Here is a 57671-nt window from a genome sequence, read left to right on the forward strand (position 1 = left end):
ACCATTGGCTATGATTACTTGACGAGCTATGGTTGAGTTGCCATTATCTAGTTCGACTCGAAACTGAGGGTTCCCTCGGTGGGTGATGGGAGCAATGTTTGTCACTGATGCTTTATATACTTTGTCTTCTAATTGCCAGCGACTAACTACGTCTTGGGAAAATTCTTGAAATAGTTTTGTTCCAGGTAGGTCGTAGGGAGGGAATAGTTCGTTTGGGCGATTTTCCGCAAACCGACGCAGGGAATAGGGGTCTGGGTCTGGGTGGTGAACGGCGGGCGATCGCAAGTGGGGTATTTCTTGGGCTGCAAACTGTTGTCGCCACTGACTCATCCAAGTGGCACTGGGGTCAAATACTATTATTTTATGGCGATACTTTTTCCGTTTTTGCAACAGATGAGTTACCAATGTTAGGGCGTGAGGCCCCGCACCTACGATGGCAATGTTGGTTTGTATTGGTAAGGACATGGAATTAAAGAACAATAATTATAAGAATGATAATCATTATTACTTTAATTATAAATTATGCTGTAACGGCTCACAAACAAGATTTTTCCTAGGTTATGCTGCGCAACAAGCAAACAAGCTTAGATTATTTGCATATCGTCTGAATAGGCTTTTACTCATATCATATAGTTGCAAATACGTCAAATCAGTATATGGGCAACTTAGAAAAATTAGTTCATCATGGTTGAATAAAAATAAGATTTCGCCTGTCTAAACAACGAAATAATAAGTATTTGAGGCTTTAAAATCTCTTTATGTAATAAAATACTTCAGATTATACTTTGTTCTATATTATCACGGAAAAGCTGAAACTATTGAAATTCTGTTGGCTATTTCAGGTAATTTATCCGTTTTTTGTCAGAGATTGATGACAAAGTTGAAAATTTTAAAATTAGAAGTTTAGATTGATAATTAAAACTTTTCACAAGTAGCGATCGCTGAAATTAAAGAATGAGGATTAAATAAAATACAGAAATTAAAGAGCAAAAATTAAAATGTTTAAATGACTTTAATTTGATGTTGAATGAGAAATGAGTAATTGGGAAAAAAAGTTGATGTAGTAACTATATCTGTCTATATATCATATAGTTGCAAATACGTCAAATCAGTATATGAGTAACTTAGAAAAATTAGTTCATCATGGTTGAATCAATATGAAGCGATCGCCTGTATAAGTAACGAAATAATCAGTGTTTGAGGCTTTAAAATCTCTTTAGGTAATAAAACCCCTTGGATTATTCTTCGTTTATATTATCATGGAAGAGCTGAAACTATTGAAATTCTGTTGGCTATTTCAGGCGATCGATCCTTTTTTTGTCATCAATCTCTGACAAAGTTGAAAATTTTAAAATTAGAAGTTTAGATTGATAATTAAAACTTTTCACAAGTAGCGATCGCTGAAATTAAAGAATGAGGTTAAATAAAATACAGAGATAAAAAAGCAAACATTAAAATGTTTAAATGACTTTAATTTGATGTTGAATTAGAAATGAGTAATTGGGAAGAAAAGTTGATGTAGTAACTATATCTGTTGCAGTACTTGTGATACTGATTCCTATTTTTTCATAAGAAATTTAGATGCTTTTTCAAACTACCAGGAAACAATTGTCAACCATCAACAAGAAGTGAGATTATCAAATACATTAAATATGGCAATAAGCTGATGTTCCGCTCAAACACATTGAGCTTAGGATTCCCTAGGCGGGTTTTCGTATCTTGATGAAAAGTCGAGTGCCAAACACTCCATAATTGTTACTAAAATCCTCTGGTCTTAGTAGACAGATTTCATTCATGGATAATTGATAATGGATAATTGATAATTACCTCGGGTTTTAACCGCTACGGAATTGAATATAAGGAAATATTATTTCTTCACAGGAGTCGATTGGATATGGCTCCGAGACCTCGCCATCCCACCCTACGGGAAGCTCCGCAACGACCGCTTTTTTCCCCGATCAAGGGAGGCTTCAAGGCGCGAATTATTTAATTATTAATTAGTTAATTATTCGGTAATAATTAAGATAGATTAAATAGTAGTCAGCAGTCAGCTCTCAGCAGTCAACAGTCAGCATGGTTGACTTTTTTTTGACGCCCCGGGGATTTCAACCCCCGACTCAACTATCCGGCGCTGGGGTATAAACCCTGCACTCAAAAAGCTGATAGCTGAAAAGCTGATAGCTGATAGCTAGTTAATGGCATAAAAACATAGACATTTTGTAGATATAAGTCTTGGATAGTCCATGTTTTTCAGCTTTAGCAAACAACAGACTGACGCGTTTTTGTCTATCAATGATAAAATCACTCAAAATAATATCTGCCTATTCATCTGAATGCATATTGCTTGGCTTGGAAAAAAATATCCTTTTTGTGGCAACGTTACCTACTCTAGAGAAATAACCAATGCTCTATTAGACCGGGGCTATCAGGTTAGCTTTCTTCATTTTGCTACTGAAGATAATGAACCTGATAAATGGCCAAGATTTCATGAAGTGTCTCTACCTTGTATCTATAAGTCTCAGGGTTACACCATACCTAGTCTTAAATCTAGCAAAATTTTGAGCGAGGCTTTACAGAAACTAAAGCCTGATATTGTTCATGCTTCTTTAACTCTTTCTCCTCTTGATTTTTTACTGCCTGAAATTTGCGAAGAACTAAATATCCCTTTAGTAGCTACTTTTCATGCCCAGTTTGATAGTAAACCGCGCAATATTAAATCTGGGACTCAATTTTTGGCTTATCAGTTATATGCTCCTTTTTTGGCACATTATGACCGAGTTATTATTTTTTCTGAAATACAGCGAGATTTCTTGGTGAAATTAGGAGTTCCTGGCCATAAAGTGGCAGTAATTCCCAATGGGGTTGATGTAGATAAATATTGTCCTGGTATGTCTAGTCTCAAGGCTGGGTTAAATGCTCAACGTATATTTCTATATTTAGGTCGTATTTCTACGGCTAAGAATGTTGAGTCTCTACTTAAGGCTTGGAAACATTCTGATATGGGAGATGGTAGCCATTTGATTATTGTTGGTGATGGACCATTAGCTGCTTCTTTGCAAATTTTCTATAGCGATGTGAAGGGAGTTAGTTGGTTTGGATATGTGAGTGATGAACAACGACGGATAGAAATTTTGCGTGGTGCGGATGTGTTTGTTTTACCTTCTTTGGTTGAGGGTTTGTCTTTGGCTTTGTTGGAAGCAATGTCTTGTGGTTTGGCTTGTGTGGCGACGGATGCGGGTGCTGATGGTGAGGTGTTGGAAAATGGTGCGGGTATAATTTTGAATACTCATAATGTTACTACTCAGTTGCAAACTTTATTGCCTTTGTTTAAGGAGCATCCTGAGTTAACTACTATTTTGGGTCAAAAAGCGCGTCGGAGAGTTTTAGAACGTTATACTTTGAGTCGAAATATTGCTCAATTGGAAATGCTTTATGCTGAGGTTTTACGAGAAAGAAATCTAAAGTTAAGTAGTTTGATTTAAGGAAGAATACTTTAGTTATATAGAACCTATCCCACTAATAATATTTTTGCTAAAAACCTTAAATATTTTGAGAGTTAAAAACCAAAAATTAAGCTTTTTAAACACATTTTACTTAAAGAAATAAGTTTGTTAAAAATAGTGGGATAGGTTCATAGGAGAGAAGCTGTAGTTATCTAGGAGAGAAGGAAGAAGTAAAGAAGGAAAGTATATGAATCTATAAAACCCATTTGGTATCTTTTCTTGAAATACAAAGGTTTCAGGAAAGCCGTTTTAAGGAGCCTAAAAACTATACGCAATAGAAGAGAAAAATTTCACTATCCATTAATTAGTAATTTTGCTTCATAGATATAATCTTTTCCTTCTCATTTTATTTGTTGGAAATACTCTCTAATTGATTCTATTCCTTTTTCAGCAACTTCTATTGGTGGAGTTTCCAGGGGATTACGACTTAAATCAACTTTGGTTAAATTGGTGAGTTTAGTGATAGATTCCGGGATATTTTTAAATTTATTATCACTTAAAAAAGCGCAGTTAAATTGGTAAGTTTAGTGATGGATTTTGGGATGCTTGTCAATTGATTTCCACTTAAATAAAGCTCAGTAAAGTTGGTGAGTTGAGAGATAGATTATGGAATATTTTTTAATTGATTAAAACCTAAATAAAGCTGAATCAAATTGGTGAGTTGAGAGATAGATTATAGTGTATTTTTTAATTGATTTTTCATTAAATCAATATGAGTTAAATTGATAAGTTGAGAGATAGATTCCGGGATGGTTGTTAGTTGATTATCACTTAAATCAATATGAGTTAAATTGATAAGTTGAGAGATAGATTCCGGGATGGTTGTTAATTGATTATTACCTAAACGAAGTACAATTAAATTGGTGAGTTTAGAGATGAATTATGGGATAGTTGTTAATTGATTAAAACCTAAATAAAGCTGAGTTAAGTTGGTAATTTGAGAGATAGATTCCGGGATGGTTGTTAATTGATTATCACTTAAATCAAGCACAGTTAAATAGGTGAGCTTAGAGATAAATTCCGGGATAGTTGCTAATTGATTATCAACTAAATCAAGCACAGTTAAATTGGTAAGTTGAGAGATAAATTTCGGGATGGTTATTAAATAACTATGGCCTAGACGAAGTGCAGTTAAATTGGTGAGTTGAGAAATAGATTCCGGGATATTTATTAATTGATTACTACTTAAATCAAGCTCAGTCAAATTGGTGAGTTGAGAGATAGATTCTGGAATAGTTATTAATTGATTAAGAGCTGAATCAAGTTCAGTCAAATTGGTGAGTTGAGAGATAGATTCTGGAATAGTTGTTAATCGATTAAGAGCTAAATCAAGCCGAATTAAATTAGTGAGTTGAGAGATAGACTCTGGAATGGTTGTTAATTGATTAACATTTAAATTTAATATTTCTAACTGCTCTAATTCCCAAACCTCAGCAGGAATTTCAGTTAATTTTTCTCTGCTAAAAAAATCACTGCTTAAGTCTAACTCCTTAAGTTTGTTGTCTTTAGCGATCTGTATTCTTTCTCGAAAACATCGCGGGACCTGATTCTGATTATTTGTGTTAGGAGAATTCATAAGTTGATAATGAATAATGAGGGTATTATAGCATTTCCCAAAGTTATGAAGTACATTGACAATCCCCCTAAATCCCCCTTAGAAAGGGGGACTTTGAAGGCTAACTCTCTTTCAAAGGGGGGAAGGGGGATATAAACTAGAGATTAAAAAACTCTTTCATTATCAATTATTCATTATCAATTGTTAAAAAGATTATCCCAAAAACTTTTACTTTACTGATCGCCCCTTCAGAATGCCAACCATTTTTGGCCCGCTTCAACACATAACCAGATACAGTTTCTATCTCTGTTTCTATTAAACAGTCTTTGTAAGCTTACATATTATTTTTCCCATTCTTAACTCAAGTAAGCGATCGCCTTCACAAAATCTAGTTTATTTCTTTCCAAAGTTTCTATTTTGAAATTTTTTCCCCATCTAACAATATTACCGAAAAATTGTGATTTAAAGCCTCCCCTTTTAAGCTATCCCTTATAAGGAACTCCTGAAAACCTTGTGTTACCCACCCCTAACCCCGACCGTGGAGGGGAAGGGGAGTAGCGGTGCGACCCCGCGTCGGCGTCAGACGCATCTGGTAGCGCACTCCTGTGAGGGAGCAGGGGAGAAGGGAGAAAGAATCATAGTAAATAGGAAAAACTACTTAAGTTATCAAGAAAAATCTATTTTTAATACACTTTTTCTCTGGCAAAAATCTTTGAAAGGCTAGTATATAACTTGTAGATGGTGTCAAGTTTTATGTTAAGAAAGATGTTTATAAAGCATAGCCTTTTAAGGGGATAATAAATAAAAATTGTCCTTTGAATCAATCCTCTTCTTTTCAAGGAGAGGTAATTCTAAATTCGCGCATTCTAAATTCGCGCATTCTTGAACTCCATTAGCATGACAACCTACATAATGAATCTAAAAAAGTTCCGCACCTTCTGTCATTTGTGCACCTAATGAATTAGGTATTTTCGTAACATGGAAAAACATAAATATTAATAAACAGGACTTACGCAAAAACCAGGTTTACCAACTAAATTTCGTGGTTTAAAAAACCATAATTAGGGCAATAAACCCGATTTCTTATTTGGGTGCGTAAGTCCTGTTACATTTATTGATGCTCACCTACTTAGTAAGTTAATAGGAGCAATTCTAAGTATGGAGCAAAAAATCTCTTCCTTTCTGATTTTAGTATTAATGCTTTTTGTCTTAGCATAATCAGAAATTTTAAGACCAATCAACTTTTAGTTATTGTCGCTTAACTTAAAAAATTAACGAACTAATGAAAAGAATTACTATGCCTAATTAAACTCATAAACTCCTGACGAGTTTTCACATCATCAGCAAAAACACCACGCATAGCGCTAGTAGTTGTCCAAGAACCTGGTTTTTGTACTCCACGCATGACCATGCACATATGAGTTGCTTCAACAACTACAGCAACACCTGAAGGTTTAAGTAATCCTTGAAGTGCATCAGCTATTTGTGCTGTTAGACGTTCTTGTACCTGTAAACGTCGGGCATACATTTCACAAATTCGAGCAATTTTTGATAGTCCAATTACTTTTCCATTGGGAATATATGCTACATGAGCGCGACCAATAATAGGTAGAATATGATGCTCGCAAGAGCTAAAAAGATCGATATCTCGAACTAAAACCATTTCTGAGATATCTTCACTAAAAACAGCTCCATTCAGCAATTCATCTAGAGATTGATGATAACCTGAAGTGAGAAATTTTAGGGCTTTTACTACCCGTTTAGGAGTATCTAATAATCCTTCCCGATCCGGATTTTCTCCTAATCCTATTAATAAAGTTCTTACCGCTTGAATCATTTCAGCTTCTGTAACAGGAGGCTGAGATTTTGTTTTCAAATCATTGGTAGAAACAAATTCTGGAACTTTTGATAAAGTCATAGTTCAAAGGTTTGAAGGTTAATATTTTGTCGGAGAGTTTGGCAGAGATTTTCCAACATAAATAAGATTAGTTATGAGGATTATTATCTGTATTTCTCTGATAATCACCGTTCTTAATTTATCACATAGTTAGACAGTTTGTTAAGCCTTGTTGAATTATTAATGGATTCAAGTCTCGGCCAATTAATACTAACTGATTTGTCGGAGTAGTTGACCATTCCTCTACTTGCATATCGTAGCGCTTACCGCTCAATTGAAATATATGTTTTGATTCACTTTCTTGGAACCAAAGAATTCCTTTTGCTCTAAATATATTCTCTGGCAATTCATCTAGAAAATTATGTTGAAATTTTAGCATTGAAAAAGGTCTTTTACTTCGGAACGAAATAGATGTAAAGCCATCATTTATGAGATGATTTTTAGGTTTTTTTTGTAGTTCATACTGATGATTCTTGTCTTCTATCAAATAAGGTTGAAGCTTGGATAGATTTACATCTAGAATTAAGTAGAATGGTATCTTGCTGTACTGACTCCTCAAAATCCTAGCTGCATTATTTATAGTTTTAATATAAGACTCTAAATAATCTACTTTATCTTGGGAGACTAAATCTGTTTTATTGAGTAAAATAATATCCCCATAAGCAATCTGTTTTAAAGCTGCTTCGCTATCAAAATGGTCTGGTGTAAAATTTTCACAATCCACTAAAGTTAGTACAGAATCTAAGTAAGTTAGATCTTTTAACTCTGTACCCAAAAAAGTTAACATAATTGGCAAGGGGTCTGCTAAACCAGTGGTTTCTATAATTAAATAATCAATTTTTCATCCCGTTCTAAAATTTGGTAGACTGCATCTACTAATCCTTCATTGATAGTACAACAAATACAACCATTGCTAAGTTCTACCATGTTTTCATTAATATCTACTAATAACTGACTATCTATATTAATGTCCCCAAATTCATTAACTAATACTGCTACTTTTAAGTTTTGCTTATTACACAAAATTTGATTTATTAGGGTTGTTTTACCACTGCCTAGAAATCCAGTAATAATAGTAACTGGCATCCCTCTTTTAGGAATATCTAATTGTAGTGAATTATTCATTATTACTAAATTTATTGACGAAGACAGCTACTGTTAATATCTTGTTTATTTTGAAGAATACTATACAGTAAGGTCGTTTTGTCATTAACAAGAAAACCAGTCATAATGAGTCGATTTTCGTTATGTTAGATGAGTTACTAACTAGCTGGGAAGTTGTTATTGTTTGTTGACTCAAGAGATTCTTTAGGCTGATTTCCTTAATTTATAGGCATTTGACTGTTTAAATAGTTATGATAATAATTATCATAATAAAAATTTTATATTTAGTCAATATTTGGGGAAGGAAAATTTTCACCCTCCATCTCCGGGAGTTTCAGCAAAGGAAATAACTATTACTGTTTTGGAAATAGAAGGAAAAAATTTCATCCTCTATCTCCTGAAGCTTCAGCAAATGAAACGACTATTGCTCTTTCGGAAATACAAGGAAAAAAATTTCATCCTCTATCTCCTGAAGCTTCAGCAAATGAAACGACTATTACTGTTTTGGAAATAGAAGGAAAAAAATTTCATCCTCTATCTCCTGAAGCTTCAGCAAATGAAACGACTATTGCTCTTTCGGAAATACAAGGAAAAATTTTCACCCTCCTGCTCTGGGAGCTTTAGTAAATGAAAAAACTCGTGCCAAAGGATTTTCGATTGCATCCCTACAATTTTTGTGATATCGTAAAGTTTAACTGGGTTTACTTGCCTATACACATGACTTTTTATTCAATCAAGATTCCTTTCTAAAAGACTTTTTTAGCAAACCCTACCAACACAGATGTATTTGCTTTTTGCGTAAGTTTCTAATACCTTTTGAAAACCCTTAAAACTTCCTTCGGATGAAAATGGAATTACGGCTTTTTCTCAGGTTGTTTTGATTTTTGGGGAGTGGAAAATATTTTCTCTATCTATTCAGTTTCTTAGACATAGGTTGGGTAGAAAAAAGTGAAACCCAACCTACAGTTTTAGCTGCTTCTAAGGTAGTCAAAGTGAAGTTATCTTATCTACTAATTTAAGCACTGGTATAGCAATTTATCCCATATTTTTTGCAGCATCTTTAAGTATTTCAGGACTCATTTCATACCATTTACCGAATAATTAATAATTAAATAATTAAATAATTAAACAATTTAGCTTAAAAACCTCCCCTTTCAAGGGAAAAAATAAATTTTTTTCCTTATTGGTCAATCCTCTTCCTTTTAGGGAAAGGTAATTACCCATTAATGAAGTCTTGGTTGAGTTTTTCTTGATTCTTTAACAAGGATTTCTGCATCTTCTGCCATAGTCTCCACTGCTTCAGCTTGTTCAGGAGTTGCTTTTTTATTAACTTCTTTAAAAACCAGTAAAAATGCTCCTACTTCAATTAACATCACTATGAAAATGATAAAACTAATAAATTCATCTATTAGATGAGATTTACTAGATTCGCTAAAAAATATGAAAACTAGAAAATTTAAGATTATATTTGCCCAAACTCCATAATCAAAAACATAGGGTATTTTTGAAATCCATAGTCTAGGATAATTAAGCAACAAATATTGATCCAATTTCTTGATAAATCCTGGATTTAAAAGTCTATTGTTGTAAGCATTTCCTGCGGAATGCTGCGCAAACAGCTATTAGCAGTCAGCTATTCCTGCGGAATGCTGCGCAAACAGCAATAAAAATGAATGAATCAAGTACTCGTTTAATTTCTACTATATTTTCAACTCTATGGAGGGAAATATAGATGCAGCTCGCACTTACTGCTAAGGTTAAGTAATGGGCAATTCTATTACTGATACTTTTAAATTCTATAAAGCTGATAGCTGACCGCTGAATGCTTACCTATTATTAGCCGTGGATTTTCATTTTTCTTTCTTAAATAAACGCCGAGTAGATTTACTTATGTCTCTAAAGTATTTCAAGGTAATATCATTATCAATAAAAACTTTAATCATTTCGTTACTACCAATATTTTTTGAGGCGTTGATAATATATTGATTGTGACCAACCATTTCAATCTGAGTGTATGATATTTCTTCAAGTAAATCCATTAATTCATTTTTTGATAAGTTACAACCTAATTCAAAAGCATTTTCTTCCTTATCTTTACCAAAATCTTCTAAATTGCCATTGTAAATTACAGCACCCTCTTTGATAAAAATAATATTGTCAGTAATACTTTCAACTTCATATAAATGTTGTGAACTCAAAAGAATAGTCTTAGGATGAGCAAGAGAATCAGCTAAATATCTTAAATCCTGTAAGAATAGTAACTGAGTATTAACATCAAGATTTGCTAAAGGTTCATCTAATATTAAAAATCGAGGATTACAGACCAAGACTTTAGCTAATGCAAATCGCATTTTAAAACCACCAGAAATCTCATTCCAAGTTGCATTTCTATACTTATCTAAACCAAGTCGCCAGAGAATAAAATCAACTTCATCTTCATTTTTTTCTCCTCTAATACCATGAATAGCTGCTGCAAAATGCAGATTATCAACTAGCTTTCCTGTCCATTGTGGCAACTCTTGAGGAACATATCCTATTTGTTGTTTTATTTTGTACCAAGATTTATCTTTGATTTTGTCAAAGCTGGATATTTAATAATACCGCTGGTTTGCTGTAACTCACCAGCAATTATTCTTAATCAAGTCGTTTTTCCATTACCATTTTCACCAACAACAGAGGTAATTTCTCCGAATTTTAATTCTAATTCCGATACGGATAACTGGAAGTCTGTTAATTTACCTGAATATTTTTTGGTAATATCTCTGACATTAGCTACTATATTAGAGCTTTTAATATCTGATTTTTTGCTTTTTCCGTGATTCCTTTATTTTTTCTAATGGAGTTTTTGGTATCTTGTTTTCGGTATTTTCTCTCTCTGGAAGTTTTTCATTAACATTGATAGTATAGCAATATGATTTGAGTTGTAAGATCTTGAAAACTTTTAGGGAACACCGGATCTGGGAACAGGGAACAGAGAAGAAGAAAAAAACATATCATATGAATATAATAATTGCTATATTCTATACTTTTAAGGAATATCTCAATTCTCACAACTCATTCCTGATTGCTATATTATCTTTTTGATTAGATTTGAAAGACAGCTTATTTTTATCTTCTTGTGGAGGAACAACTGTTGGTATTGGTAAGTAAATTTTTCTATATTCTTCAACTATTAAATCAACAAACTCTAAAGCAGAAAAAGTTAAACCTGAAAATTTTTCCCTGATAGTTTCTTCTGAAGAACTAGACTTTCGTTTATCCTCTCTCAGTTCAGTATAGCGACGCTGAAATTCAATTGCTTCATATTTACGTTTTTTATAAACTGCAAAATCATCAGCAAAATCCATTACTCTTTTAGTAGCTAAATCAAGCTGATTATCTTGAATTAGCTTTCTTATTTCTTGCTGGAATTCTTCAGGTTGTCGATTTAGCTTTTCTAACTCTACTTCCATTACTTGCATCCTAAAGTCGGTCTAAATTAAATATTAACGCCAACCATTTTCTGCTTGCTTCAATACATAAGCTGATACAGTTTCAATTTCTGCTGGAGTTAAACGGTCTTGATAAGCTGACATATTATTTTTTCCATTCTTAACTAAGTAAGCGATCGCCTCAACAGAATCAAGTTTATTTCTTTTCAAAGTTCCTATTTTTAAGTTTTTCCACCATCTAACAATATTGCCTCCTCTAGCATGACAACCAGCACAATTAATCTGAAAAATTTCTGCTCCTTTTGCTGTTCCTGCTGCTAATGCAGTGGGCATTTCTATAAAGTTTATCAATGTAAATATTAATAAGCAAACTATAATTATTTTTTCACTTTTTTTCTCCTTAATTAATTTCAACTATAGCAGGGAACAGGGAACAGGGAACAGGGAACAGGGAACAGGGAACAGGGAACAGGGAACAGTTGGAAAAACATTTCCTAGTCTAAGATTCATCATCAGTAATTGTCAAGAGCCAATTTTTTCTTAGCTAGAATACATTCAACAATTAATAATTAATAATTAATAATTAATAATTACCTCTCCTTGAAAAGAAGAAGATTGACGCGGTAGGGAATTTTTTTCTTCTCTTGGTCGATTGGATATGGCGAGGAGACCCGCTCTTGAGGTGAGCCGCTCCGAATTGCGCCATCCCTCGACCGCTTTTTTCCCCTTTAAAGGATAGGCTTTAAACCTTAATTATTCGGTAAAAATTACCAAAAATTAACTTCATCGAACAATTTTCGCCATTCTTTAACAGCAAAAATTGGTACGACTAATTCTGCTAAATTTTCACCTTGCAAAGGTATATTTATTCGCAGTGGAGTATCATAATTTAATTTTCTCATTACTTCCAAAAAGTCATATTCTCCAACATTAGCAGGAAAAGAATAATCAACTAAAATATCCTCTGCATTCCAGATATTACCACTGCCAGTAGTAATTTGTAATTTTTGGGGATGAGCTAATTCAATAATTCCAGGAAATCCTACCAATCGTAAGTTTAAAGTTATGAGTTTACCAGATTTTATCCTTTTATATAATATAATCTGCCATGCTCTATCTGAAAGGTCTCGCAAACTTTGCCGAGAACGATACATGATTTGTGTAGAAGATTCGGGATAAGTATGAATAGAAGCTAAAACTGGTTGAGAATTACTAATAATTAAAAACAAGGATAATATTACTGTAAAAATCAAACGAAAATTAATCATACTTTTATAGCGCTACTTGAATAGGGAATAGGGAATAGGTAATAGGGAATAGGGAATAGGGAATAGGGAAGAAACGAATACATAAGAATCAGATAACTGCTATATTCTATATTTTAAAATAACACCTCAATTATCACATCTGATTCCTGATTGCTATATCATAGGAAAAGCCAGTCATGCAATATGAGATTAATCATATTATTAACCTGAAATATTAAAAAATTAGCTTCAGAAAATTAATAGTTAACAGATTCCAAAATATAAGTAGTCGTGCAAAATAAATTTCCTAGTTGAGAGAGGGAAAAGGGAACAGGGAGTCAATAGTATGTGTAATTAATTTTGCATAGTAACTTACCAATTATCATTGAAAGCTGTGAATTAAATGTAGTTTAATGGTAAGCATTCAGTCATGATTTATCAGCTATAAGCTATTACTTTTGGTGAATTTTCAAAGCTGTATTAATTCAGCCAGGATTAAATATTACTACAAAAGTCGTTAAATTCTATTTTAATTTAAACCCTGTCCTGAAAAGCAAAGTCTTATTGCTGAAGTGCTAGCTGCTAATTTGACATCCTCCCCGGCCTAAAGGCACGGGGATTCCTACCGAGCCGTAACTCCTCGGTGGGTTGACGTCTCACAGGCTGCTGCTACCGTAGGCGGTAGTCTTACACTTGCCTCCACGTCCGTTTTTTGTCTCCGTTAGCGTAGCTCCTCCGGAGGAGGCATGCCCAAGGAGCGACTAATATATTTATCGCTGCGTTTTCATCACGGTCGTGTTTTGCACCACAGTTTAGACACTCCCATTCTCGCACCTTCAGGTCTAGCTTCCCACCTTTAAAGCCACAATTTGAGCAAACTTGGGATGTTGGCTCCCAACGATTAATTACTCTAAAATCGCGACCATATTTTTCTGCTTTTCCTTCTAAAAAAGTCCTGAATGTTCTCCAGCCTAAATCTGATATGGCTCTGGATAATTTGCGGTTTTTAACCATTCCAGATACATTGTCATACTTCTAAAACAACTGTTTGGTTTTCACGAATTATTTTAGTAGATAATTTATGTAGAAAATCTGTCAAGCGTATCTTTCAGTTTGCCATGGAATTTAGCTACTCTAATCCTGGCTTTTTCATACCTTTTAGAGCCTTTAGTTTTATTAGATAATGACAAACTTTACCTTTCTTAACTTCTTAATTCGTTTTTTGAGTGGTTTTGGTGCATCAATCTTTGTACCGTCACTAAATGTAGCAAAGGTTTTAATACCTAAATCTATACCTACTGAATTATCAGTTTTAGGTAATACTTCTGGTTGTATTTCTACTACAAAACTCAAGAAATATCTATGAGCGGAATCTTTGATTACTGTTACTGATGATGGAGCAGCAGGTAATTCTCTTGACCAAACTATTTTCAGCTTTCCAATCTTGGCTAAATAAACTTTATGTTGACCAACTTTAAATCCTCACGAGTGTAAACCTAGCAGTTTGCTTTGACTTTCTACTTTTAAATTTAGGAGGTTTAATGGGTCTACCTTTTCTCTGACCTTTAGTCGATTTAAAAAAGTTAGAGCAACGCCTGGTTTAAATCATTCAATGATTGCTGCAATGGTATAGCAGAAACTTGTGATAACCATTCTCTGTATTCAGTCTTTTTAGCAGATGTGATAAACTGTTTTTGTAGTTCTGAATTAGTGGGTTTATTTTCTCCTAATTTATACTTTTCTTGGCAGCAAGCTAGACTATCATTCCAAACCACACGGACCGAACCAAATAGCTTTGCGCTCTCGGTATTTTTGTCCTGGTGTTGGATAGATACGATACTTAAATCTAGCTTTCATAATTTGACTATTAAACTAACAATATGATAACATATTTATTGAAATAAAATCAACTACTAATAAAGTCGCCCGCTTATGGGCGAGGCTTTAAACCCAATTTTCTGGTAAGCATTCAGCAGTCAGCCATCAGCTAGCAGCTATGTGTTATAAACTGATTATCATACTAGAAGGGAATTATCCATCAAGGAGAATTAAAGTTCATTAATTAAATTGCCCATAACCTAACCTCAGTTATTGTTTGAATATTTTCATGCATCTGATTGCTTACCTGCTAATAGCTGAATGCTTAAGTTTAATTAGGGGTTGCTGATTAATTCTCGCGCGTATTGATAAATATAAGGTATTATACCATTTTGAAAAAAGAATGTTACGAATAACAAGCACCATAAAAATACTTTCAGATAAAGTATGTTTGACGAAAAAGGTAATTAGCAACATCAAAAATGGTATTAAATCTATCCCCAAGTGCATTCTAAATTCGCGCATTCGCGCATTAGAATAAATACCCTAACTATTTGTAGCAAACATTTATCAATTTGGTATTAGCCTTTTTGGGGTTCAAAAAAGTGCCAGCTTTTCGGTGCCTAGAGCTGCAAAAAGCTAGTATTTTGGGCTGACTATGGTAGAACAATATTGGGACAATTATTACCGAATTATTATTAATTATTAATTATTAATTATTAAATAATTCGCGCCTTGAAGCCTCCCCTTTTAAGGGGAAAAAAGCGGTCGAGGGATGGCGAGGTCCCCTCGCCATATCCAATGGACCAAGACAGCGGTCGTTTGCTTTTGCTTCGCAAAGCTGGCGCAACGCAACGCTGTCGCGAAACGCGCATCTCGGAACGGAGCTCTATCTTCGGAGCTTCCCGTAGGGTGGGATGGCGCAATTCGGAGCGGCTCACCTCAAGAGCGGGTCTCCTCGCCATATCCAATCGACCAAGAGAAGAAATAATATCTCCTGATATTCAATTCCGTAGCGGTTTTAACCAGAGGTAATTATCAATTATCCATTATCCATTATCAATTAATGAATCCTACCTCCTCGCTCATTCCTATTTCTCCCCTCCCAGGAGGGGTTAGGGGTGGGTTGTCTCCTGTCTCCTGTCTCCTACCCCTACTAAAAGACTTTTGAGCGCAAACCCTAATTAGCTAATACTCTTTGCTCTAATTGAACTTCAAAACGTTCTCCAGGTTGAGCCTCTATTACTTTTGTTGCCAGATTATTTTTGGTTAACTGAAGTTGTGTTTCTTCTACACTTCCCTCTGCTTTGAGTAAAGATATTAATAATCCTTGAAAATCTATATCGCCCCCTGCTGCTGTAGGTAACATTACTTGGGGTTTTAACCATTGAGCTACTTGTAAAGCACTTTCATTTCCTTTAATTATCGGCCCGACTAACGGTAAATTCAAATTTATAATCGGGGTGATTACCACATCTATAGGAGCAAATTCTTTGATTTTTTCAGAATGGTTGCCGTGTGGTTCATAGTACATTGTATTGTCTGTCTTTAGGTCTTTAAAAATGTAACCGTTTTCTACTAAAGTTGGACCAACAAGTGAACCAGGAACTGCTCTAATTTCAATACTATTGTCAAAAGAATATGTCTCACCGTGAGCAAGCGTGACTATTTGAGAATAACCCAACTCCTGTGCTACTTTTGCCGCAGTGGGAGAAGCGACCACAGGAATATTTTTGTCTAACTGTTTTAGGGTCTGGGGGTGAGCATGGTCTTCTAAACCTTGAGACAACACAATTAGGTCTATATTTTCTGGTATGGCACGGGGAGTACGTCTCTCTCCTTTGAATAACCAAGGTAGATTGCCGAAAACTAGAGGGCCAACTAACCAAGGGTCCAGCAGGAGTTGTTTGCCTCCAATTTCAATTAACCAGGAATTACTATCTAACCAAGTCAGATGCATAATATCTATACAATTAAATTATGTTTCAATCATTATTGTAACAATTTATTACAATTGAAGGGATATTGTCCATCGGCCATCAGTTGCTTAGGGTCAGAGGCGATCGCAGATAGCTGAGTAGGGAGAATTTAATATTCTGTTTGATAGTATTACTGCGTGTCTAGTTTAATTAAATTTGTTGGTTAAACAGTGTGAGAATCTTGCTCTTGACATCCTCCCCGGCCTAAAGGCACGGGGATTCCTACCGAGCCTTAGCTCTTCGGTGGGTTGACGCTTTGCTGGCGCATAGCTCCGCTAACATTGGCTGCTGCTACTTTGGCAGTAGTCTTACACTTGCCTCCACGTCCGTTTAATGTCTCGGACTGCCCGCCCGCGACTAATATATTTATTGCTGCGTTTTCATCACGGTCGTGTTTTGCACCACAGTTTAGACACTCCCACTCTCGCACCTGAAGGTCTAATTTTCCACCTTTAAACCCACAGCATGAGCAGATTTGAGATGTTGGCTCCCAACGACTAATGACTCTAAAATCACGACCATATTTTTCTGCTTTTCCTTCTAGGAATGTCCTGAAAGTTCTCCAACCTAAATCTGATATTGCTCTGGATAATTTGCGATTCTTAACCATGCCAGAAACGTTTCCTTCGGAATGCTTCCCTACGGGATGCTACGCAAACGCAAACAAATCTTCTCAAACAATTGTTTGGTTTTCACGAATTATTTTAGTAGATAATTTATGTAGAAAATCTGACGAGTGTATCTTTCAGTTTTGCATGGAATTTAGCTACTCTAACCCGTGCTTTTTCATACCTTTTAGAGCCTTTAGTTTTATGAGATAATGACAAACTTTACCTTTCTTAATTTTTTAATTCGTTTCTTAAGTGGCTTAGGAGCATCAACCTTTGTACCATCACTAAATGTAGCAAAGGTAGAAATGCCTAAATCTATACCTACTGAATTATCAGTCTGAGGTAAGACTTCTGGTTGTATTTCTACTACAAAACTTAAGAAATATCTATTAGCTGAATCTTTAATTACTGTTACTGATGATGGAGTAGCAGGTAACTCCCTTGACCAAACTATCTTGATTTTTCCAACTTTGGCTAAATAGACTTTATGCTGACCAACTTTAAAACCTCATGAGTGTAAATTTTGCAGTTTGTTTTGACTTTCTACTTTTGAATTTAGGAGGTTTAACAGGTTTACCTTTTCTCTGGCCTTTAGTCGATTTAAAAAAGTTTTGATAAGCCTGGTTTAAATCATTTAAAGATTGCACCCACCCCCATCCTCCTGGGAGGGGAGCAGAGGGGTGGGTAGAAACTTCTGATAACCATTCTCTGTCTTCAGCCTTCTTAGCTTTAGTGATAAACTGTTTTTGTAGTTGAGAATTAGTAGGTTTCTTTTCTCCCGATTTATACTTTTGTTGACAACAAGCTAGGCTATCATTCCAAACTACACGGACACAACCAAATAGCTTGGCTAATCGGTATTCTTGTCCCGGTTTTGGATATATGCGATACTTAAATCTAGCTTTCATGATTCCTATTTGAACTAACAGTATGATAACATATTTATAGAAATAAAATCAACTAAAAAGTCGCCCTAGAAGGGCGAGGCTTTAGACCCAAATTTTCGGTAAATCTCTTACTTTTTAAATCTAGTTGTGATTAACTTTGAAAAAATATATTAAAAGTTTCTTAGTAAGGTGGAATTTTATGTTTTTTTAAAGTTTTTTTACTGATGGGGACTTAGTATTAATATTCATTAACTTCAGACCGGGACTATTGATACAATGCTACCTAGATATAACAAGAAAAAGTTAATTTATATTTCCAATAACCTTCGCACAAAACCTGCTCATATCAAAGTTTAAAGTTATAGATATAGCAAAGGAAAGGGCGCGGACAGTTCAAAAGTTTAAAACTCAGATAACGTAAGACTTTTCCTTGTTTCTTCTTCCTTGTTCCTTCTGCTATAGGGCTAATCTTGAAAGATAGGGGAAGAATATATAGCAACTACCATGATTACTCTTGACTGATGGAATATCTCAAACAAAACAATAGAATATTAATACTCAACCTTTTTCCTTATCTCCTAGATAGCTAAAGCTTTCTTTTTTCTTACTTCTGCTATACATTCCATAAATAACTAAATCTTATCAGTAGATATAGGGAGTTTGAATCATTTTGTACAGAACCAGTGGAGGAGCAAAAATTTCCTGAGTTCTGAATTTAGCTTTGAGAATCTACTTCAGAATTATATTTTACTTTTTCCCAGATAATAGTAGCTAGGAAACATAACATCATTAAGTAAAGCGGTACACCTATCATCATCTATACTCCTGATTTTTATTCTAGTTAGTGTGCTTGATATTGCTTAGGAATAAATTATCAATTCATTTTTTAGAGGAAGTTTACTCAGCATTTCCTAAAAAAATTAAAATACTCCTCAGATTAATTATGGCATAGTTTTATCTGATTGTCATCTGAATAGCCAAAATTGATATTTACTGAAGAGAAATTTATTGATAACACATAGAAGCAAAATAGAGATATATGTAGTTGAAATCTCAGTTGTATGTATTCATAAGTAATTAAATTTTATTAGCGATTATTTCCAGTCACTGAAAAACTACTTCAATATAAGAATTAGGATTTTCGGCAACCCAACCAAAAGGAGAATTATATCTAATTTCAAAATGAAGATGAGCTTCCTCAAAATCAGGTTTTCCTGTCTGACCAACTGTACCTAAAAGTTCTGCCTGTGCAATTTTTTGACCAGTTATAACATTGATAGAATCTAAATGTGCATAACGAGTTTGTTTGCCCGCAGCATGATTAATCACTACTAAATTGCCATAATTACCTTGTTTACCAGCAAATGCTACTATCCCTTCTCCTACAGAAAAAACTGATGTACCACTATTAGCAATTAAGTCTAAACCACTATGAAAAACTACTTGATTTTTAATCGGATGTAGTAACCAACCATAACCTAAAATCACCCTAGTTTCAAAAGGTAAAGGATAACCTTTTAATGAAGAAATTTGTGGAGGTGCTTTTCGCCCTGGAGACCAATTTACTCCTGGTAAAAACACCACTTCTGGTGTCTGTTGTTCTGATGTTTGTGGGCAACCATTAACTTCATATAATGCATCGGCACGGATATTATAATTTTCCGCAACATTTTTCCAAGTTGTGCCAGTAGGTACTTTCACGGCGATACCATTATAGGGAGGAATAATTATCTCAGTACCCACGGTTGGCTGACCTTTCTGTAGTACTCGATTAAATGCTAAGAGGGTTGGAGGAATGAGGTTGTATTTTTGAGCAATAGTTTCAATGGTTTCTCCAGTGGTAATGGTATGACGTTGGAGACGAGATAAAGCTGGTGGGGGACAAACTTCTTTTGCTTCTTCTGAAATGGAAGGAGTAGGAATTTTCATAGGTCGAGATTGAGCATTTGCCTGCATTAATAAAAGTGGATTTATTAATGACAATAATGTAGTTAGAAGGTAAAGATAGGATTGAGAAGTCATTTCAGTTATCAGTTATCAGTTATCAGTACTTCCTGCAATAGGGAGGCTACAAAAATAGGGAATTCTCCTTTTTTTATACCCTAAAAAGGGGAAGCTATTGACCTTATTTTTCGGTCATAAGCAATACTATTTAAAAAAAATAGTTATCCGCTTGATAGTAGCGTTTTATTAGAGATTTTTCAGCTCGACAATTTTTGTCTGAGGAAGAAACGTTGAAATTTGCTAGAGCTAGAGTTGAGATGGTGAATAATATTCAATGCCGATTCATCTATAGCAAATATTGAGTTATATCAAATCCGGTAGCATCGGTGTAATTAGATGGAGGGATGGGGAGATGGGGAGATGGGGAGATGGGGAGATGGGGAGATGGGGAGATGGAGGGATGGGGAGATGGGGAGATGAGGAGATGAGGAGATGGGGAGATGGGGAGATTAAGAAATATTTGGTAATGGTTGAAGATGGAACATTTTTTTATACCGAATTAAACGGATTTGATATTATACCAAGGGTGAAAAAAGAATGCTTTTGTGAGGTGAAACTTCAATTATTAAGTAATTAACACAGAATGAAATTGTTGATAATTAGCATACCAGTAGCGTATTAATTAGGGTTTGCGTATGGAAAGTCTTTTAGTAGGGGTAGGAGACAGCTATACTGGAGACAGGAGACAGTAGGAACGGGGAATTTAGGGGAGGTAGGAGCGGGCGTTTTGTCCCTCAATTTTTCTGTCATAATCGTCCCAAAATACTAGCATGCATGAACTTTTTCCAACGAAAAGCTGACACTTTTTGAGACTAAAAAATGCTACAACCAATATCAGTCAATGCTTTGATCTTTAATCAGCAAGCCCTAATTATTCTGATGCTTACTTCTGTCCTACTTCCCCACTCCCCTACTCCCCTACTCCCTTACCGAATAATTAAGGTTTAAAGCCTCTCCTTTTAAGGAGAAACAAGAAAAAATTTTCCTTTGATTCAATCCTCTTCCTTTTAGGGAGAGGTAATTATCAATTATCCATTATCAATTATCAATTATTGAATCCCCCACTCCCCTACTCCCCTACTCAAGAATGTGCAATAACTCCTACTGTTGCGTAGTAAATTGCCTGTGTATTGGGGTCTTCTGCAAACAAACAATAGTTGTCAACGTCAGAGTGACTTGCTTTACCAGTTCCAACATATTTTTCTGTAAGCTGCATTGCAGACATTTTCATCATTTTGGCTATTTCCGATCGCCCTGGAGAAATAGGAGCATCATTTTCTACGGATAACTTTTGCCAATCATACTGTTGCAATATCTCTGGTAACTTCGCTCCTAAAGCATAATCTGTTCCTCTATCTGTAAACATTTTTTGAATAGCGAGATTGACTTTGTTTACTGACTGACACATTTGACTATCTCCCGCAATAGCTTTAGCAGCAGAAAAATCTGGCTCTTCAATTACTAACCATCCACCAGGTTTGAGCAAATCTACCATTTTTGATAAGGCAAGTTGAAAGTCTGGAATATGGATGAGAAGATAACGGGTATGAATTAAGTCAAAAGATTGACTTTCCAGCGCAAGATGGCAAAAGTCTCCTTCTAAAACTTCAATATTAGATGATTGAATATTTGTTAAAAAACGAGTATCTAGGTCAACTGCAACGACCTTTCCACTATCTCCAACAACTGTTGCGAGCCATTTAGCGACCGCTCCTGCTCCAGCTCCTACTTCCAGACATTGCCATTTTTCTGTAATTCCAGTTGTTAAAATTCGTTCACGAGTTTTTGGGTCAAAAATTTGTTCGATCGCCTGTAGTCTTTCTAGTTCTTTGAGAAATTGAGTATTGCTAAGAATATAGTCTGTAGACGCTGACATCTATAAAATTCCCCCCTTCTATCGTTGGCTAATTACTTATATTTCCTACAAAATATGAGGGTATGCAATTTAAGATGTTCAAAAATTTAGAATTATTTAACATTTGTATTTATAATTACAGCATTTTTGAGGAAGGGTGAGGTACAGTTTTCATTAATGAATAATGAATAATGAATAATTAATAATTAATAATTAATAATTAATAATTAATAATTACCTCTGGTTAAAACCGTTCTTGGTTGAATATAAGGAAATCTGATTTCTTCTTTTGGTCGATTGGATATAAGAATAGCCTGATATTTCCTGTTTCCTGTTTCCTGTTCCCTGTTCCCTAGAGCAATAAAACTTTGTACCTCCGAGACTAGAAAACTGCTGTAAAATGATTGATACAATTTTGGTTGTCCAAGGGCCAGAACTAAAAAATGAATAATGAATAATGGATAATGAATAATGAATAATTAATAATTAATAATTAATAATTAATAATTAATAATTAATAATTACCTCTGGTTAAAACCGTTCTTGGTTGAATATAAGGAAATCTGATTTCTTCTTTTGGTCGATTGGATATAAGAATAGCCTGATATTTCCTGTTTCCTGTTTCCTGTTCCCTGTTCCCTAGAGCAATAAAACTTTGTACCTCCGAGACTAGAAAACTGCTGTAAAATGATTGATACAATTTTGGTTGTCCAAGGGCCAGAACTAAAATCTGTGAAGCGTGGTCTTACCCCTCAGTTATCTCAGCCTAAATTATTGTCTTTGCCTATAGGTGCTGCATCTGTTACTCGCTATTTGAATAACTGGCAAAAAAGACAAGATTTTTCCTCCCATCAACCCTCTACAATATTGGTTATGGGATTGTGTGGTAGTCTATCTAGTCAATATCAACCTGGAGATGTGGTTATTTATAATGAGTGTGTTGAATATATTGAAGAAGGAAGAAGCAAGAAGGAAGAAGCAAGAAGGAAGAAGTGGATGGGGACTCAAACCCCAATCAATTGTAAACACTATATAGACGGCAGCGTATTAAACCCAAAATCAAAAGATTATTCTCAGTTACTCCGGCAAAACTGCGATAGTGTTTTAACAGCTAAGTTGCAAACACATCTAAAAGGAAAAGCTTCCTTAGTAACAGGTTTAACTAGCGATCGCTTCATCTACAAGGCAGCGGAAAAACAAATATTGGGAAAAAATACTGGTGCAGAAGTGGTAGATATGGAAGGTTTTGCAATTCTAAATTTCTTTGCTCATTTACCTGTCTCCGTGGCGATAGTGAGAGTGGTCAGCGATGACTGTTACCATGACCTTCCCAATATCACTTCTGCTCTGACATCATCTGGAAATTTGCAACCTTTAGTATTGGCGATCGCTATGTTTCGGCAACCACTACCTGCTTTTCAACTTATTCGAGGTAGTATTCAAGGATTAAAAGTATTGCAGGAGGTGACAACTTGTCTTTTTACTAGACATCTCCAATAATAAAAAATCAAATCAATTATGGCACATAAATTATCAATTCTTCCCCTCCACCGGAGGGGTTAGGGGTGGGTTCCCTACTCCCTACTCCCTACTCCCTTTTTCCCCTCCACCGGAGGGGTTAGGGGTGGGTCCCTACTCCCTACTCCCTATTTTCTGGAGATGTCTGATTAAAAATAATTAGGCAATTATTATGAGACCATCCTATTTTCTGTTCTTTTTCAAACTTATTTAGTAGTCGTGTTACAGTAACGCGACTGGTGCCAATAATGTCAGCTAATTCTTGATGAGTTAACCTAATATCCAATATTTTCCCGTCTGGCAGTCGATCGCCAAATCTATTGGTCAACCATTTTAATAGTTTCAACAGTCGCAATTCGATTTTTCTAGAAAGAATAATTCTTAGTAACTCTTGAGTTTTTTGAATGTGGGAAAGCATTACTTCTTGGGTATAAAAATAACCCTTTGGTAAGATACTTGCTTCTACAATAGTTAAACATTCAACTTGATAAGGATAAGATGGAAATAGAGGTTGACCAACGATGTCTCCTGTACCCCAAAATCCTAAAGTAATTATATTTTCTTCTTCATTTTTGGTAAGAGTACGAACCACCCCAGAATCTATTCGCCATAATAATACATCTGTTAATGGTATTAATTGGTGACGTTTAAATTGATGCTGCTTCAATTGATGAGGCTTAGTAATTACTGAATTTAAGCTCACAATTATTCTCCTATTTATTTGTGTTGAAAATTTCCGACTTGACATTGAATACGAATTTAAAAATTCATGCTATTCAAATCCTTTCTTTCTCTATACTTACTAACTCCTGACTCCTGACTCCTGAGTTCTTTTTCAGCAAAATGTTAGTGTTATATCATGTCCGGATAATTAGTGATAAAAAAACTTTCTCCTTTTCTTCCTCTTTAATTCTTTCTTCTTCTTTCTTCTTCTTTCTTCCCTCCTGACTCCTGACTCCTGACTCCTCCGTCATTTATTTATAAGTATTCAACCGGACATGATATTAGAAGCAAACAGCTATTAGTATTCAGCATTTCCGTTTGTCATGCTATGCAGACATAATTTTGACTTCTCCTTCTAAGATAATAAGCTGATAGCTGATAGCTGACTGCTAGATGCTTACTAATATTGTGAATTAGATTGACATTGCTGTAATATTGGTTTTGCTAGATTATTATTTGGTTCATAGTCACTACAATTTAGAGCTGTTTCAGTGAGAGCATTATAAGGATGTACCGTACATTTCAAACGATAATCTCCTGTGAAAAATGTACAGCGACTACAAGGAATTTGATGCAGTCGTTTCACATAAGTTATTCCTTGCTTAAAGGTTAAATACAAATTCCGCAAACTTATAGTAATTAATAATAGAATACCCGTCATAAAAATGATACGAGCTAGATTTTGAAGTAGATATTCTGGAAGCAAATTAATCATAGTTTTAACTCTATTCTGAATTAATAATTTGGGAAAAATTACTAATTATATTTAGTCGTATATAGCAATTATCATACCTGTGAGGTAAATTTACGATCCCCCTAAATCCCCCGTTCAACAAAAAGCGCAGCAACATCTGGCTTCCCCCTTGGAAAGGGGGACGGGAGGGGGATCAAGGGGGACTTTGACACCTCCCCCCCTTTTTAAGCGGTTCCCCCTTTATTAAGCTATCCCTTACCCATAACTCCTGAAACCCTTGTGAGAGGGTGGGGAGGATGGGGAGGATGGGGAGGAGCGGGAGAAAGAATCCTGTCTACAGTTATCAAAAAAACGTATTTTTCAATACATTTTTCTCCCGAAAAAGACGAACTAAGACTTACCCATAACTTGTCAATAATGTCTACGTTTTATGTTAAGAAATATGTGGGTAAAGCATAGCTTATTAAGGGGGGTTAGGGGGGGTCTAAAACTGTGTCTCATAAATTAGAGAAGCGGTATATATAGCAATTATCATACTTGTGAGGTACACAATTCTGGGTTTTAGGCAACAGGCAACAGGCAACAGGCAACAGGGAAATACAAATAAAAAAGATAACTGTACATCGCTAACCTGAGAAACGCTATAACTAGGAAAAAGTTGAAGAGATTGCTAACTATTTACTTACGGTTTTTTCCAAATAAAACACTGATTTTTATGAAAAATCAGCCAATAATTAGCAATAATAATTTGCTCTCTAGTTATTTGACTAATATCAAATTTTACTCGCTATTACTTCCTGACTTATATCCGATAAAACCAGTCCATTATTCTGCCAAAATTCTAGTAGTGATTGTGCTACATCTAGAGGATAAAAATGATGGAAAAAATAACCACCTTCAGGACATTCCCAAATTCTATCTTCTGGTTTTAAAAATGCTTGCCATCCTCCAATTAAGTTAGGATCGATAATCGGATCGTCATGGCCACCACATACCATTAAAGGTACAGGAACTCCTCTAGGAACCATACTTTGGCGTCTTAATAATGAGTGAGGTGATGGAGATAAATCTAAATCTCTCTCCAATATCCTGACTAAATTTTGAGTACTTTTTTTATCTTGCTCCCCAAATAAACTCTTCACCATATTAATCAAAATTACTTGGCGACTACAAGGTAAAAGATGGCGATGTACATAATAATGTGCTTGCCAATCAACTGTAGGATGAACGCCGACAGATAATAAAGTTAAAGACTTCACTCTTTCTGGATATTTACGAGCATATATTAATCCCACTAATCCACTCGTACTATGACCAATAAGATGAATAGGTCGATTCAAAGATTTGAGATAATCATGGAGTAAGGTGACAGCTATATCTAGAGTACAAGGTTCATCAGCAGTTTGAAAATAATCCCATTCAGCAATTAATACTTTTCTTGATAGGTAATTAATCAATCGTCGGTCAAAAACTTGTAGACTAGGACTGGTATTTAACCACAATACATCTGGAATCTTAGACATTGGTTTTCATTCTCCTAAGTTATCAAGATAATAATTAGTAAATAGTAGCTTTAAGTACAGAATAATTGTGTAGAAGGAAGAATTTCAAGAATTTAGAATTCAGAATTCAGAATTTAGAATTTAGAATTACCTCTTCTTATAAATTAAGAGGATTGGTTAAAAGAATGTTTTTCTTCTCTTGGTCGATTGGATATGGTTAGGAAACCCATCCATCTCTCGACCGCTTTTTTCTCCATGAATGGAGAAGCTTTATATCTAAATTTTTCGGTAATTTCAGGAGTAGGTTTTGAGAGTTTCATAGATTAAATCTGGTGTCAGTAGTTAGAAGGAAAAATCAAGAGAAATAATTCAATGAAATACTAATTTTTTGCTACATATCCCTCTTTTCAAAGCAGGATTTGAAGATATTTTCCATAGCATTTTTTTCACATTTCATATTAATTACTGGTGGGTATTAATTTCCTACTAGCTAATTAAATACCATCAAATATATGATTTAACGTAGCTCTCAAACTTACTCCCGAAATCTGCGAGTTGTACAGAATTAAATTCAGCAACTATGACAGCCATGACTCCTGAACTTTTTCTTAGTTTAATTTGTTAAATTCTCTTTTTTTCCTCTAGCTTTCTTCCTTCTGTCAAGCATTGATATATTTAGAAAGTTAGGTAGATTTTCATAGCTCAATACAGTTTCGTAAATCTCCCTTTGCCCTCTGAATCACATCAGACTAAATTTAAGTATTCAGCTATTAGCATTTCCTACGGAATGCTTACGACTAAATCCCAAAATCTGTTTTGAGTTGTGCTACCCATTTTTTCACACGTTCTTCTGTAAATTCAGCTTGATTATCTTCATCAAGAGCTAAACCTACAAATTTACCGTTTTTGACAGCTTTAGATTCAGTATAATCATAGCCATCTGTTGACCAATATCCAACAGTTTTACCACCCAAACTAGAGATTTTTTCTTCTAAAATACCCATAGCATCTTGAAAGTTGTCGCCGTATCCTATTTGGTCGCCTGTGCCAAAATAGGCTACTTTTTTACCATTAAAATCAATATTGTCTAGTTCATCAAAAAAACCGTCCCAATCACTTTGTAGTTCACCAATATTCCAAGTGGGACTAGCAATTATAATGTTTTGATAGCCATCAAAATCTTCGGTATTTACCCCATCCATATTATGGATAGTAACTATATCTTCTCCACCAAATTCTTCCTGAACCATTTCTGCTGCTGATTCAGTTTTTCCTGTTGTAGTACCGACAAAAAGACCAATTTTTGACATTTTTTATTTCCTTGATAATTTTTATCTTAATGCTAGTTAGATGTTACTAACTTTGTAAGCATTTCCTGCGGAATGCTGCGTAAACAGCCGTCAGCTATCAGCTATTGCTTTTAGTTTTAGATAAAAGCTTTATTCATTGAGTCAGAATTTATACTTACTACAAAAACTGGCTATATTCATTTAAACCCCCTCATGAGAGCTGACAACTAATAGCTAATAGCTGAATGCTTACCGAATAATTAATAATTAATAATTAATAATTAAATAATTCTGGTTTAAAGCCGACCATTTTAAGGGGAAAAAGCGGTCGAGGGATGGCGAGGTCCCCTCGCTGTCCGACCATCGACCAAGACAGCGGTCGTTTGCGGAGCATTCTGTAGGATGGGATGGCGAGGTCTCCTCGCTGTCCGACCATCGACCAAGAGAAAAGAAATAATATTTCCTTATATTCAATTCCGTAACGGTTTTAACCAGAGGTAATTATCAATTATCCATTATCAATTATCAATTAATGAACTAACTTTTAGCAGTTCAAGTTATTGAATTAGAATTAATCAATATCTAATTCATCACAATAACCAGACCAATCAGTTTGTAATCGATCCAAATTATTGTTGACGTTGGTTGTTTTATTTTGCCCATTAGTTTCTACTTCTAAATATTTAGTCTGGTTTTTTTGATGACCATTTTTGTTTACTTGTCTGATTTTCCATGAAGCTAGTTTTCGTGAATTTTGCATTTGTTTTGATTTCCTATATTTATTTTATTTATGTAATTAAGTTGCTGAAGTTAAGTTTAGTAATTTATCCTTTTCAGGAGCTAAATATTATTCTAATTACCATTAATTCTGATTGTTTATTTCTGATAATGATGGGATTAATTAACGAAGTCAGAAGTCAGAAGTCAGAAGTTAACCCACCCCTAACCCCTCCTGGGAGGGGAAGTAAGAGATTTGAGCAAGCTTCCAAAAATATTTCGCCTGAAAAGGTGGGGTTGGGCGACCCAATTATTTTGATAACTTGACAAAATTGTAATTATCATCGAACAGAGATAAACTAATAAAGGTCTCGTCATTTGCTTGTTAAGTTAATGCCTGAAAATTACACAAAATAAATATACAGACCACTTATTCATTAGAAGCAACTAACTAATTCATAGTAATAGAGAGATAGGTTAGGACTTATACGGATGGTAAGCATTCAGCTATTAGCTGTCAGCTATCAGCAACAAGAATGTCTCCTTAAGGACAGTGTTTAAATTAACAACTGACTTTAAGGTAAGGGAGGCAACTTTTGTAGCAAGACAATTAAATATTGCTTTTATCTTAAACTAGAAGCAATAGTTGATAGCTGATAGCTGACGGCTAAATGCTTACTATGGATGGTAATCCGAATTAGAGGAAATGTTTTTCCCACTGTTCCCTGTTTCCTGTTACAGTTTGAATAGCAACTACTCTATTGAAAGCAATATCTATTAAGCTGTTGCGTATTCAAGCTGCATACTCTACTATCAGATAAAATCGCGATCGCCTTTGATATCTAAGTATTTCATCCATAATAATTCTTGAAAAAGATGCAACTTTAGATACCTGAGAGCTTACTGTACTCAGAATTTACCTCTGAAAAATGAGAAAATATCTCAATAAATTGCGAAAAATATATTTAGTCAAAGTCTTCGTTTACAGTATGTTTAATCCTCAGTATTGTTAGTGGAGATTTCGGTCAAACTAATGAGAAATATTTCTATTAATATTAACCCACAACCTAAGTGAAATTGTCAAGCCTAAAAACAAAATTTTTTCCACTTGATATCAAAAAAACTCAAAAGCATTTAATTCAGAAGGAAACAAGTAAGCTTGCAAGGAAAAAAAAGCAGTGTTCATCGCTCAAACAGCGAATACGATGTTTGCTGATAACTACCGACTGCCGACTACTGACTGTTGAATATCGACTACTGACTATAAAACTATAGCGCTACGCAAATATGGCGCAGACATTCCTCTATTCCCTATTTCCTGAAACACTTTGATGACAACTGATAACTGATAACTGATAACTGATAACTGATAACTGAAATGACAGGAGCCAGATTCTCAGACCTAAGTACAAAGAATATCCTGATTTCTGACCCCTGAGTTCTAGGCGTTAGTTGTTAAGACTCAGTAACACCATTCAAAGCATTTTCAACACGCTTAAAGTCAAAACCCATAGCTCGCAGAGCGTGCCACAGATGACCTTGAAGGAAGAAGAAAGCTAAGAAGAAATGGGCATTAGCTAACCAACAACGAGCAGTATGACCACCTAAAGGCAACTTCACAGTATCAGCAAAATAGGGAGTAATCCCAAGCTTAATATCCAAAGCTGGGCCATAAAACTCTACAGGATAAGCTAAAGTATTAACGGCACAGAAATAAGCCGCAACAAATCCTGCTAAAGCTATTCCACCTAGAGAATAAGAAAGAATTGCTTCGCCAGAGAAGATTAAAACCCGTTTTGCCCAAGGAAGTGGCTCTTTGATAATGTGCCAAATGCCACCTAAAACTAGCAGAATTCCCACATAAATGTGACCTCCAACTAAGTCTTCTAAGCTGTTAACACTGGCAAAATGAGTTTGATATCCATATATTACTAATGGATCGAGAGTGGGATTAGTTACTAAACGTACAGTTTGAGTTGTAGCATCATAAAGCCCACCAAAATACATAGCTTTGGCTACTAATAATAGAGCGCCAAATCCTAAAAAAAGTAGGTGATGACCTAAGATTATTCCTAACTGTTTTGGGTTATCCCATTCAAAGTGAAATTTCTTAGCTCCACCTGTTGCATCCTTTAAATTTTCTGGAGCTTTAAAAGTATGAAAAAGTGCTCCTGCACCTAAGACTGCTGATGAGATTAGATGTACAACACCAACAACAAAATAGGGATAAGTATCTACAACTTCTCCACCATTTCCGATACCTAAACCTAAAGTTGCTAGGTGTGGCAGTAAAATTAAGCCCTGTTCTCCCATCGGTAAATTAGGAGAATATCGAGAGATTTCAAACAGAGTAAATGCTCCTGCCCAAAAGGTAATTAAAGCTGCTTGACCTGCGTGAGCAGCGATGAATAAACCAGATAGTTTAGCGAAGCGAGCATTACCAGCCCACCAGTCGTATTTAACTTCTGAATTATCATAAGTTTGCATGGTTTTTTTCCTTGGATTAGAGTCCGAGCAGCAATAATTTATGACAACAATTACTACTTTTTTTTATGCAACAGCTAATATGTGCTGATATAACAATATATTATACATACCAAACAGAAAAACAGTATGATTAATTACTTTTTTAATTGATTGAATTGAAGAGTATTTTGAAAAATATCAAGATAATTTTATTCAATAAATTTTACAAGTAATAATGCTTGAGCATTTCTAATCAAAATAGCTATAAAGAGATGATTATCTACTAAATAAGCAGATTTAACTGCAGATATAGCAGATATTAAGTAGTAATAATAATCTATTTTTAACAGATAAAATTGGTTGACAATCTATCAGAAAGTAGCACCATTTTTGGTCAAACTTTCTTTCATAAAGTCAACAACTATGGCAGTATAAAATAGGAGACTGCCCTAGTATAAATTCTAATTTTGTGTCGGCTAAGTCACTAATTTGAGCAGATGGCAGTAGTAGAAATGCGATCGCTCATCTCAGTACTGATTCTGCTCTATTCTGTATTCCTGAAATGGTTGGAAGGTTCTAATTGTGATATCATATCCTTAATCAAAATACATAGCTTTGGCCACTAATTACAGTGGTCATTTTTTTTGCTTCTGGACTAGAGTAAGTTTGAATACTTTTTTCAGATGTCCAGATTGGTAGTTATGGCCTTTTACCTCTTGTTACAGAGGATATTACATACTTATTGCAACTAATATTCAATAAATTTCTGGATTTGTCAAGAGTTTTTTGATATTTTTATCATTAATTTTTTGGCCTTAGCAGAGTTAAATCTTAAGAATGCATAAAATTAACGGAATAAAACTCTTTGATTTTGCTGCTAAAAATGGTTGATACAAAACGAATCTGAAATTAACCACCTAAAAGTATTGACAAAGCTTGTCATTAACTTCATAATACTAATTACATTGCTTATGGTGTTCTTCTCTCTGGTAGGACAACAGAGTCCCTCAGTCATACTGAAAATGTTTACAGCTTGGCTGGAAAGCAATTAGGGACTCTTTTTATTTGCCATTTTTCACAACTTATTACGGAAGTTATAAATCGTAGGGGCGAATGGCCATTCGCCCGTACAAAAGTTAAAAGTTAGATTTTATCGGCTCAAACGTATATTCGGATTCAGCTCTGCCTTCCTTCTAGTATTTAACCGGACATGATATAAGCTTTTTCTCAAGTCACTCTAAGTCGGAGGTTGCCTTATTGAGCTTTCACCTTCCCGTATTGACGAAATGTCTGAGATTGTGTTGCTTTCTCTACACTCTTCAAAATGTTGATTTACCAATTGCTGTAAGTCGCTTTCCCATTCAACTAAGGATGCTTGATTGACTTGTGTTTCGGTAGTTAATGGAGGTTCCGGTTCCGGCTCTGTCTGGGTCTCTGGTTCCGAGCTTCCGTCTAAATAATTTCCGATAATTTCTTCTAATAATTTTTCAGGCTTTACTCCTTGTTGTTTGGCCTGAGCTTTTAACTTATCCCAAACGTCTCTGGGTAGTTTTGCTGTGGCTAGGGGCGGTGTAGTTTCCCCGATAATAGTTGTTTCTATGTAAGTTGCTGTAATAGGTTTGGATTCTTGCTTTGCCTTACCCAAAACCTCTTGCCAACAGCTCACTGTCTCATCAACTTCTTCACTAATTTGACTGGCAGAACTGGCTAATTTTTGGGCTTGAGATACGTTGTCTGGCAATTCGGTAAATCCTTCGAGCATCAATGACCAAGATATTTGAGCAGCTTTAATGACTCGTTTGACGTAATAGACCGATTTTTTCAAGCCTTTAAGACAATACTCTTTGAAAGACTTATACCCTAAGTTTTTGTACAATTTATAAATTTGAAAAGCTCTCAAAGCCATGCCCTCTTTGATATAGGCATATCTATCGGCCAGCATATCTATTTCCAGAGAAGCGATCGCTTCATCGCCTTCTTTCCAGGTGTTGTCCCAAAATAAATCGCAAAATTTATCTAGATAGCCATCTGCCCAGTTGGGAAGTTCTGGGTCATTGAAAGGAGTCTCGAATTTGTGGTCATATAAATTTCCAATCATAAAAAGTAAGAAAAAGTTAGGTTACTTAGAAAGGGTTGAAGTTAGCAGCATTATTGCCTCACCCCAAAAGATATCCATTAGATAGTCACTGAGAAATTTAAAGGCTATGTCAGTTAAGCATTAGGTTTTAACTGTTTGGACTGCTTTGTTGGACTTCACCTCCTGGAATTAGTACACGTGTTTATAATATAAATTATTATACACTTGCACAACAGACTTGTCAAGAGTTTTGAGTAAAATAACTTTGCAAGTGCAGAATGGAAAATAACAACAGGTATAATGCCCAGAAAAACAATACACGGAGAAGCAAAGACGAGCTTAAACTTAACGGTTACTCCTACAACAAAGAAGCGTTTAAAGCGGATATCAGCAGCTCTAGGAATGAGCCAGAGCGAGTTAATAGAGCTGTGGGCCAAGGAGGCGGATTTACAATCGCACAAACAACTATTGGGGGAATTCTTGACCGCTTAAGAATTCTTCAATCTGTGCACCTAGAATATGTAGAAGCTCATGGCAAAAGATTAGAAAAGCGGCTAATCGAAAATCATACTCATAAATCGAAAGTGTTTGAGGAGATGCAATATTTAGAAGTTGAGTTGGTTCATCTCCTCGAATCTGCCGAACAAGAAGATCCAAACGAAGAAGAATAAAAAATCAAAGGAGCCGATCGCAGCAATGTGGTCGGTATTTTTTCAGGTTTCGTGCCAAAACAAATCGCAAAATTTGTCTAGATATCCATCTACCCAGTTGGGAAGTTCTGGGTCATTTAAAGGAGTCTCGAATTTGTGGTCATATAAATTTCCAATCATAAAAAAGTAAGAAAAAGTATTTTTACTAAAAAGGGTGAAGTTAGCAGCATTATTGCCTCACCCCAAAAGATATCCATTAGATAGTCACTGAGAATAAAAAAGGCTATGTCAGTTAAGCATTAGGTTTTAACTGTTTGAACTACTTTGTTGGACTTCACCTCCTGGGAATATAACGGCCGTTAATTGAGCATTTATATAGTACGTCCGTAAGGTGAAAACGTCAAGAGTTTTGAGTAAAATTTATTCACGAACGTAAAATGAAAAAAAGCAGTAAATATAATGCCGAGAAAATCAATCCATCAGGAAAAGAAGGCCAGCATTCATTTAACCGTAACCCCTAGAACCAAGAAGCGTTTGAAGCAAATATCAGCAGCTTTAGGAATGAGTCAAAGCGAGTTAATAGAGCTATGGACAAAGGAGGCCGAATTACGGTCTCAAAAACAACTGTTGGGGGAATTCTTGACCGCTTAAGGACTCTTCAGTCTACACACCTAGAATATGTAGAGGAAAATGGCAAAAGATTAGAAAAGCGGCTAATCGAAAATAATACTCATAAATCTAAAGTATTTGAGGAGATGCGCTCTTTAGAAGTTGAGTTGGTTCATCTCCTCGAATCTGCCGAACAAGAAGATCCAAACGAAGAAGAATAAAAAGTCAAAGGAGCCGATCGCAGCAATGTGGTCGGTATTTTTCCAGGTTTTGTGCCAAAACAAATCGCAAAATTTGTCTCGTACAGGAAAGCAGAAATAACTGACCAGTTACAAAATCCTAAAACAATTACAAATCAAGACTTTTGAGGGCGAATGCCATTCGCCCCTACGACTTTTGACTTCCGCGTAGCGGCACTAGGTTTTAACTGTTTGAACTGCTTCGTTGGACATCACCTCCTAAAAATTTTCAAGCGCTTCTTAACTAAAATAATTATAAATAAGCGCTTTTAATATTGTCAAGTAATTGAGTAAAATATTTTTAAGCGCTTACAATGGACAAAAAAAAATAGATGGGAAGAAAGATTAAGTACGAGCAAAAGAAACAACAATTGAATCTAACAGTTACTCCTGAGACAAAGGAATTATTGGCAGAAATAGCGGATGCTCTGAACATCAGTCGGAGCGAATTGATAGAAAAATGGGCGAGGGGCTGGCATCAGATGCAGTCAGTGGGCTTATTGGGGGAATTTTTGACCTGTTTCGAGAAATTGTCCGCGACGCATTAAATTATATGTACGCTCATAATGGGCGTTTAAAGCAACGGGGCGACGAAAGCGATGTGTCTATTGCTAGCTTCTTGGATAAAGCAGCAGCTTTAGAAAGAGAAATGGCTAAAGTCTTGGAACAGGTTGAACAACCACCAAAAAACGAAAAATTAGAAGAATAAAAAGTCAAAGGAGCCGATCGCAGCAATGTGATCGGTATTTTTTCAGGTTTCGTGCCAAAATAAATCACAAAATTTATCTAGATGGCCATCTGCCCAGTTAGGAAGTTCTGGGTCATTGAAAGGAGTCTCGAATTTGTGATCATATAAATTTCCAATCATAAAAAAGTCAGAAAAAGTTAGGTTACTTAGAAAGGGGTGAAGTTAGCAGCATTATTGCTTCACCACAAAAGATATCCATTAGATAGTCACTGAGAAATTTAAAGGCTATGTCAGTTAAGCATTAGGTTTTAACTGTTTGGACTGCTTTGTTGGACTTCACCTCCTGGAATTAGTACACGTGTTTATAATATAAATTATTATACACTTGCACAACAGACTTGTCAAGAGTTTTGAGTAAAATAACTTTGCAAGTGCAGAATGGAAAATAACAACAGGTATAATGCCCAGAAAAACAATACACGGAGAAGCAAAGACGAGCTTAAACTTAACGGTTACTCCTACAACAAAGAAGCGTTTAAAGCGGATATCAGCAGCTCTAGGAATGAGCCAGAGCGAGTTAATAGAGCTGTGGGCCAAGGAGGCGGATTTACAATCGCACAAACAACTATTGGGGGAATTCTTGACCGCTTAAGAATTCTTCAATCTGTGCACCTAGAATATGTAGAAGCTCATGGCAAAAGATTAGAAAAGCGGCTAATCGAAAATCATACTCATAAATCGAAAGTGTTTGAGGAGATGCAATATTTAGAAGTTGAGTTGGTTCATCTCCTCGAATCTGCCGAACAAGAAGATCCAAACGAAGAAGAATAAAAATCAAAGGAGCCGATCGCAGCAATGTGGTCGGTATTTTTTCATGGCAAAAATCCGGCAAACCTTCTTATATCATGTCCGGTTGAACAGTTATAATTAGGGCTTGCTGAAAAAGTCTTTTTTAAGGAGTAGGGGAGCGGGGGAGTAGGGGAGTAGGGGAGTAGGGAAGTAGGGAAGTAGGGGAGTAGGGGAGAATTTTTTTGCCCAACTATGCGCTAAAAATGCGCTCCATGCATGAGCATGAAGAGCTGAAAACCATGTACTTTTTCAATACCTAAAAAGGCTAAAACCTTTATCTGGTAATTATTTAAGATTTAATCAGCAAACCCTAATTAAACAACGGAGGAGTCAGGACTTAGGAGTCAAGAGGGAAGAAAGGGGAAGAGAAGGAGAAAGTTTTTTTATCACTAATTAGGGCTTGCCGATTAAATCTAAAAGCACTACTAAATAAAAGTTTTAGCCTTTTTATAATCGAATTGCAGTGTGCCTTTTTCAGTCCCAAACCCTCAAAAAGTGAGAATTTTGGGGCGAGGGGGGCAGAAAAATAAAAGAACAATTATTTCTCCTACTTTCTCTGTTTTCCTGCCCTCCCCACACTTCCCACACTTCCCACACTTCCCACACTCCCCACCCCCGCACACTTTGCTTTTTTCAGCAAACCCAATTATCCAGACATGATATTGCCTGTGGCCTGTTGCTTTCCGGGGCGTTGGTGAGGGTGTAATGCTCTAGATAGGAATTGGCACAGTCTTAAATTTGTAAGTAGTATAGTAGTAGGCTTTAGTTGCATAAAAGTTGCGATCGCAGCAAACCCCCTTGTGGCAGGGCCAACGCATCTAATTTTTTTGACAAATGACCAAGAAGATAATTTCAAATGGAGACTATGCGATATAGCTGCCGCTAGGCTCCGCCAACGCGTTTGCGTAGCATTCCGTAGGAAAGCGGACTGGAAGTCTATCGCTTCTCATATCACCATCAAAAAATACCCAAACTTTCAACTGTCAAAACTATCAAATAAATTTCATAATTAATACTTAAAAAACACTCTTAAGCTGAATATTAGAGTTTCCGTATTGGATAATTATCCTAGTAATAATAGAAATTTTCAACAATGAAACTCCAACCCAAAAAGAGTATTTATGAGTATTTTAGTGAACTAGAAGACCCGAGGGTAGATAGAACTAAACGTCATCAATTAATTGATATTATTATAATTACTATTTGTGCTGTAATTTGTGGTGCGGATACATGGGTGGATATAGAAGCTTATGGTGAGTCTAAATATGAATGGCTAAAAAGTTTTTTAGAACTGCCTAATGGTATTCCATCTCATGATACATTTGCGCGAGTTTTTGCACGTCTAGACCCCGAACAATTACAGAGTCTGTTTTTTGTCATGGATTAAGTCAGTAAGTCAAATAACTGAAGGAGAAATAATAGCAATAGATGGTAAAACTCTCAGAGGTTCTTTAGACCCGAAAAAATCAAGGGAAACCTATTCACATGGTCAGTGCCTGGGCAACGGCAAATCGCCTGGTTTTAGGTCAAGTAAAAGTAGATAATAAATCAAACGAAATTACTGCAATTCCTAAACTTCTCAAGGTTTTATCTATTTCTGGTTGCGCGCGTGACCATTGATGCGATGGGATGTCAAAAGAAATTGTTAAACAAATTACAGCACAACAAGCTGACTATGTAATTACTTTGAAAAAATCAAGGTTATTTTTATCTGCATAGTAGAAAAATTGCTAAATAAATTATCTAACAATGTTGGAGAAAAAGCCCGCGTAATGTGATTACTGTCAATCTGATTTAACTCATGGTCGTATCGAAGGTCGATACTATTATATGGTGAGTAATATTTCTGAAGAAGTAGACCCTTTTGGGGAATGGAAAAATCTCAAATCAATTGGCGCTCCTCGATTACTTTCGCTCTGAAAAAGATGGAAAAATCACTTGTGAACGAAGATACTACATCAGTAGTTTATCAAATAATGCACAAATTTTAGCTGAAGCTATACGAGGCCATTGGGGAATTGAAAATCAATTAAATTGGGTTCTGGATGTTCAATTCCAGGAAGATGATTCTAGAATCAGAAAGGATAATGCTCCTGAAAATTTAGCAGTAATTAGACAAATAGCATGAAATTTATTAACAAGCGAAAAAACTGTAAAAACTGGAATAAAAAATAAACGAAAAAGAGCCGGATGGAACAATAATTACCTCCTCAAAATTTTGTTCAGCTCATAATAAATTCTGATGGCAAATAAGTGAAAACATTCGGTATGATGATTTTGTTTGAGTAATAGCAGAATTAGAATTATTATTGATTGTGCTTTGATTACTTAAGCGTGATTGCAGACTGTAATATCTGGAATAAAATTCAAGGCTATTTCTATTTTATAGGTGTTTTTTACCCTTGTTTTAACAATGGCCAAAATATTTAGGTGTTAGCGGAGCTTTGCGGAGCGCAATCGCTTAAAAAACTATAGCGTTAGCGGAGCTTTGCGGAGCGCAATCGCTCTATTTAACATACGCTATACATAGTGTCTTTGCGTAAGTCCTGCTATAAATACTCCCGTATCAGTTATCGATCAAGGTTGGACGCGATCGCTTACTCGAAAATAGCGTTTGTGGAGCGTGAGCTAAGATGTCTCACAGTATCCATTCTCGGAATGTACCTCTTGGTCTTTTGTCAAAAAAATTAGATGCGTTGGCCCTGCCCCTTGTGGAACAGCATAAACAAGACTTTCAATAAATTTCTGGGGACTATATGAGGTTGTCTAAAAAATCATATGAGATTTATATGAGGTTTTGGGATTGCATTTTTCTTTTGGTGCAAGTATTTTGGTAATAACTCAGAGAACAATACTCAAAAGAAGTATTTTCTTTGTGCAACTATGAAATTCTCCCAGCCTAATTAATTAGTAATTCTGAAGTATTCAGAGTATAAGGTCTGAAAGAGGAAGTTCTGTTTGTAACATAATGTAACGCTTTGTATCAGTTTGATCAAACAAAAAACATCTAAATGTAAATATATTATATAGAACGCAAAAATTCTATTCTAGATAATAGAGGCTAAAGATCAGATAGTTATGCACAGTAATAGTGAAACCAGCAAGCAAATTACAGCGACCCAAGTATCACTACCCAAAGGAGGTGGGGCAATACAAGGCATTGGCGAAACCTTTCAGCCAGATGAATTTACAGGCACTGCCGGGCTTTCTATTCCCATATCTACTACCCCCTGTCGCGGCTTTGAACCGCAACTGAGCGTCAGTTACAATTCTGGGAATGGGAACGGGCAATTCGGTTTGGGTTTTGCTCTGTCTATTCCCAAGATTTCCCGCAAAACCTCCAAAGGACTGCCCAAATACGATGATACCGATACCTTTATCCTCTCCAACGCCGACGATTTAGTACCCATAGGTTCCCCCCGCACCGAAGACAGTTACCACATCATCGCCTACCGCCCCCGAACTGAAGGATTATTTGCTAAAATTGAGCAATGGAGCAACAATTCTACAGGAGACTCCTATTGGCGAGTAACCAGTAAAGACAATATTACGAGTATTTTTGGCAAAACGCCTCAAGCAAGAATCAGCGACCCAGAAAACGCAGACTGCATCTTTGAGTGGCTGTTAGAAGAAAGCTTCGACCCAGGAGGAAATTACATTATTTATCGCTACAAAGAAGAAAATATCGAGGGAGTTCCCAATGCGATTTACGAAGCGAACCGGACGCAAACGGCAAATAAATATATAGAAAGAATCCAATATGGAAACGACCGACCTATGGAAGAAGGAGAAGACCGCAACAGCGTTATCTGGTGCTTTGAAGTAATCTTTGACTACGGCGAATACGACATCAACCCGAACAACGCTACGCCCTATACCCCAGTTAACGAGTGGGCAAACCGACTAGATCCCTTCTCCACTTATCATGCAGGGTTTGAAATTCGCACCCATCGACTGTGCCGTAATGTTTTAATGTTCCACCGCTTTGACGAATTGGGCAGCGAACCAGTTCTAGTTCGTGCCACGCACTTTAATTATCAAGAAGACCCTAATATTACTTTTTTAAATTCTGTCGAAGCTATTGGATATCGCTATGAAAACGGTCAGTATCAAACCAAGAGTTTACCAGCTCTGGAGTTTAAATATACTGAATTCCAACCTGAAGGACACGAGTTTGAACCATTCCTAGAAGAGAACGGTCGGTTTTTACCAGGTTTGATTTCCTCAGAGTATCAAATCCTAGATTTATATGGGGAAGGCATTCCGGGAGTATTGTACAACGACGGCAACACAACTCTGTACTGGGAACCCGCAGCTAACACAGAGGGAAGTAAAGCCGTAAAATATAACCCTCCCCAACAACCTCAATCTCTACCTATTGTATCAGGGAAAACCAATAACCAACAGTTAATCGATCTAACGGGAAATGGTAAATTAGATTTAGTCCTGAGTACCCCGAATGTGTCGGGATATTACGAAGTAAAAAGCGATCGCTCTTGGCAGAGTTTCCAAACTTTTCCCGCTTTTACTAATGAATTTCTTGACCCAGACAGTCAATTGACGGATATTACTGGGGATGGGTTGTTGGACTTGTTGCGGATGGAAGGCGATCGCGTCAAAGTTTATCCAGGAAAAGGAAAGGAAGGTTTTGGCCTGCCTTTGATACAGCACCCGGAAAATGATTTGCCTTTGGAGAGGAAAGGCGATCGTACGGAAGCGTTGACGTTTGCAGATATCTTTGGTACAGGGAGGCAGCATTTAGTCAGAATTAAGAGTGGCGCTGTAGAATGCTGGCCATCTTTAGGCTACGGCAAGTTTGGCAAAAAAGTTACTTTGGGTAATGCACCCAGGTTTGGGGAAGATTTCGATGTCTCCCGGTTGTTTTTGGCTGATATTGATGGTTCGGGGACGACGGATATTTTGTATGTCAAGAGCGATCGGGTCCTGGTTTGGTTCAACCAAAGTGGTAATGCTTTCAGTGACCCCCTAAGCATTCCTCCCGGGAGGGGCTAGGGTGGGTCAGGTCAATGGGATAACTTAGACCAAATTGGTTTTGCCGATGTATTTGGCAACGGGACGACTTGCATGATCTTTAGCGAAAGTCATATCCAGCCACGCCATTGGTGTTATAACTTTTGTCAAAGAACAAAACCCCACTTGTTGAATCAGACAGACAATAATCTCGGAGCTACAACTCGTATTACCTACGGCACTTCCACAAAATATTATCTAGAAGACAAACAAAAGGGTCGCCCCTGGATAACTAACCTGCCATTTCCGGTACAGGTAATTGAAAAAGTAGAAAGCTGGGATGCTATTTCCCAGACAAAATTGGTCAGTTCCTACAGCTACCACCACGGTTACTACGACGGAGTAGAAAGGGAATTCTGTGGGTTTGGCATGATAGAACGTCTGGACGCGGAAACCCTATCCAGTGATGCCCTACCCTATGACGTACCGCCTGTATTGAGTAAAACTTGGTATCATACTGGGGCATGGCTTGGACCCACCCTTAGCCCAACCCACCCCCAACCCCTCCGAGGAGGGGAGCAGGAGGGGAAAGAAGAGTCTCTCTCGAAACAATACGAACCAGAATATTTTCAAGGAGATTCTGACACCCATGAATTTCCCGATAGTGTTTTCGATGCTAATGGTCAAGAACCTGAGAGCGAAACCAGGCGAGAAGCGCATCGAGCTTTAAAAGGAATGGTCTTGCGTGAGGAAGTGTACGGTTTAGATGACTATGCCCAACAAGCAAATCCCTACACTGTTAGTCAGACGAACTACAGGGTTAAACTCATTCAACCTAAGGGGGAAAACAAGTACGGGGTCTATTTTGTTCATTCCCAAGAAAGTTTGACTTATGATTACGAACGGAATCCAGACGACCCGCGTATCGGTCACGAATTTGTCCTGGAAGTAGATGAGTATGGTAATGTTTTGGGTTCTTGTGCGGTAGCTTACGGAAGGCGTGGGGAAGACCGACTGGGGGAACAACAGAGGTTAAAAATCACTTACTCGGTGGGCAGTTTTATCAATGAAACCGAGAAATTTTATCTGCTGGGGGTTCCTCTTGAGGAACGCAGTTATGAAATCAAGAATCTCTCATTACCTGCTGGTCAATACTTTGCTTTTGCAGATGTCAAAGACCATCTAGAGGGAGTTGCTGACACCCCTGAAACCCCGTTACTGGGTTGGCAGCGCCACTATTATTGGAATCCCGAAAGCCCTGAAGAATCTAAAGAATTAGGTCAAGTCAGTGCCCAAGCATTGCCCTATCGCAGCGAAATAGCAGAATTTTCTCCAGAACAAGTAAAAGAGGCATTCAAGGAGGCTTTGACTGAAGAAAAATTGGAAGAATTGCTAAAAGAACAGGGGAAATATGTCCTCGCGGAAAATTACTGGTGGAATCCAGGTGCGACTCAATCTTATCTGGGGAGCGATCGCTTTTACTTAGCCGATAAGACAACGGACCCCTTTGGCTATGAAACTACAGTGGAATATGATTCTCATCATTTGTTGGTTCGGAAAGTCACGGATGCAATTGGAAATGAAACAACAGTAGAAGCGATAGACTATCAAACCCTGCAACCCCATAAAATTCGCGACTTGAACGACAATTATTCTGAGGTCAAGTTCGATGCTTTGGGGATGGTGGTTTTAACCTCCCACTACGGCACCGAAAATGGAGAACCAGTCGGTTTTGTTCAAAATCTGAGCGCTTTGACCCTACCCGACGAATTTGATATTGAGGAGGCTATAGCTAATCCGCAAACTTACCTGCAAGGTGCTGCTAGCTACTTCTATTACGATTTGTTTGCCTGGAAAGGGGAAAATAGCACCCCCGTTTATGCCGTCAACTTGGTGGCAGAAAATTACCCTACTGATGCGGGTGACGCGCGAGTCCAGACGCAGATTACCTACAGCGACGGGTTGGGACGGGAAGTGCAAAGCAAGATGAAAGTCGAAACGGGAGAAGCATTTGTAGTCAATCCTGATGGCAGTATCGACACGGAGACAACGGGCGATCGCTGGTTAGCTTCCAACCGTAAGGTTTATAATAATAAAGGGAATCCGGTTAAAGAATATGAGCCTTATTATATCAAAGGTTATGAATATGTCGATAACGAAGAACTAAATCAATTTGGTGTTTCTCCCACTTTATTCTACGACCCCCTACAACGGGTGATTCGGGTGGATACTCCCAAGGGATTTTTTAGCAAAGTGGAGTTTACCCCTTGGCAGGAGAAGCACTACGATGAAAACGATACGGTTCAGGATTCGCCTTACTATCGGGAAAACATTAATAACCTAGACGCAGATGACCCGGAATACCAAGCCTTACGAAAAGCAGAGGTATTCCACAATACGCCCTCAGAAGTAATCCTAGACAATTTGGGCAGAACAGTTCGAGAAATTCAAACCAATAAGACTGCTGTAGGTGGAGAAGAGACAAAGCTGACAACCCATTATGAATGGGATATCGTTGGCAATCAACTATCTAGTGTCGATCCGCGCTTGTCGGAATCAGAAGCAGACATCAATAATTTCCAAATGACCTATAGCATGACCAACGAGGTACTGAAAACGATAAGTGTCGATACGGGAACTCGCTGGCAATTGAATAACGTTCTGGGAAATTCCATTTATAGTCGAGATTCTCGGGGATTTGTGGTGACGACCGAGTACGATAACTTGCACCGCCCGAAACAAGTGCGGGTCCAAGGTGGAGATGATATTTCCCTGAATAATATTGTCGAGTTAATCTTTTACGGTGAAGATGTGCCCGATGCGAAGAAACTCAACCTGCGCGGGCAAGTTTACCAGCATTACGACCAAGCGGGGTTGTTGTGGGTTGATGGGTACAATATTCTGGGTTCGCCTCTGACAACTCAACGGCAATTGAGGGAGCAGTACAAGGAAGAAGCGAACTGGGACGGTACGGAAGCTTTGCCAACGACCATTTACCAGACGCAATCTGAATACGATGCTCTGGGTCGCGTGACAGCGCAAACTGATGCGGACGATAATGTTTATACACCGATTTACCATGAATCGGGTCGGTTGAATCAGATTCAGGTGCGGCATCAGGGAGGGGCAACTTCGACTTATGTGGAGAGTATCGATTACAATCCCAAGGGACAGCGCACTAAGATTGTTTATGGAAATGGGGTGACAACTGATTATGAGTACGAACCAACTACGTTTCGCCTGAGGCGGATTTTGACTCAACGGGGGGCTGCTTTAGCCGCAGCGCCAGCAAAGGAACGGGGGGCTATACCTCACTGGTTGTATCGATTGCTGCCACAGTTTTTGCGGCGGCCTTTGGGACGGGTGTTGTCTTGGCGCTGGCTAGGGTTCAAGGGGAGGAATGCGCGAGCTGCTGATTTTGCTAAGTTACAAGACCTGAACTATACCTACGATCCGGTGGGGAATATCACCCAAATCTGGGATAAGACTTGGGAAACAGTTTTCAACAATAATCAGCAAGTGGAGCCGAAATCAACCTATACCTACGATGCTTTATACCGTTTGATTGAGGCTACGGGGAGGGAACACTCTGCTCTCTCTGCAGAGGCTGAACGGTGGGGCAATTTTGAGGAAGAGTGGTTTGTTACTCCTGCGAATATTAACAACGGACAGGCGGTGCAAAACTATACCCGTCACTACGAGTATGACCATGGGGAAAATTTGTGTGACATCAGCCATCATGGGGCGACTCCGAGGACGCGGGGACTGGTAGTTTCCAATGGTTCTAACCGCGCTGTGGAGCAGGATACATTGAGCAGCATCACACCCGATGATGTAGATGGTTATTTTGATGCTAATGGTAATCAGGCGCAGTTAGAGGGTTTGAGGGAGATTAGTTGGAACTATCGAGATCATATTGCTAGTGTAATGATTATCGATCGCGAAGATGGTGAACCTGATGCAGAATACTACGTTTATGACAGTAGTGGTAGTCGCATTCGCAAGGTGACGGAACGCTATGGCAGTGGAGGAACTATGACCCATATTGAGGAGGTGATTTATCTGGGTGGGGTAGAAATTCGCCGAACTTCACAGAACGGGGATATCGAGGATATCAAAGAGGAGCGTCATTGTCTAAGGGTGATGGATGATACGACCTGTATTGCGATTCGCAATCAGTGGACTCTAGGAAAACCCCCTGGAGAGGTAACAAATCCTCAAGTGCGCTACCAACTTGATAACCATTTAGGTTCGGCAACGATGGAGGTGGATGATGAGGGTCTGTTGATTAGTTATGAGGAGTATTTTCCTTATGGGGGGACGTCTTTCGTGGCGGGGGAAAATTTGGCTGAGGTGAAGTTGAAGCATTACCGTTATTCGGGTAAGGAACGGGATGCGAGTACGGGTTTTTATTATTATGGTGCGCGGTATTATGCACCTTGGTTGGGACGGTGGATGAGTTGCGATCCGGCGGGGACTATTGATGGGTTGAATTTGTATGCTTTTGTGAGGGAAAATCCTATAAATGCAGTTGACTTGACTGGCAACTGTCGTACTATTTTGCAGAGAGGAGAAAGGCAAGTGAGACAACTAAACAAAAGAATCAATGCCCTCAAATTTCTCAGAAGTAATTGGAAAAAAACTCAATATAACAAAGCTAATGGAGGAGAAGAGCGTGACAAAATAAGACAAAAAATACAACAAAAAAAAGAGAAAGCTAGCTTCAACAAAAAAAAGAAATGCAAAGACAACTTACCCGGATCTTTGATCAAAGACCTCACTATCGATTTCACGTACCAGGAGATCCTTTGAATTTGATGGACAGGAATATCGTTTTTAGAGGATTAGATCCTGGAGAAAATCCAGGTCGTGGTTTAGTGGCAACAGATCAAAATGCTGATACAACTATCCGACAGCATATTGCTGGACAAAAACCTTCACCATGGATATCTGCTTCAAAAGATGAAGCAGTCGCTGCGGGTAAATATTTCAAAGAAAGGGGCTACGTAGCTATTGATGCTTCTCAAGTTCCAAACGCAGATTTTGTTGACACTGAACAGGTGTTAAATGAGTTACCTGAGCAAGGTAGGCACAGAAACTTTGTAACCTCAGATCAAGAAGTATTATTTCGAGGGGAAATAGCTGCTGATGCAATCCTGGCACATCGTAGTTCTGATACAGAATGGCAATGGACTGGAAGAGATCAAAACCCCTTGGAGAGGGAATACAATGTTCCCCCTTCTTTAAGAGGTTATAGTCCATTAAGTCCAGAGTATTAAGTCAATTTTTCAAGTCAGAATAGCCAAAACATAGAGTTTGACAATGGTTTCCCTCCTCATTTATTTCCAGATTAAAGTGAGTAAATTCTTTCGTAGTGGATTGTTTCATCTTAAATGATGCAATAGGAAACTCTCTATAGATTGCTTTACTGTCGTTCGCAATGACAATTCTAATGCACCATTTTAGCTGTGTCAGTCCAGTAGGGTACGTTAGCTGACGCCAATGCATTAAATCCCTCCAAATTTTCAACCAAAACCCCCGGCCCTTCTATCCAGTTCGAACACATCGACCTTATACAACTAGCAAGATTTAGGGCAACAGCAAATTTGCGAGTATGCCCAAATCTATACTCTTAATCAGCCATGTAAACTTAGGAGCTAACTATGCTACCTTAAACCTCAACTACTGTCCTGGGTGACAGCCACCCCTAACTCAACTAGACTTTTGTGTAACCCACCAAAAGTCAAACTCAACTACTACCGTAATCACCAAAAACACTAGCCATCCAGGTCAATCATGATTAAAATCACCGACCCCAACCTCGCCGACTTCTACGCCCTTCAGCCCGACTTTGACATCCTGGACTTGGACTTCACCCGTCGCAGCAGCCGTCAGTAGATCTTGTAGAGTGTGTCAACGAAGTGTAACGCACCGCAATCCCACCCCCAATTTAAACAACAAAAAAAAAGAGCTAAAAATGTCAGACTTAACTGCCATCAAAAACAACGAAATCCTCAAACCCTTCTTCGATAGCCCTCCCGACTTCGACCTCAAAACCAGCAACTTTTTCGATAAAAATGCTGTAGTGGCATTAAATTGGGAAGGTTTAGAGCCAGAGCAAATAAGCGATCGCCTTGTAGAGTAGATTTCGGTTTCTCAACCAAACACGTCCACTTCCTAGAGGGGGACTAACCCACCCCTCGCCCCTCCCCCTCCCTGGAGGGGAACTAAGTCGAACAAATACAGGAGTCAAAAAATGTCAAACTCAAATCAGATTGCTAACAATATTGCATCATTATTAATGCAAAATCCCAATTTCGACTTGCGAACTTTTAACTTTTTAGATCAAGATAAAAGTGCTGTCAAATCAATAAATTGGGAAGGTGTGGATAGTTCCTAAATGAGCGATCAGCTCAATTCCTTTTCCCAGAGAGGGTTAGGGGTGGGTTAGTAATATAAAAATCCGTTGAACAGTCGTCATTGCGTTTCCGCTGTCGCGGACATGAAAAGCGCAGCTTTGCGATAGCAAACGGCAGCGTTTGCAGGGCAGTCCGTCAGGATAGCAATCTAGCGTTACCCTAGAGATTGCTTCCTTCCACTGCGTTTCAGTCGCAATGACTAGGCTATAGTAATTATCCGGATTTGATATAACGCCCCAAAATTCAAGCAAAACACCAGATTTAAACAACAAAGAGCAAAAAATGTCAGATTTAACCGCAATCAAAAACAACGAAATTCTCAAACCATTCTTCGATCGCAACTCCGAATTCGACCTCAAAACCTTCAACTTTTTTGACCAAGATGCGGTGACGGCATTAAATTGGGAAGGTTTGGAGCAAGAGCAAATAAGCGATCGCCTCAAAGGCTACCAACGACTGTTACGGTTGGGAGTAGAACCCGAAAATGCCATTCAACTCTGTGCAACGGAGCAGAAACTAGATTCAGCTTTAGCCATTGCTTCTCGGTCTCAAACCAACTTTATCCAAGCTTCCAATCTCGACCCAGAAACTGCTCGCTCCATTCATCGCAGCGCTACAGAGAAAACCAAAGGCTTGATGGTTGTGTTGGCAAACATCATTCAATTTAGTTCGCCCCGTTACGCCACAACCATGGTGGACAATAACAAGGCCCTGCGTCAAGAGTTTCAGTCGCTGCCTAGCTACCAAGAGCTATTTGGCAGTCTCGACTATTTGCAGTGCGAACATTGCCAGTCTATTTTCAGTCCGGCAGCATATTTGGTCGATGTTTTGCGGATTGTTGATGTATACATTACCCAAGTTAATGATATTCCGTCAGGACTTAGCCTCGACGAGCGCCGTCCCGATTTGCAAAATATTGAACTGACCTGTGACAATACCAACGATACCCTTCCTTACGTTCAAATTGTCAACGAGGTTTTGGAGGAAAAACTCAAAAATGACCTAGGTACAGATACATTGAAGTACCTGGCAGAAGCTAAATATCCCCAGAGTTTGCCTTTCAATGCCTACCTAGAGCAAAATCGTATTTATCTGGAGCATCTGAATACCAAGGCTGCGGACATTTACCAAACCTTCTACTATCAATCTCCTCAAGACCTTATATTCAACCCTCCATCTCTTCAAGACATTACTTGGGCAAAGGAGTATATCGAACTTTCTCCAGAAGGATTTGACCTCATTACCTCATCAGATCAAACCAATATAGCAGAGCGATACGGAGTTGAAGGTGCGCAAGGAATTGGTTTCTGGGGATTACAGAATCAGGACAAATTCCTCGCTCAAACCCGACTCTCGGTACAGGAATTGAATGATTTGTTGTATCAGAATCTATCTGGAGATGAAAGCGATGTTGCCCGTCAGTTTTATATTAACCAAGGAGAAGGAAGCCTTCCTCTCAATCTTAATGCAGGAATCATTGAAAACCTCAGTTTAAACAGGCTCGATCGCATCGATCGCTTTTTACGTCTGGCCCATCAACTGGGTTGGTCTTTTGCCGATTTAGACTGGGCGATCGCTTCTCTTGAAGTTGACGAGATAGACGACAACACAGTCCGACAAATTGCCCAAATCAAAGAGCTACAAACTCGGACGGAACTACCCATAGATGTGTTGTGTAGTTTTTGGTACGATATGAAAGCGATCGGCAAGGGGGATAAACCCGATCGACCCCAAGATTTGTTCGATCGCGTTTATAACAATCCCTTCACAGTTCAAGGACAGGAGCCATTAAATCTCGACTCGTCTTGGGATATTAATGATAGCGCTTTAACGAATCGTCTCTCTGCTGCTTTAAAACTGAGTAACGATGAACTGATCAAGATAGCTGAGGCAAATTGGTCTGACACCTCAAATATTTCCTTAAATCTTGCTAATTTATCAAGACTGTTTCGGATATCTCAAGTGCTGAAGCTCATCAAATTAAAAGTGGATGAGTACAAGCTGCTATTAAGGCTTATAAATAAATCTTTTCCACAGCTTGAGAGAATTGATATCGATCAACTCTCTCTAATTCTAGAGTTTGCCCAATGGTTGAAAACATCGGGCTTTAATGTCTACGAACTCCACTACATTGCCTATTATGACACCGAATACACCAATGTTAATATCTTTTTGCGGGAAGAAGATATGCCTTCGGTTATGGAATCTCTATGGCAAAATGTTCAATTACCCGATCGCGAAGGTCTAAGTCCTGAAGAAATAGAGCAACAAAATAATGGTCTGAACGAAGAGATGGCTAACCATTTCGGCATGGAGCCAAACTTGTTTAAAACGTTAGCTCAACTGGGTACGAGATGGGCATTGGGTCCCTTAAAAGAAGATTATATCGAACTCCTGTTGACAGAAGTGCCTATAGGAGATACGGAATGGGACAGGATTGTAGAGTGTTTAACATACATCTCCCGGATGTATTTATTGGTCAATAAATTAAATTTAACGGCCATAGAACTGGAAAGCATGAAAGCAAATCCTCAAGCCTACAATCTTGATGGTGGTTTTTTGATTCAACCCATGATTCTTGGTACCCTGAGTTTCTACCAATTCAAAAAGGAATTTTTGGGGAGTTTCAATCAACCAGAAGAAAATTTACTAGCCTATTTGGCAGAACCTAGTATCGAAGCACTTGCCCAACTGACGGGTTGGCAGCAAGAACAAATCGAACAAGCTGCTACATATCTCGGAGGCAGTGCAGAACTGTACAATTCGGTTGCAGGGGTGGTGCATCTCGAGGCGTGTTTTGACCTCTGCAAAACCCTTGGTTGCAACATCGACTTTCTCACTCAGCTATGCGAGTTATTGAAGAATGGAACGGTAGAGAACAACTGGGCAAGTGGAGTCACTTATCAGCAAACCGCTCAATCCATCACCGACTTTGTTAAAGCCAAGTACGACAGCGATCGGTGGACAGAGGTATATGGAGAACTCAATGGTCTGTTGCAAGAGCGCAAATGCAAGATTATCGCCGAATTTGCCCTGTGGAAACTGGGGATGGAGAGTCAGCGCCAATTGTCCGAATATCTGCTTCTTGATGTGGAAATGACCAGTTGCTCTTGTAACTCTCGCATTCAACTAGCTATTGGTTCGGTGCAAACCTATTTGCAACGCTGTCAGATTGGTGTGGAACTGGGAGTCTCTCGGGTGGATATTCCGCCAGTGTGGTGGGATTGGTTGATGAACTATCGCCGTTGGGAAGCCAACCGCAAGGTGTTTCTCTATCCAGAAAACTACATTGACCCCAGTTTGCGTCAAGATGCTTCACCGCTTTTCCAGGAACTGCAAGATGAGTTGTTGCAGTCGGAGATTATCCCTGCTGCAGTGGAAACTGCCTATCTCAACTACTTCGATAAGCTGGAAGACCTCTCGAAGCTCCAAATTGTTGATAGCTGTTATTATCCGGTTCAAACCCCGAAGAGTCCGGAGCCTATCGATACTTTGTTTATTATTGGTAAAACGATTACTAAGCCCCATACGTTTTATTACCGAAGTTGCGAGCGACCAAAAGCAGAAAAACCCTTTTGGGGTCACTGGCAAGAAATTGAGCTACAAATCGAATCGGACTATGTTGCACCCGTTTATGCGTTCAACCGCTTGTTTATTTTTTGGGTAGAGACGACGAAGATACAGAAGTCACAAGAAGAAGCGCCAACAACCCTAGCAACAGTTAATTACTCGTTTCTGAAGACAAACCAGAATTGGACTGCTCCCCAAACTCTTTTTACCGATATAGAGATTCCTCAAGAAATAGGAGTAGAAAGCACTTTTTGGCAGCAGGTTTACCCGCTGGTAGATTTGAGCTTACCTTTAGCAGAGCAAGAAATAGAAGTTATATGGGGAGGATTATCAGCCACATTATCAAGTCAGTTTAATCAAGAATCAGAGCTTTTCCTGGCGAACATGGATCCTTTAACTAACCTTGCTGACGATTTATTAGTCACCACACCTCTCTTGCCAGCAAACGAGACTCGTATAGAACTCTCTGAAGCGCGTAGTAATTTAGTATCTGCAACTGTTGGTAATTTAGCTATTTTTGCTGGGGGAACGAAGGATGTTTTTTCTCCGGAGGATGTTTACTTCTCCCGGAAAATAGATGTTTTTGCCTATGAAGATGGGCAATTGGTGGCTCAAACACAAAATCTAAATTTACGGGAAGGTCGCACTGGATTAGGCGTTACAACAGTCGATAATTTAGTCATATTTGCTGGAGGAATCTTAGGATCATTGGACCTATCGAGAAAGGTAGATATTTTTGAATATAATGATGGGCGATTATTTTTCCAAAGGAACCTTAATCTTTCCGAAGGACGTACTAATTTAGCAGGAGCAACGGTTGATGACTTAGTTATCTTTGCTGGAGGATCCTTAGTTAATAATCGACACTCCAAAAAAGTCGATGTTTTTGCCTATGAGAATGGACAATTATTCTCTAAAAGCACAAACCTGGAGCTGTCCGAAGCTCGTGGTAGTTTAGCAGCGGCAACGGTTGATAACTTAGTTATCTTTGCTGGAGGATACTTAAATAAAGCCTCTAAGAAAGTGGATGTTTTTGCCTATGAGAATGGACAATTATTGCCTAAAAGCACAAACCTGGAGCTGTCTGAAGCGCGTAGTAATTTAGCTGCTGCAACAGTTGGTAATTTAGTGGTTTTTGCTGGAGGAAGCCTTGATAACAATAAATACTCCGATAAAGTGGATGTTTTTGCCTATGATAATACAAATCGCAAACTGGAGTATCAAGAAACTCTCATATTATCTGAAGCTCGTAGTAGTTTGGCTGCTACAACAATTGGGGGCTTTGTTGTCTTGGCTGGAGGAGATTTAGGCAACAATAAAGTTTCAAAAAAAGTGGATGTTTTTGCTTATTACAATGGCAGATTAGAACCTCAAGAAACAACTTTTGAGCTGTCTGAAGCTCGTGGTGGTTTAGCTGCTACAACAGTTGGTAACTTAGTGGTTTTTGCTGGGGGGGAAGAGGTTATAAATTCAAGGCAAAATGTGTTTAGTACGGTTGATATTTTTTCCACCCCCATACCAACTTTTAGCACTTTACCAGACGACCTTGAGATTCCAACGAATACCACCGTTACCCCGGTGAAAAATGAACCCGACTGGTTTGTTGTTCAACATCGCAGCGAAGCCTCAGCTTTTTATAACTATGGCTCAAATCTAGTCAGTCCCAACCGCCTCACCACTGCTCTGGTTCGGCAGTTCAGCCAGACGGTATTTGCTCAAGGTATTGATGGACTGATATCCTTGGAGTCACAGCAGGCACTTGAACCGGACTTTCCCTTGATTCCTAGTGGTCCCCTTGACTTTGACGGGGCTTACGGGGCTTACTTCTGGGAAATCTTTTTCCACATTCCCTTTCTGATTGCCACTAACCTCAACGCCAACCAGCGCTACGACGAAGCTCGCTTCTGGTATCAATACATCTTTAACCCGACTATTCCAGAAGAGGAAGGAGATGCAGACCGCTTCTGGCGCTTCCTCCCCTTCCAAGTACAAACCCCAGAAACCCTTGAAGAGATTCTCACCAACAAAGCCACTATCCAAACCTACAAGGAAAACCCCTACGACCCCCACGCGATTGCCCGCCTGCGTATTGGTGCATACCAAAAAGCCGTAGTGATGAAATACATCGACAACCTACTCGACTGGGGCGATGCTCTCTTCACCCAAGACAGTTGGGAATCAATTAGCCAAGCGACCACCCTCTACCTCCTCGCCTCCGAACTGCTCGGTCCCAAACCCAAGAATGTTGGCAAACTACCCCCACGGGACCCCAAAACCTTTGCAGATATTGTCGAGCAATATGGTGGTACGGGAAATATTCCTGAATTCCTCATTGAGCTAGAGAACTACCTAGACGATGATTTTCTTAGCCAGTTTGGTGATAACGTTCCCTTCAATGCCCTCGATGCCTACTTCTGCGTCAGCGAAAATGCCGAATTTGCCCAATATTGGGACCGGGTGGAAGACCGTCTCTACAAAATTCGCAACTGCCAAAACATCCAAGGTATCGAGCGGCAACTGGCTTTGTTCTCGCCCCCCATCGACCCCATGCAACTGGTGCGTCAAGCGGCGGCAGGGGATGGCAGTATGAGTTTATTCACAACCAATACCGTCCCCCACTACCGCTTCTCTTACCTGCTCGATCGCGCCAAGGATATGGCTAATACAGTCAGTCAACTAGGCTCCGCGTTGCTGGATGCCTTAGAGAAAAAAGATGCGGAAGAATTGGCGCTGTTGCAAGGGGCCCAAGAATCTATCCTGCTGCAACTGATTACCAAAACGAAAGAAAAGCAAATCGAAGAGGCTGAAGTTAGCCTTGATGCCTTGCAACAGAGCTTAGAAGCGAGCAAATACCGCGCTCAATATTATAAGGACTCGCTGCTCCAAGGTTTGAATGCAGGTGAAAAAGCTACCATTGCACTAATGGAGGAAGCATTGACCCCCCAGATCGCAGCAACTACTATACAAGGATTAGCAGTGGCGGGCTACTTATTGCCCAATGTATTTGGTTTGGCGAATGGGGGAATGGAATTTGGCGATGCGGTGGACACAGGAGCCAATATGCTTAATGGTCTAGCAGACATTCTCAATCAGGGTGCTTCCCTTGCTTCAACCGTAGCTGAATTCCAACGCCGGGCAGAAGATTGGGAGTTCGAGCAAAATATGGCTGAATGGGATATCAAGCAAATTGAGAGGGAAATCGAGGCTGCCCGATTCAGCATTGAGATTGCCAAAGCCGAACTGGAGGTTCACAATAAAACCATCGAACAGTCCCGAGAGATTGAACAATTCTTTAAGAACAAGTTCACCAACCGAGAGTTATATCAGTGGATGATCGGTCGCTTATCTGGTCTCTTTTTCCAAACCTACAAACTAGCCTTGTCAATGGCTAACGATGCCCAAAAATGCTACCAATACGAACTCAGCACGGACGACACCTACATTGAAGCAAATTACTGGGATAGCAACAAAAAAGGATTGCTAGCGGGGGAGAGTCTGATGTTAGGACTCGACCAACTGGAAAAAGCCTACTTGGATGGCAACTCCCGTACCCTTGAAATCGAGAAAATTATTTCCCTGCGTCAACTCGACCCCCCTGCCTTTCTCAAACTCAAGACTGACGGAAACTGCATCTTTAGCCTCGACGAGAAACTCTTTGACCTCGATTTCCCCAGTCATTACTGCCGTCAAATCAAAACTATCAACCTATCTATTCCTGCAGTAGTGGGTCCTTACCAGAATATAAATGCCACACTTACGCAAACCGGTAGCAAAGTCTTAATCAAAGACGATGGCGATGCAGTGAAGTGGTTGTTGACGAAAGGGATAGAGGGTAACGAGCCAGATACAGGAACGCTCCGTCGAGATTTGCGAAACAACCAACAAATTGCCATTTCCAAGGGAGTCAACGATAACGGAATGTTCGTCCTGAACTTTGACGACGAGCGCTACCTTCCCTTTGAAGGCACGGGGGCGATTTCCACCTGGGACTTGAAATTGCCGAAAGCCACCAACCGCTTCGACTTCGATAGCATCACTGATGTCATTATTACCCTCAACTACACGGCATTGCCAAGCAATTCGACGGATTTCTACAATGCAGTAAAAGACGCTATCGGAAATTTTTTCGGACAACGATTATTTAGTTTGGCGCAGCAGTTTTCTAGCGCTTGGTATCAGTTTATGAATCCCAACGCTGGTGCCGAGAAGCAAACCTTGTCGTTCCAGTTGTTGGCGAATATGTTCCCTATGAACCTGACGAACTACACGGTGAAGCAAATTTACATCCAAATGGTTTTGACAGAAAGTGCGAATGCTTCCGGTTTCGTCTCGCCCATGAACGTCAAGATTGAAAAAGGTGATTCGACACTCCTTGAAGAGACTGATATTGAGTTGAGAGATGATGGTGGCATCGTTCGCGGGTCACTCAGTCAAGATGTCAACGATTTCTTGAATTCGTCTTGGTCGCTGTCAATGGCTAAAGGAACTGCTAACAGTCCCCTGCGAGATGAAAACGGCTTCCTCGATCCGAACCAGGTGACGAATATTGCTTTGGTTGTTATCTTCGAGGCGGGTATCGACTGGCCTACCGATTAGCAATAAAATTACCATAGCAAGGAATGAGTTGGTTATATCATGTTCGGTTGAATACTTATAATATCTATGGACCGAAGGCAGAAGGCAGCTATGCTGAAGGCAGAAGGGAAAGAGTAAGGTTAGAAGGCAGAAGGTTTTTTATAAGTGATTATCCGGACATGATATTATACCAATTTGATAAATTTTTGCTACAAATAGCTAGGACAGGAATTACGCACCAAGCGCCATATCAAGTAGGGGCGAATGGCATTTGCGCTCCGCAAAGCTCCGAATTGCGCCCCCTACAGATAACGTTAGGACATAGATTGATGATGAACCTAATATCATGTCCGGTTGAACAGTGATAAATAAATAACTACGGAGTCCTCAGGAGTCAACCCACCCCTCGCCCCTCCGGTGGAGGGGAAGAAAGAAGAAGAAAGAGGAATATAAGGAGAAAGTTTTTTCGCACAAAGGTAACTCCGTTCTATAGCGCTCTTATCCCGACGTGATATCATACCTCAAATTACCAACGCCAGTTTTTTTATAACTAATTATCCGGACATGATATAAGACAGAGAAAAGCTTTTCCTACTGTTCCCTGCTCCCTGCTATATATTGCTAAGTTTGTATATAAAATGCTTCTGAATCGATTCCCCAATTTATCCAACTAATAGCTTCTTTCGCGGAACTTAGACTAGGAGGTACTCTTAAAGTATGAATATTTCCCGTGCTTGGACAAATCATTTTTAAGATTAATATTGGCTCAATATCGGCATCATCATCTATTCTTAAAAGAGTATATTCTTGCCATTTATCTATTTCTAAAGTTTGTAAATCTTGGCAAATTTTCTCATAACCAATTTCCTGAATTAATACTCGTCTAAGTTCAGCATTTTTTGTAGACAAAAGCCATTTTGCCTGCCATTTTTGGGGAGAAAATATTCCATATTCTTCTGGTAATCTCACACCATGATTAGCATATAAACTATAACCATCAGCAAATTCAATTGCTGGTTTTTCTTCAGCGTGGGGGCGATATTCATCATCCAATAATAACTTTCTAGGGCGATCGCAAATAATACATAGATTTCTCAAAGGATATATCCAACCACAGTCTCTAACAATAGACTCTAATACTTGCCAGTCATCTGAATTATAATCACAATTAATCACAGAAATACAGAAATCTATCCAAGCGACATAACTACTCCATAATTCTGTGGGAATAGGATAACTCCACAAACACAACAATTTAATTGAAATTTCAGAAACTATTTCTTGCCATTTTTCTTCTATTTGAGAGTAAAGAATATGACTCCAAAGTTCTTCTGGTTTTAATGACTTTTCTGTTAATGAACTGTCAGTATCTTCCCGAATTTTGCTATCTATTTCTTCACACAATTTATCGGTAATTTGCAACTTTAGTTGTTCTCTCAAAAGTTGCCATCTATCTCCGAAAATGTGACGATGACCATAGTCATCTTTGCTTTCCCATCGCTGCCAAATGACACTAAGTAGAGTGTCAAAAGCTGCATAGGGGCTTTGACAAAAAACAATCTCTGGATTTGGGTCGCCCATTAAATTGTAAGCTAACTGAATCGCTTCAGTAGCTTTTTGACGATTAATAGGTTGGGTAGAATGTGCTATTGTATGCCACTTTTTCCGATAAACTCGAATCAGAGCTTCTTGGTCAGGTGTTAGTGTAGTAATCAGTTTTTTCATCTTTATCAAAAATAATTAGGTGTTGGTGAATTAGTATATGATATTAATCTTAATTATTGAGGAGTAAACCCACCCCTAACCCCTCCTGGGAGGGGAAGTCAGGAAGACCGAGTCAGGAGGGAAGAAAGAAGAAGAAACAGTAGTAGAAGGAGAAAGTTTTTTGTTCGCGCTCTTATTTTTGATAGATTAAATTGTAGATTTATCCAAAGTCATTATTATTGAGGAGTCAGTCCTCAGGAGTCAGGAGTCAGTAGGGAAGAAAGAAGAAGAAACAGTAGTAGAAGGAAAAAGTTTTTTTGTTCGCGCTTTTATTTTTGATGGATTAAATTGTAGATTTATCCAAAGTCATTAGACATCTCCAATAATATCCAATAATAAAAAATAAAATCAATTATTTCCCCCTACTCTCTATTCCTTACTCCCTACTCCCTCTTTTCTGGAGATGTCTATTAATATTATTCACAATTTCAATGTATCATACCAAATTTAAAAAAGAATA

The 57671-nt window shown here is 38.1% G+C and carries 44 protein-coding genes and 2 pseudogenes; 17 read left to right on the plus strand and 29 right to left on the minus strand.

The genetic code is table 11. The annotated features are described in order from the left end of the window. On the minus strand, nt 1-465 hold a 465-nt coding region (locus tag SAGCYANO_RS05660; RefSeq protein ID WP_202219186.1), incomplete at its 3' end, for an FAD/NAD(P)-binding protein. Between the two features lie 1868 nt (nt 466-2333). Between SAGCYANO_RS05660 and SAGCYANO_RS05665 the strand changes: the two genes are divergently transcribed. Continuing rightward, a complete protein-coding gene (locus tag SAGCYANO_RS05665; RefSeq protein WP_202219187.1) occupies nt 2334-3482 on the plus strand; it encodes a glycosyltransferase family 4 protein in 1149 nt (382 codons plus the stop codon). Nucleotides 3483-4176: 694 nt separating this feature from the next. On the opposite strand, the gene SAGCYANO_RS49975 is transcribed toward SAGCYANO_RS05665, so the two are convergent. The 6 genes and pseudogenes from SAGCYANO_RS49975 to SAGCYANO_RS05695 all read right to left on the minus strand — a co-directional run bounded on the left by SAGCYANO_RS49975 (nt 4177) and on the right by SAGCYANO_RS05695 (nt 10575). Next, nucleotides 4177-4380, minus strand: a complete 204-nt coding sequence (locus SAGCYANO_RS49975) for a leucine-rich repeat domain-containing protein (RefSeq protein ID WP_202219224.1) — start codon at nt 4378-4380, stop codon at nt 4177-4179. A gap of 3 nt (nt 4381-4383) precedes the next feature. After that, entirely contained in the window at nt 4384-5079 is a 696-nt protein-coding gene (locus tag SAGCYANO_RS05675) for a leucine-rich repeat domain-containing protein (RefSeq protein WP_202219188.1), read from the minus strand. A 1258-nt stretch (nt 5080-6337) separates the two neighbouring features. Continuing rightward, nucleotides 6338-6976, minus strand: a complete 639-nt coding sequence (folE, locus tag SAGCYANO_RS05680; protein WP_202219189.1) for a GTP cyclohydrolase I FolE — start codon at nt 6974-6976, stop codon at nt 6338-6340. Between the two features lie 121 nt (nt 6977-7097). Further along, nucleotides 7098-8080: pseudogene (locus tag SAGCYANO_RS05685) on the minus strand (CobW family GTP-binding protein). Between the two features lie 1202 nt (nt 8081-9282). After that, the gene (locus tag SAGCYANO_RS05690) at nt 9283-9609 is read right to left on the minus strand and encodes a hypothetical protein (protein WP_237395841.1); all 327 of its coding nucleotides are present in this window, start codon (nt 9607-9609) and stop codon (nt 9283-9285) included. 300 nt (nt 9610-9909) lie between these two features. Then, the gene (locus SAGCYANO_RS05695; RefSeq protein WP_237395842.1) at nt 9910-10575 is read right to left on the minus strand and encodes an ATP-binding cassette domain-containing protein; all 666 of its coding nucleotides are present in this window, start codon (nt 10573-10575) and stop codon (nt 9910-9912) included. 21 nt (nt 10576-10596) lie between these two features. Here SAGCYANO_RS05695 and SAGCYANO_RS05700 point away from each other — a divergent pair, with 21 nt between their 5' ends. Continuing rightward, nucleotides 10597-10878 carry a hypothetical protein gene (locus SAGCYANO_RS05700; protein ID WP_202219191.1) on the plus strand — a complete coding sequence of 94 codons (282 nt, stop codon included), beginning with the start codon at nt 10597-10599 and terminating at the stop codon, nt 10876-10878. Nucleotides 10879-11106: 228 nt separating this feature from the next. On the opposite strand, the gene SAGCYANO_RS05705 is transcribed toward SAGCYANO_RS05700, so the two are convergent. The 12 genes from SAGCYANO_RS05705 to SAGCYANO_RS05745 form a co-directional block, all read right to left on the minus strand. Next, a complete protein-coding gene (locus tag SAGCYANO_RS05705; protein ID WP_202219192.1) occupies nt 11107-11511 on the minus strand; it encodes a hypothetical protein in 405 nt (134 codons plus the stop codon). A 33-nt stretch (nt 11512-11544) separates the two neighbouring features. Beyond that, nucleotides 11545-11895, minus strand: coding sequence for a cytochrome c6 PetJ (gene petJ / locus SAGCYANO_RS05710; RefSeq protein ID WP_375339877.1), 351 nt, complete (start codon nt 11893-11895; stop codon nt 11545-11547). A gap of 362 nt (nt 11896-12257) precedes the next feature. After that, on the minus strand, nt 12258-12758 hold the full coding sequence (locus tag SAGCYANO_RS05715) for a DUF3122 domain-containing protein (protein WP_202219194.1): 501 nt from the start codon (nt 12756-12758) through the stop codon (nt 12258-12260). 666 nt (nt 12759-13424) lie between these two features. Further along, nucleotides 13425-13751, minus strand: a complete 327-nt coding sequence (locus tag SAGCYANO_RS49010) for a zinc ribbon domain-containing protein (RefSeq protein WP_202219195.1) — start codon at nt 13749-13751, stop codon at nt 13425-13427. 162 nt (nt 13752-13913) lie between these two features. Further along, the gene (locus SAGCYANO_RS49015; RefSeq protein WP_202219227.1) at nt 13914-14090 is read right to left on the minus strand and encodes a transposase; all 177 of its coding nucleotides are present in this window, start codon (nt 14088-14090) and stop codon (nt 13914-13916) included. Nucleotides 14091-14320: 230 nt separating this feature from the next. Continuing rightward, on the minus strand, nt 14321-14512 hold the full coding sequence (locus SAGCYANO_RS49020; RefSeq protein WP_307785829.1) for a hypothetical protein: 192 nt from the start codon (nt 14510-14512) through the stop codon (nt 14321-14323). Continuing rightward, nucleotides 14499-14594: a helix-turn-helix domain-containing protein gene (locus SAGCYANO_RS49025; protein ID WP_237396434.1), complete on the minus strand. Its 96-nt coding sequence runs from the start codon at nt 14592-14594 to the stop codon at nt 14499-14501. The genes SAGCYANO_RS49020 and SAGCYANO_RS49025 overlap by 14 nt, the downstream gene beginning before the upstream one ends. Nucleotides 14595-15735: 1141 nt before the next feature. Beyond that, a complete protein-coding gene (locus SAGCYANO_RS05735) occupies nt 15736-16515 on the minus strand; it encodes an MBL fold metallo-hydrolase (RefSeq protein WP_202219196.1) in 780 nt (259 codons plus the stop codon). A gap of 251 nt (nt 16516-16766) precedes the next feature. Beyond that, nucleotides 16767-17144, minus strand: coding sequence for an RNA-guided endonuclease TnpB family protein (locus SAGCYANO_RS49980; RefSeq protein ID WP_375339875.1), 378 nt, complete (start codon nt 17142-17144; stop codon nt 16767-16769). Between the two features lie 200 nt (nt 17145-17344). Next, nucleotides 17345-17605 (minus strand): transposase, encoded by a 261-nt coding sequence (locus SAGCYANO_RS49985; protein WP_375339878.1) that lies wholly within the window; start codon nt 17603-17605, stop codon nt 17345-17347. A gap of 40 nt (nt 17606-17645) precedes the next feature. Next, on the minus strand, nt 17646-18053 hold the full coding sequence (locus SAGCYANO_RS49990; RefSeq protein WP_375339876.1) for a helix-turn-helix domain-containing protein: 408 nt from the start codon (nt 18051-18053) through the stop codon (nt 17646-17648). 1083 nt (nt 18054-19136) lie between these two features. Beyond that, nucleotides 19137-20054, minus strand: coding sequence for a M23 family metallopeptidase (locus SAGCYANO_RS05745; RefSeq protein ID WP_202219197.1), 918 nt, complete (start codon nt 20052-20054; stop codon nt 19137-19139). A gap of 280 nt (nt 20055-20334) precedes the next feature. Here SAGCYANO_RS05745 and SAGCYANO_RS05750 point away from each other — a divergent pair, with 280 nt between their 5' ends. Continuing rightward, nucleotides 20335-20613, plus strand: coding sequence for a hypothetical protein (locus SAGCYANO_RS05750; RefSeq protein ID WP_202219228.1), 279 nt, complete (start codon nt 20335-20337; stop codon nt 20611-20613). 504 nt (nt 20614-21117) lie between these two features. On the opposite strand, the gene SAGCYANO_RS05755 is transcribed toward SAGCYANO_RS05750, so the two are convergent. Beyond that, nucleotides 21118-21912, minus strand: coding sequence for a bifunctional 2-polyprenyl-6-hydroxyphenol methylase/3-demethylubiquinol 3-O-methyltransferase UbiG (locus SAGCYANO_RS05755; RefSeq protein ID WP_202219198.1), 795 nt, complete (start codon nt 21910-21912; stop codon nt 21118-21120). A gap of 666 nt (nt 21913-22578) precedes the next feature. On the opposite strand from SAGCYANO_RS05755, the gene SAGCYANO_RS05760 reads away from it, so the two are divergent. Continuing rightward, nucleotides 22579-23391, plus strand: coding sequence for a phosphorylase (locus SAGCYANO_RS05760; RefSeq protein WP_202219199.1), 813 nt, complete (start codon nt 22579-22581; stop codon nt 23389-23391). Nucleotides 23392-23530: 139 nt separating this feature from the next. On the opposite strand, the gene SAGCYANO_RS05765 is transcribed toward SAGCYANO_RS05760, so the two are convergent. The 8 genes from SAGCYANO_RS05765 to SAGCYANO_RS05805 all read right to left on the minus strand — a co-directional run bounded on the left by SAGCYANO_RS05765 (nt 23531) and on the right by SAGCYANO_RS05805 (nt 32898). After that, complete coding sequence (locus SAGCYANO_RS05765; RefSeq protein WP_202219200.1) at nt 23531-24112, minus strand: Crp/Fnr family transcriptional regulator; 582 nt, start codon at nt 24110-24112, stop codon at nt 23531-23533. Between the two features lie 420 nt (nt 24113-24532). After that, nucleotides 24533-24847 (minus strand): hypothetical protein, encoded by a 315-nt coding sequence (locus SAGCYANO_RS05770; RefSeq protein ID WP_307785830.1) that lies wholly within the window; start codon nt 24845-24847, stop codon nt 24533-24535. Nucleotides 24848-25599: 752 nt separating this feature from the next. Then, nucleotides 25600-26349, minus strand: coding sequence for an alpha/beta fold hydrolase (locus tag SAGCYANO_RS05775; RefSeq protein WP_202219201.1), 750 nt, complete (start codon nt 26347-26349; stop codon nt 25600-25602). Between the two features lie 143 nt (nt 26350-26492). After that, complete coding sequence (locus tag SAGCYANO_RS05780) at nt 26493-26648, minus strand: hypothetical protein (protein WP_202219202.1); 156 nt, start codon at nt 26646-26648, stop codon at nt 26493-26495. A gap of 477 nt (nt 26649-27125) precedes the next feature. Then, nucleotides 27126-27638 (minus strand): flavodoxin FldA, encoded by a 513-nt coding sequence (gene fldA, locus SAGCYANO_RS05785; protein WP_202219203.1) that lies wholly within the window; start codon nt 27636-27638, stop codon nt 27126-27128. Between the two features lie 550 nt (nt 27639-28188). Further along, a complete protein-coding gene (locus SAGCYANO_RS05790) occupies nt 28189-28377 on the minus strand; it encodes a hypothetical protein (protein WP_202219204.1) in 189 nt (62 codons plus the stop codon). Nucleotides 28378-29789: 1412 nt separating this feature from the next. Further along, the gene (locus tag SAGCYANO_RS05800) at nt 29790-30821 is read right to left on the minus strand and encodes a chlorophyll a/b binding light-harvesting protein (protein WP_202219206.1); all 1032 of its coding nucleotides are present in this window, start codon (nt 30819-30821) and stop codon (nt 29790-29792) included. A gap of 1216 nt (nt 30822-32037) precedes the next feature. Further along, complete coding sequence (locus SAGCYANO_RS05805; protein WP_202219207.1) at nt 32038-32898, minus strand: hypothetical protein; 861 nt, start codon at nt 32896-32898, stop codon at nt 32038-32040. 257 nt (nt 32899-33155) lie between these two features. Between SAGCYANO_RS05805 and SAGCYANO_RS05810 the strand changes: the two genes are divergently transcribed. The 13 genes and pseudogenes from SAGCYANO_RS05810 to SAGCYANO_RS05870 all read left to right on the plus strand — a co-directional run bounded on the left by SAGCYANO_RS05810 (nt 33156) and on the right by SAGCYANO_RS05870 (nt 55812). After that, nucleotides 33156-33548, plus strand: a complete 393-nt coding sequence (locus SAGCYANO_RS05810; protein ID WP_202219208.1) for a hypothetical protein — start codon at nt 33156-33158, stop codon at nt 33546-33548. A gap of 566 nt (nt 33549-34114) precedes the next feature. Continuing rightward, on the plus strand, nt 34115-34357 hold the full coding sequence (locus SAGCYANO_RS05815) for a hypothetical protein (RefSeq protein ID WP_202219209.1): 243 nt from the start codon (nt 34115-34117) through the stop codon (nt 34355-34357). Nucleotides 34358-34707: 350 nt separating this feature from the next. Beyond that, nucleotides 34708-34923, plus strand: a complete 216-nt coding sequence (locus SAGCYANO_RS49995; RefSeq protein WP_202219210.1) for a ribbon-helix-helix domain-containing protein — start codon at nt 34708-34710, stop codon at nt 34921-34923. Further along, on the plus strand, nt 34836-35084 hold the full coding sequence (locus SAGCYANO_RS05825; RefSeq protein WP_202219229.1) for a hypothetical protein: 249 nt from the start codon (nt 34836-34838) through the stop codon (nt 35082-35084). Before SAGCYANO_RS49995 ends, SAGCYANO_RS05825 begins: the two co-directional genes overlap by 88 nt. A gap of 417 nt (nt 35085-35501) precedes the next feature. Then, nucleotides 35502-35894: a hypothetical protein gene (locus tag SAGCYANO_RS05830; RefSeq protein ID WP_202219208.1), complete on the plus strand. Its 393-nt coding sequence runs from the start codon at nt 35502-35504 to the stop codon at nt 35892-35894. Nucleotides 35895-37005: 1111 nt separating this feature from the next. Beyond that, nucleotides 37006-38145: pseudogene (locus tag SAGCYANO_RS05835) on the plus strand (ISAs1 family transposase). An 845-nt stretch (nt 38146-38990) separates the two neighbouring features. Continuing rightward, nucleotides 38991-40925, plus strand: a complete 1935-nt coding sequence (locus tag SAGCYANO_RS05840; RefSeq protein ID WP_202219211.1) for a SpvB/TcaC N-terminal domain-containing protein — start codon at nt 38991-38993, stop codon at nt 40923-40925. Between the two features lie 33 nt (nt 40926-40958). After that, nucleotides 40959-45695: a toxin TcdB middle/C-terminal domain-containing protein gene (locus SAGCYANO_RS05845; RefSeq protein ID WP_255502468.1), complete on the plus strand. Its 4737-nt coding sequence runs from the start codon at nt 40959-40961 to the stop codon at nt 45693-45695. A 5-nt stretch (nt 45696-45700) separates the two neighbouring features. Next, nucleotides 45701-46162 (plus strand): hypothetical protein, encoded by a 462-nt coding sequence (locus SAGCYANO_RS05850; RefSeq protein WP_202219213.1) that lies wholly within the window; start codon nt 45701-45703, stop codon nt 46160-46162. Between the two features lie 698 nt (nt 46163-46860). Then, complete coding sequence (locus SAGCYANO_RS05855; RefSeq protein ID WP_202219214.1) at nt 46861-47028, plus strand: hypothetical protein; 168 nt, start codon at nt 46861-46863, stop codon at nt 47026-47028. A 111-nt stretch (nt 47029-47139) separates the two neighbouring features. Next, nucleotides 47140-47283, plus strand: coding sequence for a hypothetical protein (locus SAGCYANO_RS05860; RefSeq protein ID WP_202219215.1), 144 nt, complete (start codon nt 47140-47142; stop codon nt 47281-47283). A gap of 301 nt (nt 47284-47584) precedes the next feature. Beyond that, nucleotides 47585-55468 carry a neuraminidase-like domain-containing protein gene (locus tag SAGCYANO_RS05865; protein ID WP_202219216.1) on the plus strand — a complete coding sequence of 2628 codons (7884 nt, stop codon included), beginning with the start codon at nt 47585-47587 and terminating at the stop codon, nt 55466-55468. Between the two features lie 23 nt (nt 55469-55491). Further along, complete coding sequence (locus tag SAGCYANO_RS05870; protein ID WP_202219217.1) at nt 55492-55812, plus strand: hypothetical protein; 321 nt, start codon at nt 55492-55494, stop codon at nt 55810-55812. Nucleotides 55813-56068: 256 nt separating this feature from the next. On the opposite strand, the gene SAGCYANO_RS05875 is transcribed toward SAGCYANO_RS05870, so the two are convergent. Beyond that, on the minus strand, nt 56069-57172 hold the full coding sequence (locus SAGCYANO_RS05875; RefSeq protein WP_202219218.1) for a DUF6745 domain-containing protein: 1104 nt from the start codon (nt 57170-57172) through the stop codon (nt 56069-56071). Nucleotides 57173-57671 lie beyond the last annotated feature (499 nt).

This window comes from Okeania sp. KiyG1 (assembly GCF_014132355.1).
Lineage (GTDB): Bacteria > Cyanobacteriota > Cyanobacteriia > Cyanobacteriales > Microcoleaceae > Okeania.

What these genes read in the sequence shown, in the direction of transcription:
- SAGCYANO_RS05665 (WP_202219187.1), top strand. Translation starts at nt 2,334, where the DNA reads ATGCATATTGCTTGGCTTGGAAAAAAATATCCTTTTTGTGGCAACGTT.
- SAGCYANO_RS05675 (WP_202219188.1), bottom strand. Translation starts at nt 5,079, where the DNA reads ATGAATTCTCCTAACACAAATAATCAGAATCAGGTCCCGCGATGTTTT.
- folE (WP_202219189.1), bottom strand. Translation starts at nt 6,976, where the DNA reads ATGACTTTATCAAAAGTTCCAGAATTTGTTTCTACCAATGATTTGAAA.
- SAGCYANO_RS05705 (WP_202219192.1), bottom strand. Translation starts at nt 11,511, where the DNA reads ATGGAAGTAGAGTTAGAAAAGCTAAATCGACAACCTGAAGAATTCCAG.
- SAGCYANO_RS05715 (WP_202219194.1), bottom strand. Translation starts at nt 12,758, where the DNA reads ATGATTAATTTTCGTTTGATTTTTACAGTAATATTATCCTTGTTTTTA.
- SAGCYANO_RS49010 (WP_202219195.1), bottom strand. Translation starts at nt 13,751, where the DNA reads ATGGTTAAAAACCGCAAATTATCCAGAGCCATATCAGATTTAGGCTGG.
- SAGCYANO_RS49025 (WP_237396434.1), bottom strand. Translation starts at nt 14,594, where the DNA reads ATGAAAGCTAGATTTAAGTATCGTATCTATCCAACACCAGGACAAAAA.
- SAGCYANO_RS05735 (WP_202219196.1), bottom strand. Translation starts at nt 16,515, where the DNA reads ATGCATCTGACTTGGTTAGATAGTAATTCCTGGTTAATTGAAATTGGA.
- SAGCYANO_RS49980 (WP_375339875.1), bottom strand. Translation starts at nt 17,144, where the DNA reads ATGGTTAAGAATCGCAAATTATCCAGAGCAATATCAGATTTAGGTTGG.
- SAGCYANO_RS49990 (WP_375339876.1), bottom strand. Translation starts at nt 18,053, where the DNA reads ATGAAAGCTAGATTTAAGTATCGCATATATCCAAAACCGGGACAAGAA.
- SAGCYANO_RS05745 (WP_202219197.1), bottom strand. Translation starts at nt 20,054, where the DNA reads ATGACTTCTCAATCCTATCTTTACCTTCTAACTACATTATTGTCATTA.
- SAGCYANO_RS05755 (WP_202219198.1), bottom strand. Translation starts at nt 21,912, where the DNA reads ATGTCAGCGTCTACAGACTATATTCTTAGCAATACTCAATTTCTCAAA.
- SAGCYANO_RS05760 (WP_202219199.1), top strand. Translation starts at nt 22,579, where the DNA reads ATGATTGATACAATTTTGGTTGTCCAAGGGCCAGAACTAAAATCTGTG.
- SAGCYANO_RS05770 (WP_307785830.1), bottom strand. Translation starts at nt 24,847, where the DNA reads ATGATTAATTTGCTTCCAGAATATCTACTTCAAAATCTAGCTCGTATC.
- SAGCYANO_RS05775 (WP_202219201.1), bottom strand. Translation starts at nt 26,349, where the DNA reads ATGTCTAAGATTCCAGATGTATTGTGGTTAAATACCAGTCCTAGTCTA.
- SAGCYANO_RS05780 (WP_202219202.1), bottom strand. Translation starts at nt 26,648, where the DNA reads ATGAAACTCTCAAAACCTACTCCTGAAATTACCGAAAAATTTAGATAT.
- fldA (WP_202219203.1), bottom strand. Translation starts at nt 27,638, where the DNA reads ATGTCAAAAATTGGTCTTTTTGTCGGTACTACAACAGGAAAAACTGAA.
- SAGCYANO_RS05790 (WP_202219204.1), bottom strand. Translation starts at nt 28,377, where the DNA reads ATGCAAAATTCACGAAAACTAGCTTCATGGAAAATCAGACAAGTAAAC.
- SAGCYANO_RS05800 (WP_202219206.1), bottom strand. Translation starts at nt 30,821, where the DNA reads ATGCAAACTTATGATAATTCAGAAGTTAAATACGACTGGTGGGCTGGT.
- SAGCYANO_RS05805 (WP_202219207.1), bottom strand. Translation starts at nt 32,898, where the DNA reads ATGATTGGAAATTTATATGACCACAAATTCGAGACTCCTTTCAATGAC.
- SAGCYANO_RS05810 (WP_202219208.1), top strand. Translation starts at nt 33,156, where the DNA reads ATGGAAAATAACAACAGGTATAATGCCCAGAAAAACAATACACGGAGA.
- SAGCYANO_RS05815 (WP_202219209.1), top strand. Translation starts at nt 34,115, where the DNA reads ATGGACAAAGGAGGCCGAATTACGGTCTCAAAAACAACTGTTGGGGGA.
- SAGCYANO_RS49995 (WP_202219210.1), top strand. Translation starts at nt 34,708, where the DNA reads ATGGGAAGAAAGATTAAGTACGAGCAAAAGAAACAACAATTGAATCTA.
- SAGCYANO_RS05825 (WP_202219229.1), top strand. Translation starts at nt 34,836, where the DNA reads ATGGGCGAGGGGCTGGCATCAGATGCAGTCAGTGGGCTTATTGGGGGA.
- SAGCYANO_RS05830 (WP_202219208.1), top strand. Translation starts at nt 35,502, where the DNA reads ATGGAAAATAACAACAGGTATAATGCCCAGAAAAACAATACACGGAGA.
- SAGCYANO_RS05840 (WP_202219211.1), top strand. Translation starts at nt 38,991, where the DNA reads ATGCACAGTAATAGTGAAACCAGCAAGCAAATTACAGCGACCCAAGTA.
- SAGCYANO_RS05850 (WP_202219213.1), top strand. Translation starts at nt 45,701, where the DNA reads ATGGACAGGAATATCGTTTTTAGAGGATTAGATCCTGGAGAAAATCCA.
- SAGCYANO_RS05855 (WP_202219214.1), top strand. Translation starts at nt 46,861, where the DNA reads ATGTCAGACTTAACTGCCATCAAAAACAACGAAATCCTCAAACCCTTC.
- SAGCYANO_RS05860 (WP_202219215.1), top strand. Translation starts at nt 47,140, where the DNA reads ATGTCAAACTCAAATCAGATTGCTAACAATATTGCATCATTATTAATG.
- SAGCYANO_RS05865 (WP_202219216.1), top strand. Translation starts at nt 47,585, where the DNA reads ATGTCAGATTTAACCGCAATCAAAAACAACGAAATTCTCAAACCATTC.
- SAGCYANO_RS05870 (WP_202219217.1), top strand. Translation starts at nt 55,492, where the DNA reads ATGAGTTGGTTATATCATGTTCGGTTGAATACTTATAATATCTATGGA.
- SAGCYANO_RS05875 (WP_202219218.1), bottom strand. Translation starts at nt 57,172, where the DNA reads ATGAAAAAACTGATTACTACACTAACACCTGACCAAGAAGCTCTGATT.